Origin of the sequence: Salinimicrobium terrae DSM 17865 (assembly GCF_000424665.1) — a bacterium.
Lineage (GTDB): Bacteria > Bacteroidota > Bacteroidia > Flavobacteriales > Flavobacteriaceae > Salinimicrobium > Salinimicrobium terrae.
In genome coordinates, this window is record NZ_KE384222.1 from 111689 (window position 1) to 169230 (window position 57542).

A 57542-nucleotide genomic window follows, 5' to 3' on the forward strand; every position below is an offset into this window, starting at 1 on the left:
GTAGAGATCAAATAATACCTGTACCGGTGTCTGATGCTACCGGTTTTTCCACATTCGTTACAAATGCAGGAGAGATAGAGAATAGAGGGATTGAACTTAAATTAACAGGAACCCCGATCCGTACTGAAGATTTTGAATGGACTATAGGTTTTAATGTTGCTCGAAATAATAACGAAATTATTAGTATTCGGGAAGGAATAGACGAAATAGTATTGGGTAGCCAGTTTGGATATGGAGGAAGTTCTGTAACCATGAAATTAATTGAAGGAGAGGCTTATGGAAATCTTTTTGGAACCAGTTATGAAAGATTTGGAGCTGATGAGGATGCACTTTTCCTTAATGAAGATCTTCCTATCGTAATTGGACCCAATGGTTTCCCGGTGATAAACAGTGAACAGCTAATCCTTGGTAATGTCACTCCTGAATGGGTTGGAGGATTACGAAATGAATTTGGTTATAAAGATTTTAACCTTTCCTTTCTCGTGGATTTCAGAACAGGAGTGGAGCAGTATAGCCAATACGATAACTTCTTCTCGGCTTTTGGTATTCCTGAATATACATTGAATCGTAATGAAACTATCGTATTTGATGGAGTGCTGGCAGATGGAAGTCCCAATACTCAGGAGGTGTTCCTGGGACAGGGGGAAGGTCCAGATGGCAGAAATTATGGAGCCGGTTTTTACAGAAATACCTATCGAAGAGTGAGTGAAAATTTTATTCATGATGCTTCATATGTTAAATTAAGGAATATCACCTTGGGCTATAATTTTGCCGAGGGTCTTCTGGATGGTCTTCCATTGCGATCAGCCAGGATTTCCTTAGCTGCCAATAATATTATTTTATACACTCCCTGGGATGGTTTCGATCCTGAATCTTTTAGTGCAGGAGCGGGTGGTAATGCTGTAGGCTTTACAGGATTAGGATATCCGGGTGTCAAAAGTTACTTCTTTACAGTTAATTTAGGTTTTTAAAAAAAAATGACTATGAAAAACATTAATAGAATATTTAAGCTTTCTTTTTTCATGGGGCTGGTTCTAAGCTTTACCTCATGCGATGATTATCTGGACATAAATGTTGATCCTAATAACCCAACAGAGGCCCCGATCAGCGGACTTCTTGTGAATACTACATTGGAGACAGCACAGAATACATTTAGACTGGGAGATATTACTTCAAACTATGTGCAACAATTGGCCTCTCCCAATGAAGCGAGTACTTCAGACATTATGGAAAACGTAAGCCATGGAAACACGTGGTTTAACTTGTACAATGTCATGACAGATCTTCAGGATCTTATTATTAAGTCAGAAGAACTAGGTGCAAGCCACTACACAGGTTCAGCACAGATCATGACGGCTTTAAACCTTGGAATGACCGTAGATGCATTTGGTAGTGTGCCATACAGCGAAGCATTTGATTTTGAAACCATTACACCGGCCTATGATGATGATGAGGTGTTATATACTGAGGTCATCAGACTTTTAAACGATGGACTTTTTAATTTACAAGAGGAATCTACCTTCCTAATGGGAAGTGATGACTTCATTTACCAGGGCGATGTGGAAAAATGGATAAAATTTGGAAACATGCTTAAGGCAAGATATCTCAATCATCTTAGCAAAACAGATGCCTATGATCCAACTGCAATTTTGGCTGCGGTAGAGGAAGGTTTCGAAAGCAATGATGATGATGCTCAGATAATTTATTTTTCAGAGCGATTTAATCCCTGGGCTCAGGTTGCAATAAATAACGAAAATCTACTTCTGGGAGGTTGGATCTCAGAGCATTTTATTAAGGCGCTTGATGGTACAACATTTGACGTATTCGATCCAAGGTTACCGCTACTGGTAGGAGAAACTGATGACGGCGAATACATAGGAGTGGTAAATGGTGCAGGAAGAGGAGATGCGGCTGCCGCTGGTGCAAGATCGACACTCACACCCGAAGATTTTTATTCCTCTCCCTTATCCCCACTGGTAATAGCTTCTTACGCGGAGCAAAAGTTCATTGAAGCTGAAGCTGCATTCTACGTAGATAATACCAGAGCTTACGAAGCATATCTTGAAGGTATTAGAGCGCATATGAGAAAAGTGGGTGTGCCTTCAGATGAAATTCAGGAATATATTAATAGCCCGGGTGTAAGCGTAGGTGCTGCCGATCTTGAATTGGCAGATATTTTTAGACAGAAATTTATCGCTTTGTTCCTTCATCCTGAAGCTTGGGTAGACGCGCGAAGGTTTGATTACCAATATGAAGGTTTTACGCCTCCTGTTAATCTTAACCCTGATCTGGACGGAGAATTAATAAGACGCCTTGGTTATCCCGATTCAGAAATAAGTAGGAATGGAAGGAACGTACCAGATGTTTCTCTTACAGATCCGATTTTCTGGGACGAATAGAAATTTTTTAAATGGCTTTTAAAAAAATCTCCCGATCTTGTTGGGAGATTTTTTATTACCCGATGTTATGAAAAAAATCACGCTTTTCTTTTTATTGTTTATTTGTCTTTCCTCCTGTGGTTCTGCCAGAAAAATTAATAATAGGATAATTGATAGACCGATAATTTTTAATGAAGACAGGAAAGAGCTCAGTGTGCAGTACATGAAAGAACATTATGGTCTGGAACAGGAAGAGCCGCGTATTATACCTAAGATGATCGTGTTGCATTGGACAGCTATTCCAACGTTGGAGAAGTCATTTAAGGCTTTTAAAAATCCGCGTCTCCCTAGTAGTCGAACAGAAATTTCCGGGGCAGGAAGTTTGAATGTTTCCACGCAATTTTTGGTAGACAGAGATGGAACCATCCTCCGGTTGATGCCCGAAACTATGATGGGACGGCATGTTATAGGGTTGAATCATGTTGCTCTGGGAGTAGAGAACGTGGGTGGCACAGAGGAAACACCGCTTACTAAAGCTCAGCTAAAGTCAAATATTTGGTTAATCAAATATTTAAAATCGAAATATGATATAGAATATGTCATTGGTCATCACGAATATCAAAATTTTGAAGATCATGAACTTTGGCTTGAGAAAGATGAAGGTTATCGTACGACAAAGTTTGATCCCGGAGAAGAATTCATGCAAAAAATAAGGGCAGCTATAAAGCATCTTGATTTTAAACCTGTTCCTCAAAAAAATGATGAAATATGAAATATAGATATTCAAAAATAGCATTTCTTGTCCTGTTTCTTTTTAACTCCTTATGGACTTTATCACAGGAGGAAGAGGTTATTACTAAAATTTTAGAGAACTACGAAGATTATAAAGAAACCTCTTTGCAGGACCGGAGGTTTACCTACAGTGATCTTCAGCCTTTGATTGCAAAATGGGAGGATCATCCTGCTGTTGATGTCCGGAAGGTGGGAGAATCCATAGAAGGACGCGATCTAATGCTCTTGAGTATGGGTGCGGGTAAAACAGACGTTTTTCTGTGGTCGCAAATGCACGGGGATGAATCTACTGCGACAATGGCTATTTTTGACCTGTTGAATTTTTTGACCGATGATTCTTTTTCTGAAGAAAAAAAGGAAATATTGAGTGAACTCAGGCTGCATTTTCTTCCAATGCTTAATCCCGATGGTGCTGAGGGATTCGAAAGGAGGAATGCTTTGGGAATAGATGTAAACCGTGATGCACTGCGATTACAGTCTCCCGAAGGGAAAACTCTTAAAAGAGTGAGAGACAGTCTTGAAGCTGATTTTGGGTTTAACCTACATGACCAGAGTCGGTATTACAATGCTGAAGGAAGCTACCATCCCGCCACAATTTCTTTCCTGGCGCCAGCCTACAACTACGAAAAAGACATTAATGAAGTGCGGGGAAATGCGATGAAGGTGATTGTGCAAATGAATGAGCAGCTTCAAACGAGTATTCCAGGGAAAATAGCCAAATACAATGATGATTTCGAACCAAGAGCGTTTGGGGATAATATACAGAAGTGGGGTACGAGTACAATTCTGGTTGAATCGGGAGGTTACCCAGATGATCCTGAGAAACAAGTAATCCGAAAATTAAATTTTTCCGCGATTTTGGCAGCACTTTTTTCAATTTCTGATGAAGATTATCTATCGGCCGACATTTCAGATTATCAAAAAATTCCAGAAAATGATAGTAAACTATTCGATCTCAAATTGACCGGATTAAATTATGAACTTTTAGGAGAGAATTATATTCTTGACTTGGGTATCAATCGGGCTGAAGTGCCTGCAAAAGCTGAAAAAGGATTCTACTACCGCAGCCGAATAGCAGACCAGGGAGATCTCTCTACCAATTTTGGATATGAAACCCTGGATGTTTCCGGATATACCTTAATACCCGGGAAAGTTCATTCTGAAATGATGACTAATCTTGAAGCTCTTGCCAACCTGGATTTCCAGGATCTACTTTCCCGTGGAATAGCCTATGTGAAAGTTAAAGATTTAAAGGAGGACCAGGATTTTACAAAGTACCCAATCCAGATTGTAGGGGCGAAATATCAAATTCCTGAAAAATTAGAGATAGGAGTGAACCCTACTTTTTTTCTTGAAAAAGGCGGGGAACTGGGATATGCTATTATAAATGGCTTCGTCATAAAATTAGATGAAGAGGATCTGCAAATTGATAATGCTCTTATTTTGAAATAGAATCGAATAAAGAATGTTTTTTGAGGGTGAAGATGATTTCTGTTTCAATTTTTTGGGCCAGAATGATTCGAAATTTCGATAATCTGAGGTGTTCGTTTTTGATTACCTTTGCCGCTTATGAATGAGAAGGAAATGAACAAATTGGTGGAGCAGGGAAAGATGCTGCCGCTAATGGAAGAATTCTATACAATACAGGGCGAAGGGTTTCACAAAGGAACTGCTGCTTATTTTATAAGAGTGGGCGGCTGCGATGTGGGTTGCCATTGGTGTGATGTCAAAGAAAGCTGGAATGCTAAATTGCATCCTCCTACTGGAGTAGAGACTATTGTTGAAAATGCCGTGAAGAGCAGTAAAACGGTGGTAGTAACAGGAGGGGAGCCGCTCACCTGGAATATGGAGCCGCTTACCAGGGGTCTAAAGGAAAAAGACGCTAAAATTCATATTGAAACTTCGGGAGCTTATCCACTTACAGGGGCCTGGGACTGGATATGTCTTTCTCCCAAGAAAATTAAACTTCCCACCGCAGAGATCTATGACGTGGCGAATGAACTGAAGGTGATTGTTTTTAATAAACATGATTTGATATTCGCAGAAGAACAGGCGGCGAAAGTCAATAAAACCTGTATTCTCTACTTGCAACCGGAATGGAGCAAACGGGAGAAAATAATTCCACTTATTGTGGAGTACGTCATGCAGAATCCCAAATGGAAGGTCTCCCTTCAAACCCATAAATATTTAAATATCCCATAAAAAAAACGCCCTCTTAAAAGGGCGTTTTTTTTAGTCTTAGCAATATATTACATCTTCTCCTTAAATGGCACTTTAACGTATTGGTCATCCCATCCAATGAAGAGATCTGCTCCATCATTACTTTCTGCAAAGCTCATGGAAAGTGCATCAATAGGTACAGGTGATTTTCTTACCGGTACTGTGATACGTGCGACATCCTGTTCTACGTGATAGTCATAAGCGCCCCAAACATTGGTACTGTTATTAAGTATAATCGTCCATTCTTTTTCTCCGGGAACTGTATAAAGGGTATAGGTTCCTTGTTTAATCGTTTTGTCTCCTACCATTAAATCTTCATACAAGGTAATTTCTGTAGCCTCATTAGCTCCTGTTCTCCATACCTCGCCATATGGTACAAGCTTTCCAAAAACCTCTCTATCCCGGGTCTGAGGACGGCTATAAAGTACTCTGGCCATAGGTTCATTGTTCTCACCCCTAAATAAAGCAACATCCATAGGACTAACATCCAGCTTCGAGAAGTTAGGCCCATCATTATCTTTTAGAGTTTCGGTTTGATCCTGAGCAGATAATTGGGTAGAAAATGACCCGGAAATCACTGCGAACATTATAAGAAATTTCTTCATTTTTAAGATTTTTAATTAATGTTCTAAATATAGCCCTTGCAGGACAATATTTAGTTAAGGTTTTCTTTATTTACCGTTAAAAATTAAGAAAGAAAACTGTAAGGTTTCCTAATGGTTCTAGTCTGGAAAATTATAACTTAAAGAGCATTTAATTTTGTCAATAAGCCTGATGAAATTCTATTCAGGATTTCTATTTTTAAAAAACAGGAATGGTGGAATTTTGTGAGTTCAATAGGGTATAACTATTTATTATTCAACTTTCTTCAAATAACTACAGGAGAGGATTTTTCCACATAAATTGTTGATAACTTAAGGGCTTTAACAGAGGGAGAAGTGGAATTACAGGTATGTTTTTGGTATATTTGTTCGTTATAGAAATTGATAAAATTTTAACGAATTTAAGTATGAGCGAAGAGGTTAAAAGAAGCAGTTATTCGGCTGACAGTATCCAGGCGCTGGAGGGGATGGAGCATGTTCGTATGCGACCTTCCATGTATATTGGAGATACTGGGGTGAGAGGCTTGCATCACCTGGTTTATGAGGTGGTAGACAATTCTATTGATGAAGCGTTGGCGGGACACTGTGACGTTATTAAAGTCACCATAAACGAAGATAATTCTATTACTACAGAGGATAACGGTCGTGGTATCCCTGTAGATTTGCATAAAAAAGAAGGAGTGTCTGCACTTGAGGTTGTAATGACCAAAATTGGTGCGGGAGGGAAATTTGATAAGGATTCCTATAAGGTTTCAGGAGGTCTTCACGGGGTTGGGGTGAGTTGTGTAAACGCACTCTCCGATCATCTTAAGGCAACAGTGTATCGCGATGGTACTATCTGGGAGCAGGAGTATGAAAGAGGGAAGCCAATGTATCCTGTGAAATCCGTAGGCACTACAGATCTCAATGGTACTATTGTAACATTTCGGCCAGATCCAACTATTTTTCAGCAAACCATTGAGTACAATTACGATACTCTGGCGAGCAGGATGCGTGAACTTTCATTTCTGAATAAAGGGATTACCATCACGCTTACAGACAGAAGAGAAAAAGACGACAAAGGAGAATTTGTTTCTGAAGTTTTTCATTCCGAAGAAGGATTAAAGGAATTTATCAAGTTTCTTGACGGAACCAGAGAGCCAATTATTAGTGAAGTTATTGCAATTGAGGGCGAAAAGAATGATATTCCTGTAGAAGTTGCGATGGTGTACAACACCTCCTTTAACGAGAATCTTCACTCCTACGTTAATAATATTAATACCCATGAAGGAGGTACTCACCTGGCTGGTTTCAGAAGGGGGTTGACGACTACCTTGAAGAAGTATGCCGATGCATCTGGATTACTCGATAAGCTGAAGTTTGAAATCTCCGGAGATGATTTTAGAGAGGGATTGACAGCGATCGTTTCGGTTAAAGTTCAGGAACCTCAATTTGAAGGTCAAACAAAAACAAAACTAGGAAACAGGGAAGTTACTGCCGCGGTTTCGCAGGCGGTATCAGAGATGTTAGAAAACTATCTCGAAGAAAATCCAAACGATGCAAAAACGATTGTTCAAAAAGTAATTCTTGCTGCACAGGCACGGCACGCTGCTAAAAAAGCTCGTGAAATGGTGCAACGTAAGACTGTGATGAGCGGGGGTGGATTACCCGGAAAGCTGTCAGATTGTGCTTCGCAGGATCCACACGAAAGTGAAGTGTTTCTTGTAGAGGGGGACTCGGCGGGAGGAACGGCCAAACAAGGTCGTGACCGTCATTTCCAGGCTATTCTTCCGCTAAGAGGTAAGATCCTGAATGTTGAAAAAGCGATGAGCCATAAAGTTTTTGAAAACGAGGAGATCAAGAATATTTATACTGCTCTCGGAGTCACTATAGGAACAGAAGAAGACAGCAAAGCTCTTAACCTTTCAAAATTGCGATATCATAAGGTAGTGATCATGTGTGATGCCGATGTTGATGGCAGTCATATTGCCACTCTTATACTTACCTTCTTCTTTAGATACATGAAAGAATTGATCGAAGCAGGCCACATATTTATTGCGACTCCGCCGCTTTATCTTATTAAAAAAGGCAGCAAAAAACGCTACGCATGGTCCAATAAAGAGCGTGATGAAATCGCCAATTCCTTTAGTGGAGGTGTGAGTGTGCAGCGTTACAAGGGTCTCGGAGAGATGAATGCAGAGCAGTTATGGGATACCACTATGAACCCTGAATTCCGAACCCTTCGTCAGGTAACCATTGACAACACAGGGGAGGCCGACAGGATCTTCTCTATGTTAATGGGAGATGAGGTGCCGCCGCGTCGTGAGTTCATTGAAAAGAATGCAGTTTATGCAAATATTGATGCGTAAATAGCCTTATAGAAATTTACTAAAGCCTTGCAGAAATGCGGGGCTTTTTTGATTGTAGGAATCTCCTGATGTTGTTATGCTTTTTTTGTTATTTTTAGCTGACTTTAACCTTAAATAATTTACATTGAAAAAAGTACTTTCAGGAGCGGCAATTCTTTGGGTGTTTTCTTTGTCCATCAATTCCTCTGCTCAGTCTGCCCAACAAGATAAAATCTCTATTTTTGTGAACGACATGCTTATACTTGCGGATAAATTTGCTTCGCCGGCTGCAGAGGGTTCTGCCTACATGTCCAGTAGCGGATGGTTTGTTTCCGCGCAAAGTCTGGAACCATGGCAGGTTGATTTCTCTGTTCAAGCCAATGTACTGTTTGTTCCCGAAAGTAAACGGACCATTTCGGTATCAGGAAGTGAATTCAGTAGTTTTAATATTAGAGGCGCAGAGACAGCAAATATTCCTTCTGCACTTGGGGAGCAAACAAATGTGGTCTTTGAAGGCTCTTTTTTCGGAGAAAGTTTTGAGTTTGATGCAATTGATGGGGTGCAAAAGAAAGTTTTGGCTCACCCTTTTGTCCAGGCTGCAGTTGGTCTTCCGTTGGGTACGGATCTTATCGTAAGATTCTCGCCTCAGGTAACTGTTGGTGATGTAAGGTTCAGCACCTTGGGATTGGGTTTAAAACATAACTTCAATCAATATTTTGTCAATTCCAGACCTACAGATTTTCAGTTTTCTATATTGGCTTCTTATAGCAATTATGATGTTAATTATGCTTTTACACCTGTTGTAGTAGATTATGAGTTTTTAGGCGAAACATTTTTAGTTGCCCGGATGGAAGACATAGAGGTAGACGCAGATTTTTGGCTGTTGCAGTTAATTTCTTCAAAAGAAATCGTTAATTCAAATTGGGAAGTTTTTGGAGCTTTAGGTGTCACAGATTCCTCGATTGATTATGTTTTAGGGGGTGGTGGAATAGCTCTTGGTGAAATAAATAAAGCTTTGGAAGGTTTAAAAAAGAATGAAGTAGAATTTAAAGGTGATTTAGGATTCAATTATAAGGCAGGTAATTTTCTAATAAGTTCCATGTTGACTATTGGAAAGTTTTATAATTATAACCTTGGTCTACATTATAGGTTGTAATTATTATATTTTCTGACATTTCTCATTGAAATAACCCTTATATAATTCGTATTTTAGCAGCACTATTAATCAAACCAATTTCACATGAAAGTTACTATAGTAGGTGCCGGAGCTGTTGGAGCCAGCTGTGCGGAATATATCGCCATTAAAAATTTTGCTTCAGAAGTAGTTTTAATTGATATTAAAGAAGATTACGCCGAAGGGAAAGCAATGGACCTTATGCAAACCGCTTCCCTTTTAGGTTTTGATACTAAAATTACCGGAAGTACAAATGACTACTCAAAAACTGCAAATTCAGATATGGCTGTTATCACAAGTGGGGTTCCGCGTAAGCCGGGAATGACCCGCGAAGAACTCATAGGGATCAATGCAGACATCGTAAAATCGGTTTCTGAAAGCCTTTTGAAGCATTCTCCAAATGTAACCTTGATCGTTGTAAGTAATCCAATGGATACAATGACTTACCTGGTTCACAAAACAACTAAACTTCCAAAGAACAAGATTATAGGAATGGGAGGAGCTCTTGACAGCGCCCGTTTTAAATATAGACTGAGTGAGGCTCTCGAAGCACCACAATCAGACATCGACGGAATGGTCATAGGAGGACACAGCGATACGGGAATGGTGCCATTAACCCGACTGGCTACCCGCAACTCTGTGCCTGTTTCAGAATTCCTTTCCCAGGAGCGAATAGATCAGGTTTCAGAAGATACTAAAGTAGGTGGAGCTACACTCACCAAAATGCTTGGAACCAGTGCATGGTATGCGCCGGGGGCCGCTGTGTCGTCACTCGTACAGGCAATAGCTTGTGACCAGAAAAAAATGTTCCCATGTTCTGTGCTTTTAGAGGGGGAATATGGGCTAAATGACCTCTGCATTGGAGTTCCTGTAATTTTGGGTAAAGATGGCATTGAAAAAATTGTTGAGGTAGAACTCGATGAGGCTGAAAAATCCAAGTTGCAGGAAAGCGCTCAGGGAGTTTCAAAAACAAATGATCTTCTCGACATAAAGAAGTAGTTTAAAAATTAAAAGATAGCTTTTAAAGAAGCTGTTCAAAAGTGTCATTTTTAAAAGGAATTTTCCTACCGAAAAACAACCGGAAGGTCAATATACTCCAGATTTGACGGCCCTTTTGAAGAGCTTCTTTTTTTTGTATTAAATAGTTAATTTTTTCAAAAAATATAATTGGGATTTCTATCTTGAAAACCTATATTTGTCCGTTTTTAAAAAATGAATATAAATTAAAGAATAATGCAGAACAAGGGAATAATCAAGGTATTCGCAATTTTGTTTGCTCTGGTATGTATTTACCAGCTGTCTTTCACCTTTATTGCTGGCAATATTGAGGACGATGCCGAAGAATTTGCACAGCAGGAGATTCCGCAAAGTGTTGATAATTACATTATCGCAAGGGAACGAGCAGAACAGAGATATCTTGATTCTATTGGGAATGAAGAGGTTTTTATGGGTATTTCCTATAGCTCGGCAAAGGAAAAAGAGCTTAACAAGGGGCTTGACCTTAAAGGCGGGATCAATGTGATCCTCCAAATTTCTGTCAAGGACATTCTTCGAGAGTTGGCCAACAACAGCAAAGACCCTGCTTTCAATCAGGCACTGACCCGGGCAGATGAGGCGCAAAGAACAAGCCAGGAGAATTACCTTGACTTGTTTTTTGAGGCTTTTGAAGAAATTCCCGATGCACGTTTTGCCTCTCCCGATATCTTTGCTAACAGAAATCTTAGCGAAGAGATCAATTTTGAAATGACTAATGAGGAAGTAAAGCCTATCATTAGGAGAAAAATTGATGAGTCCATAGTTTCAGCATTTGAAGTTCTAAGGAAGCGTATCGATAAGTTTGGTGTAACCCAACCAAATATTCAGCGTCTTGGATCTTCAGGAAGAATTCTTGTAGAATTACCCGGGGCAAAAGAAATTGAGCGTGTAAAGGACCTTCTGCAAAGTACTGCGCAGCTTGAGTTTTGGCATGTTTACCAGAGTAACCAGTTTCAGAATTTCTTTGTACAGGCCAATAACCTTCTTACACAAATGGAGGTAGAAGAGCAGGCAGAGACAATTCCTGATACTACAGACGCTGAGCAGGACGAAATTGACGCTTTATTAGAATCGGCCAGCGATACAGCCCAGGTTGCTGAACAAAATAATCCTTTATTCGACCTGATGGCTTCTCCTGGTTTCCAGGGAGGAGCTGCTTTGGCAACATTTAATATTGAAGATACTGCCAAAGTAACCCGGTATCTCAATATGCCACAGGTGCGCAATCTTCTTGAAGGAGAGCAGCGTTATGCTAAATTCGTGTGGGGTATCACCGGCGAAGATGATGAGGTTGCTCCTCTTTACGCTTTAAGAGGTAACCGACAAAATGAGCCACCCCTTTCCGGAAGTGTGATCACAGATGCCACTCAGGCCTACGACCAAATAGGGAATGTCGCCGTGACCATGCAAATGAACGGGAAAGGAGCCAAGATTTGGGAAGAAATGACCAGCTATGCTTTCGAGAACCAGAGCCAAATCGCTATTGTTCTTGACAATGTGGTTTATTCTGCTCCGGGAGTTTCAACCGGACCTATTTCTGGCGGAAGAAGTGAGATCTCAGGAGATTTTAGTATTACCGAAGGTCAGGATTTGGCGAACGTATTGCGGGCTGGTAAGTTACCTGCTTCAGCAGACATTGTTCAGAGTGAGATCGTTGGTCCCTCTCTGGGACAGGAAGCTATTGATAGCGGTATCATGTCTTTTGCTATTGCATTAATCCTTGTATTGATCTGGATGATCTTTTACTATGGGAAAGCAGGTATTTTTGCGGATATCGCACTTGTTGTTAACATCCTCTACATATTTGGGGTTCTTGCAGGACTTGGTGCGGTTCTTACTTTACCCGGTATTGCCGGTATCGTACTTACCATTGGTATCTCTGTAGATGCGAACGTACTTATCTTTGAACGTATTCGTGAAGAGTATGCGAAAGGTAAGGTGCAGAAAGATGCGATTAGGGATGGTTTCAATAACGCTCTATCTTCAATTCTCGATGCCAACATCACTACTGGTCTTACAGCATTGATCCTTTTGGTTCTTGGAACAGGTCCTATTAAAGGATTTGCCACTACCTTATTAATCGGTATTGCAACTTCTCTTTTCACCGCGATCTTTATTACAAGATTGTTCATTGATAATTATGCGAAGAATCCAAACAAGAGTCTTGATTTTGCAACTCCGGTTACAAAAGGTCTTTTCTCTGGTCTTAGTATAAATTTCCTTGGAAAGAGAAAAACATTTTATATTATTTCGGGAATATTTATTCTGGTTAGTTTGGGATCCCTATTTACTCAGGGATTGAACCAGGGAGTTGATTTCGTGGGAGGACGTAGTTACACTGTAAGATTTGACAAGGCGGTGAATCCTAGTGAACTTCAGGATGAGCTGGTTGCCGAATTTGGAAGCGCAAGTGCCAAGACTTTTGGAGCTGCCAACCAGATTAAAATTACGACCAAGTACAAGGTTGAAGAAGAGGGAAGCGAAGTAGACGAAGAAATTTCACGGAAACTTTTTAGTGCAGTTCAGGCATATTTGCCCGCCGGAACAACCTATGATGACTTCACAGTTGGAGGTGGGGGCGAAAGAGAGATTGGTATTATGCAGTCTATAAAAGTAGGTCCTTCTATTGCAGATGATATTAAGCAGGCATCGATTTGGGCAGTATTGGGATCCCTTTTGGTGATCTTCCTTTACATCCTGTTGAGGTTCAGGAAATATCAATTCTCACTAGGTGCGGTAGTTGCCGTTATTCACGATGTTTTGATCGTACTGGGAGTTTTCTCCTTAACCTATAAATTTATGCCGTTTAACATGGAGATTGACCAGGCGTTTATTGCTGCAATCCTAACGGTGGTAGGTTACTCACTAAACGACACCGTTGTAATTTTTGACAGGATTAGGGAATTCTTTAATGAGCATCCTTCCTGGACCAAAAAAGACGCTATTAATGCTGCGATCAACAGTACTGTTAGTCGTACGGTAAACACCTCTTTAACTACCCTTGTGGTACTTCTTGCTATCTTCATCTTTGGAGGGGAAAGCATTAGAGGATTTATGTTCGCTCTTATTGTAGGTGTTATTGTGGGTACTTATTCTTCGATTTTCATAGCAACTCCTGTTACTTATGACACTTTCACTAAGGAGACTAAAAGAAGAAAACTACGGGAAAAAGAACCTGTAGCATAGTTCGAAACTTCAAAATAGATTAGAGTCTTCTTCACAGAAGGCTCTTTTTTTTGCTCTTTTCGAAAGACACGACTGCTGGTTGAATTATTCTTCGCACCTCTAAGCTCTTTCTGAAAAAAATAAATGGGGAGCTAGAAAATTCTACCGGATTTGGAGGCGATGCAGTTTTTTTGTGGAAAAGACCTGGGAGTTTAGGACCAAAAGAGAGGCCTCAGAACTGAGGCCCAAAAAATGATATTTTAAAGGGTTTTTCTAACTTAGTTCCTGTTAAGAATAAGACTGTCCCCCACCATTAAGTTCCATTGATCTGCAAGGCCAGCATTGACTTCCAGAACGTATTGCGCGGGTACATCAGATGTGATGGTTTCGAGACTTCTGGGTTGTGCGTTTTTGGAGATACTTACGATCTTGTTTTCTGAATCCAAAAAGACAAGGTCAAGAGGAATATTTGTATTCTTCATATAGAACCCGCGTGGTTCTTCTTTTTCAAAGATAAACAGCATTCCCTGGTCTTGTTCCAGTGTTTCCCGATACATAAGCCCAGTTTCTCTCTGGTAATCATCATCGGCTATTTCAAGTTGAAGGTGTTGGATAGTATCTCCCGTTGCTTTGGTGAGGTAGCCTTCAGCTTCTTTAGTGAAAGAAATAGGTTCAGAAATATTTTGCTGTTGAGTCTTTGGATTATCTTTACAGCTTCCAGCTAAAGCACCTGTTAACAGCAGGCTTAAAAATGTCTTTTTCCGAATCATTTTACCCGGGTTTTAGTTGATGGTCGAAACATAAAGTAAAATCCTGCCAATATAAATGGTAAACTCAGCCATTGGCCTGTATTCAACACCCAATTCACTCGTTCCCCTACCTGCGGTTCTTTTACAAACTCTACAAAGAATCTCACAGACCACAATAAGACGAGAAACAGACCAAAAATGTATCCCAGTTTTTCTCTTTTTAAAGTCTTCCAATATGTAAACCACAAGATTAAAAATACCACAAGGTAAGAGGCAGCTTCGTATAATTGAGCAGGATGTCTTGCGAAATCCTCACCCAGCTTGGTGAATACCACTCCAAAATCGCTGTCTGTCGGTTTCCCAATTATTTCAGAATTCATAAAATTTCCAATACGTACAAAAATTCCACCGCAGGCAACGGGTATCACGATCCTGTCAAGGATCCACAGTACAGGTTTGTGCAGGACATTACGGCAGTACAGGTACATTGCGGTTATAATACCAATTGCAGCTCCATGGCTTGCCAGGCCTCTAAATCCTGTGAATTGGAATTCGGGCTCAAATTGTACAGGTAAAAAAATCTCTAAAAGGTGGTTTTGAAAATATTCCCAGTCGTAAAAAATCACATGTCCCAGCCTGGCACCAATTAGCGTTGCAAGTACAGTATAAATGAATAATGAATCCAATTTTTCAAGAGATACACCTTCTCTTTCATAGATGCTCTTCATGAGATACCAGCCTATTGTAAAGGCGACCACAAACATTAAACTGTAGTAGTGGATAACGAAAAATCCCAGATCAATTCCTTCTGAAGGATTCCAGTAGATTTTATTGAAAAGCATGAAGAAGTTTTATAATTGGAAGGTAAAGATACATATTTGGTGCCTTTTCCGATTATTTTTCCTTCTGAAGTTTCTCCGGAACAGGATCATAACCTTTTCCTCCCCATGGATTGCAACTGGCTATACGTTTTAAAGATAGCCAGCTCCCCCTGAAGGCTCCGTGTTTTTGAAGTGCTTCAACAGTATATTGTGAACAGGTGGGAGTATAGCGACAGGTCGCAGGGGTTACCGGCGAAATAAAATTTTGGTAAAATCTTACCAGTGCAATAAGCGGGTATGAAAGCCACTTTTTCAAAAAGATTAATTTATTCAATTGTAAAGCTGGTGCCGTCCTTGCCATCTTTCAGCTGTATTCCCAGAGCAACGAGTTCATCCCGAATTTTGTCTCCGGTGGCAAAGTCTTTATTTGCCCGGGCTTCTGCCCTTAATTTGATGAGCAGTTCAACTGTGCCCGAGAGTCTATTTCCTAAATCATTATCTGAAGCTTCGGCAGTATCTACAAGTCCCAAAACATCGAAAATAAAGTCACTCATTGTGTTTGTAAGCAGTTCAAGATCTTCAGTGCTAATTTTTGCTTTACCTTCCTTAATTATATTGATCTGCTTTACAGCTTCGAAAAGTTGAGCGATAAGAATTGGACTGTTGAAATCGTCATTCATCGCATCATAACATTTCTGTCTCCATGCGGCTACATCAAAATCAGATTTCTCAGAAGGTTCCAGGCTGTTTAAGATATGATAGGCGTCCATTAAGCGCTGGAAGCCTTTTTCACTTGCCTCAAGGGCGTCATTTGAGAAATCGAGTATGCTTCTGTAATTTGCCTGAAGCATGAAAAACCGGGCCACGGTAGGTAAAAAGCCTTTTTCAAGATTGGGATTGTTACCAGAAAAAATTTCATCTGGCAATATGTTATTACCGGTACTCTTGGCCATTTTCTTACCATTAAGAGTAAGCATGTTTGCATGCATCCAGTAATTCACAGGAGTTTTACCGGTAGCTGCTTCTCCCTGGGCTATTTCACATTCATGGTGCGGGAACTTTAGGTCCATTCCCCCGCCATGAATATCAAATTCTTCTCCGAGATATTTTGAACTCATTACGGTGCACTCCAGGTGCCAACCGGGAAAACCATCGCTCCAGGGAGATGGCCACCGCATAATATGTTGAGGTTCGGCCTTTTTCCAGAGTGCAAAATCCTGTGGATTCTTTTTATCGCTCTGGGCCGTCAACTCCCGGGTGTTGGGGATCATGTCCTCCAGTTTCCTGCCGCTTAATTTTCCGTATTCGTGAGATTCATTGAATTTTAGAACATCAAAATATACCGAGCCATTGGCTTCATAAGCGTATCCTTTTTGGAGGATATCTTTGATGATTTCGATTTGTTCCACAATATGTCCGGTCGCCGTGGGTTCGATGCTGGGAGGAAGATTATTAAATTTTTGTAGAATATTGTGAAAATCGACAGTGTAACGCTGAACGACTTCCATAGGTTCTATTTGCTCAATTCGTGCTTTTTTCGCGATTCGATCCTCCCCTGAATCTGCGTCATTTTCCAGGTGTCCGGCGTCGGTTATATTTCTTACGTAGCGCACTTTGTAACCCAGGTGCTTAAGATATCGAAAGACAAGATCAAAGGAGATGAAAGTACGGCAGTTGCCAAGGTGAACATTACTGTAAACTGTGGGCCCACATACGTACATCCCTATAGCACCTTCGTTAATAGGTGTAAAAATTTCTTTTTCTCCCGATATTGAATTGTAGATCTTTAGTTCCTGCTGCTCGTAAAGTGCCATAGAGTATTAATGAATTTAGAATTCAGTTTCCAGGTTGATATAGTCTAAAAAGTCACGACGGGCTTCTGGGTCTTTAAATCGGCCGCCGTATTCACTGGTGACTGTACTGCTTTCAATATCCCTAATTCCGCGGCTATTTACACAAAGATGTTTTGCGTCGATTACGCAGGCTACGTCTTCTGTACCCAAAACTTCCTGGAGTTCTTTAACGATTTGCATGGTAAGTCTTTCCTGTACTTGTGGCCTTTTTGCATAGTAATCCACAATACGATTCATTTTAGAAAGACCCACTACAGTTCCATTAGAGATATATCCCACATGTGCTCTTCCCACTATTGGGAGCAGGTGATGTTCACAGGTAGAGTAGAGGGTGATGTTCTTTTCCACCAGCATCTCCCCGTATTTATATTTGTTTTGAAAGGTTGATGCCTTAGGTTTTACCTGGGGATGTAACCCACCAAAGATTTCGTTGACAAACATCTTTGCCACTCTTTTAGGTGTGCCTTTAAGGCTGTCGTCAGTGAGATCCAGTCCTAAGGTTTCCAATATGTTTCTTACGTTTTCCTGAATACGTTCTATTTTCTCGTCATCACTTATGTCAAACGCGTCTTCACGCATTGGGGTATCTGTATTGGGGCTAACAAAAGCATCCCCCATCTCATCAATAGCCTCGTCTATGCCGTCTTTTTTCATATTACTTTATATCGTACTGTCTAAAAACTCTCTATTTAAGCTTGCAAAGATACATATTTAAACCCTTTTTTGATAATCTCTTGAAGCAACTTGGGTCGCTACTAGTCCGGAAACAAAAAAACAGCCCGAAGGCTGTTTTTAATTGTAGGTTCAGGAGATTTATAATCCGAAACTCAATGAAAGTACATAGTTTGAGTTTTCTTTTAAAATTCCCATGCGATCTGTTAATCCGGTTTGATATAACTGAGGGTTATTTTCACGTGTGGAATAATCGTAAGCTAAATCAATTTTTATATTTCCGAAGTTATAACCAAATCCGGCTGAATAACCTTCAAGATCGCCAACCGTAATACCGTTGATATATGGACTTTCTTCATAACGGTAGCCACCTCTAAGGCTCCAGTTTTGAATTCGATATTCTCCTCCGACTCTGAATTTTGAAGCTCCCTGTAATTCGTTCGAAATAATTACATTCTGAAACATGAAAGCAGGATCATCTGTAGGTTTAAACTTCGTGGTGGAGTAATCTTTATAGGTATAATCAAAACTTATAAGCGCCGCTGTGCCAAAGAGGTAAGCTAAACTTCCTGTATAGCTGGCAGGAGTTTGAAGGTTATAATCTGGATAAATATTGACTACATTGGGGTCAACAACAGCAAGATCGGATTCGATATACTGAGTAGTCTCTTCCGAAATGGTATACCACGTAGGAGATTCATAAGCCAATCCTGCTCGCAAACTTTGACCAATCTTGGCTAAAGCACCCAACTGCAAACTAAAACCGGTTCCTAAGGTGCTTAAATTGTCTTCAAAATACACATATTCTTCGGGAGCGTCCAGGTTGACTTCATCTATAGACGTCATTCTTTCATAATTGATGAAATGAGAGTTCAAGTTAACGCCCAGGTAAAGAAAGTCCTGATATTGCGAAGCAAAATTAAAGGAAAATTTTCCGTTTAAACCGGTAGCAGCATATGAATATATTTGGTCATAAGTTCCGGGAGATAAAATACTGCTGTAAGTATCAAGGTCGTAATACGCCGGGTCTGTTTCAGGAATGCTGGTGGGATTGTTCACCCCAATGACTCCTCCACGTAAACCTAAAAAGGCTTGTTGAGCTCCAAATCCCAGATTTTCTCCCAAATAGGAATATAAATCTCCATCAGATTCATTGTCCAAAGGAACAAGATAATCCAGAGGGATTCCGTTAGCATAGGCTAGAAAATATTGATCGATAGAACCAGAATTGTTACCTGAGGCTAAAAAATCATCCTCAAAGCTTGCAGATTTATTGTAATTAAAGCCAATCGTAAATTTTTTCCAGTTTGCATTTTCATCGTAATTATCAAAGACAAAAACAGCGCCGGCCTGTCCTAAATCGGCATTTGAATTACTATTGGTATTGTATCCATTCATGAAACTAATCTCATTGTTGCTGTTTTCAACATTGAGGGTGAGCGTTGCCATGCTATTAAGAAAAACTGCAGAGCCTGCTGGATTGATGTTCAAAGAGGATAAATCACCTCCCAATGCTCCGAACGCTCCGCTCATAGCGCGATAGCGAGCTGTTCCATTAAGGTCTGTTCCAGAATACCTTACAGCATCTGTAATATTTTGAGCCTCCACAGTCATAGAGATTATGGCTGTGAAGGCAAAAATTAACTTTTTCATTTATAAAAATTTAGTGAGGACTAGTTTCCACCTCTTCCACGGCTCGATCTGCTCGAAGAAGATCTTGTTCCCGACGATGAGGATCTTGTTGATGAAGACCTGTAAGAACTATTATTACTTCTTGAAGAACGGGTTGATCTAAAGACCGGTCTTGAATTAGATGTACTACTTCTTACTGCCGGGGTAGATCTTCGCTGTGTAGAACTTCTATACGCATCATTTGTACGGGTGGAAGAAGATCTCACCCGGGTTGAGCGGGTTTGATAGGTTCTGTCGTTATTAACTCTTGTTCCTGCGGCTCTAACATTTCGGGTGTTTGAATATCCCTGTATTCTGGATACACGACTTTCAGAAGCATCCCTGTTGCGGTAGCTGTCAGAATAACTATTCCTGCGACCGGAATTATAAGCTACATCACGACGGTTATATGAGGGGTAATAATTATTATATCCTCCATAAGGATGGTAAGATGAGTATCTATGGCCATAACCATAATATCCGCCCCAGCCATATCCCCAGCCAAAATTCCATCTCCAGGAGTTGTAGGCATAAGGTGAACCAAAGTAAAAGGGATCATGAAAACCGTAGCGGTAATATCGTGGTCCCCAGAATGGATCATAAAATCCGGAGTAATATGGGAATCCATATGCGTAGGAATACGGGCTATAGATCGGATAATTATTATAAATATTAACTGCTATCTGATCGGGATCTGTTCCCCATGCAGCCCTGCCAGATTCATATTCTAATCCCTCTGGTCCAAACATATTTTCATCATACTGACCGGAGGAGTAAGTTTCAACATCAGTAAAAATAGCTCCGCTTTCGGGTACAGCGTCAAACTGTTCGGCTTTTTCTCCAAACAGATTCTTATAATAAAGGGCGTCTTCATAAGATTCCTCGTAATCGTTAGCAGTATATGCTTCGCCGCTTTCTGAGGAACTGTAAATTCCGTCATTATCATACCCGGCATACTGATAAGAACTACAGGAAGCTAATAAAAACAGAGAACCCAATGCTGAAAGCAGGCCTCTCACGTTTAATAGCTTGTAGTATCGTTTCATGGTATAGAATTTATTGTTGAACAAAGATAAAAATAGTTAGTTTTGCGCTAACATATTTACTTAATAAGGTGCAAGATTTGTGCCAAAAGACTGGAGATGGCAAAGAACCTAACTACACGTAAAGAAGATTATTCCAAATGGTATAACGAATTGGTTGTAAAGGCCGATTTGGCCGAAAACTCTGCCGTGAGAGGCTGTATGGTGATTAAGCCGTATGGCTATGCTATATGGGAAAAAATGCAGGCACAACTTGACAAAATGTTCAAAGAGACAGGGCACCAAAATGCTTATTTCCCACTCTTTGTTCCAAAAAGCCTTTTTGAAGCTGAAGAAAAAAATGCTGAAGGTTTTGCTAAGGAATGTGCCATTGTTACCCACTACAGATTAAAAAATGATCCCGATAATAAAGGGAAACTTATAGTAGATCCGGATGCTAAACTGGAGGAAGAGTTGGTGGTAAGGCCCACTTCTGAAGCGATTATCTGGAACACCTACAAAGGCTGGATCCAATCTTATCGTGATCTTCCAATTCTTGTTAACCAATGGGCTAATGTGGTACGCTGGGAGATGCGTACGCGATTGTTCCTTCGTACTGCCGAATTTCTTTGGCAGGAAGGACATACTGCTCACGCTACTAAAGCTGAAGCACTGGCCGAAACAGAGCAAATGAATAATATCTACGCCGAATTTGCGGAGAATTTTATGGCGATGCCGGTGATTAAAGGAAGGAAAACGGAAAGTGAGCGCTTCGCAGGGGCCGAAGAAACTTACTGTATAGAAGCTATGATGCAGGATGGAAAGGCACTGCAGGCAGGAACTTCTCATTTTCTGGGTCAGAATTTTGCCAAAGCCTTTGATGTAAAATTCGCGACCAAAGAAGGAGGTCTGGATCATGTGTGGGCTACTTCATGGGGGGTTTCAACCAGACTAATGGGAGCTCTTATCATGACTCATAGTGATGATAACGGGTTGGTATTACCTCCTAATCTTGCTCCAATTCAGGTAGTAATTGTTCCAATTTATAAGGGAGAGGAGCAGTTAGATCAAATTTCTGAAGTAGCTAATAAACTTGCAGCTGATCTTAGGGAGGAAGGAATTTCGGTTAAATATGATGATCGCGATACTCAAAAACCGGGATGGAAATTTGCTCAATACGAATTACAGGGAGTGCCTGTGAGAATAGCTATAGGTCCTAAAGATCTTGAAAAGGGATCTGTGGAATTGGCCAGGAGAGATACCCTTAGTAAGGAATTTGTTGCTCAAACTGAAGTTGTGGAAAAAGTAAAAGGTTTGATGAATGAAATTCAGGAGAGTTTACATTCGAAAGCCAGGGCTTTTAGAGATGAGCATATTACTCAAGTTGATGATTTTGAAGAATTTAAAAAAGTACTGAAGGATAAAGGCGGATTTATTTCCGCCCATTGGGATGGAACTTCCGAAACAGAAAATAAAATAAAAGAGCAAACCAAGGCTACTATTCGTTTAATTCCGTTTGACGGAGATAAGGAGGAGGGAACCTGCATATTTTCAGGAAAACCTTCAGCCGGAAGAGTACTTTTCGCCAAGGCGTATTAATTTTCAAAAAAAATTATTCAACATTTGCGGCATTCAAAAATAGTTGTATTTTTGCATCCGCATTTGAAAATGAATGGTCCGTTCGTCTAGGGGTTAGGACGCCAGGTTTTCATCCTGGTAACAGGGGTTCGATTCCCCTACGGACTACAAAGGTTTACAAGTCGTGTAAATCATTTTAAAATAATAATTGGTCCGTTCGTCTAGGGGTTAGGACGCCAGGTTTTCATCCTGGTAACAGGGGTTCGATTCCCCTACGGACTACAGTAAAGAATTAATTTAATAACAGTGTAATGGCAAATCATAAGTCATCGTTAAAGAGAATCCGTAGCAACGAGACAAAGCGTCTAAGAAACCGCTACCAGCACAAAACTACAAGGAATGCCATCAAAAAGTTGCGTGATGCAGGAAAAGAAGAGGCAGAGACTTTATATCCTACTGTAGCTTCTATGATTGACAAATTAGCGAAGAAAAATATCATTCATGATAATAAAGCTTCGAACTTAAAATCTAAGTTAGCTAAACACGTAGCTGCGCTTTAATTAAGGTAGTGTTCAATTTATAAAGAATGCCTTTCGTGAAAAACGAGAGGCATTTTTCATTTATAAAATTAAAGTGGAACCCGCAGGTTAAAACCGTTGGGGTTTCTATATTCAGCCGCCCTTTCCTTCGAAAAAAGGGATGCTTTGGGAGGTTTGTTACCACCTTATAGGGGTCGTCCGTTAGCAGACGAGGTTAAAGTTGTAATCCTTCTTCAGAACCCTTATATAATTCCCCACCTTTTTGAGGAGGGAATTCGCCGCAGGTGAATAGTGAGGTTCTCGTTTCCCAGCATCATGGTTCAGATATCACAAATTTCTCCCCTCCTCCTTGAGGAGGGGTGTCCGTAGGAGGGGGTGGTGTTTCTTTCCGAAAACATTTTTTAAGGTACTTTTTTATTCCTGTCCTCTATTAGCGGGATATCCGCCCCGGACGAATGGGAAGGTGTTTGCTCCGCGAATCATCATCCGTGCCTCCAATAGCTCCCCTCTTCACTGAGGAGGGGTGTCCGCCCCAGGCGGACGGGGAGGTCCCGCACCTCAAATCATCTCAAGGAATAAAAAAAATCCGGAGCACTAAAAGTGTCCGGATTTTAACATTTTTGAGAGGTAAGCTCCTTATCCGTTCATGGAAATCAGGAACTCCTCATTATTTTTAGTTTGTTTGATCCTGTCGTTAATGAATTCCATTGCTTCCACGGGGTTCATATCGGCCAGGTACTTACGCATCACCCACATTCTTTGAAGTGTGGTTTCGTCAAGTAGAATGTCATCTCTTCGTGTACTAGAAGATGTAAGATCAATAGCAGGGAAGATCCTTCTGTTAGCAATCTTTCTGTCTAACTGGAGTTCCATGTTACCTGTACCTTTAAATTCTTCAAAGATCACCTCGTCCATCTTAGAGCCTGTATCTGTAAGAGCTGTAGCTATGATAGAAAGGGAACCGCCGCCTTCAATGTTACGGGCAGCACCAAAGAATCTTTTCGGTTTGTGTAGTGCATTTGCATCCACACCACCGGAAAGTACTTTACCGCTGGCAGGTTGTACAGTGTTATATGCTCTGGCCAATCGCGTAATAGAATCCAGAAGGATCACTACATCATGACCGCATTCCACCATTCTTTTTGCTTTTTCAAGCACGATGTTGGCTACACGTACGTGTTCATGAGCTTCCTTATCAAAAGTTGAAGCAATTACTTCTCCTTTTACGTTCCGTTGCATATCTGTTACCTCTTCGGGACGTTCATCAATAAGCAGGATGATCTGGTAAACTTCAGGATGGTTTGCCGCGATTGCATTGGCAATATCCTTTAAGAGCATGGTCTTTCCTGTTTTGGGTTGAGAAACAATCATTCCTCTTTGTCCTTTTCCGATAGGAGAGAACATATCAATTACCCTTGTGGAAACGGTACTTTGTCTTTCGGCAATATTAAATTTTTCCTGTGGGAAGAGGGGAGTAAGGTGTTCGAAGGAAACCCTGTCTCTTACCACTTGTGGATCAAGACCATTAATCTTGTTGATCTTGATAAGCGGGAAATATTTTTCACCCTCTTTTGGTGGTCTTACCTGCCCAAGTACTGTGTCTCCGGTTTTAAGACCAAATAATCTTATCTGTGATTGAGAAACATATATATCATCTGGAGAAGAAAGATACATGTAATCTGATGATCTCAGGAAGCCATAGCCGTCCTGCATAATATCAAGTACTCCTTCGCTTTCAATTATCGCATCAAACTCATAGTCAGGTTCCTTGTAGCGATTTCGGTTATCGCGGTTACCCGAGTCCCTGTTCCCGCTGTCGCGGTTACTGCTGTTGTCCCTGTTTCCGTTGTTGTCACGGTTCCCGCTGTCACGATTGTTGTCGCGGCTGTTATCACGATTTCCCTGATTTCGGTTATCGCGTGTATCTTTTTGACGGGAATCTTTGCGATTTTCTTTTTGTTGATTTCGCGAAGATGAATCTTTAGAGGATTGCTGTCTTGAAGAATCATCTCTTTTACTTTTTTGATCCTTCCGTTTGTCTCTGGAACCTTTATCTTCTGAAGCCTGTTCTTTAGGTTCAGCAGCCTTAGAAGCATTGCTCCTGGATTCAGGCTTGGCTTCATTTTCTTTTCGATTGTCTCCCTGGCTTTTAGAAGAGTTGTCTTTTTCTTTGCGGGGACGTTCCTTGCGCTGTTTTTTACCGGAATTAGAATCTTCCTTGGATTGCGGTTTCGCATCCTCATCGGTCAAAGCCTCCTGTACTTTTTGCGGGTTTGCCGCTTGGTAGTCAAGAATTTGGTATACCAGGTCAAGCTTTTTTTGCGTGCGGAATTTTGGAACCCGTAGCGTTTTGGCTATTTCCTGAAGTTCAGGCAGCTTCTTAGCCTTTAATTCTGAAATTTCAAACATGAATGTTCTTAAATAAAATTTGTCTTTGGTTTGATTAACCTTCTCGAGGAAGAATCGAAAAAATTTTTGGAGTCTAAGTAACCTTTATTGAATTGGTTACGAATTGATACTGCAATTATACGACATTATTTTCAGATTATAAATATGGTTTCTAAAAAGAATCTTTTATTTTTGTGCCTCTATTGAAGATAAATGCTACAAAGAATACAGACGATTTATTTATTAATTGCGGCTCTTTTTAATGCCGGTTTCATCTTTATTTTTAAGCTTTGGAATTATGAGTTGGGAAATGCGGTTTATATTGAAGATGTATATTCAGCTTTAGGGTTGACTTTGTTTTCGGCTTTACTCTCAATAATTACAATCTTTTTGTTTAGGAATAGAAAGCTCCAGTTTGTGCTGGGGCGTATCAATATCTTATTAAACTTAATTTTACTAGGATTATTTGTCTATTGGTCCCTAACTATATCTGGAGAAACTTGGGTTTCAGAGAAAGGTATTGGGATGCTGACTCCTGTATTTTCTATCGTTTTTTTAGTGCTTGCCAATAAGGCAATAAAAAAGGATGAAGATCTTGTAAAATCTGTGGACCGGTTGCGATAAACCTTTCATCTTAGTAGTATTAGTGCGTAAAAACCCGGAGTGAAAGCTTCGGGTTTTTTAGTTCCTAAGGTTCAAGTTTCAAATGTGAAAGAATCGAAATTCACCCTCTCGACTCAGTTCGAGATGACATTCCTGCTTACTGTCTGCTGACTGAGTACTGATCACTACTTTTTCCCTAATTCAATCACCTCAAGATCTTTAATTTCTTTGCCGTCGATCACGAAAAGCAACATCGTCCTCATTTGATGAAATCCCTGCTTTCCTACGGCGCCGGGATTCATGTGGAGGACTCCGAGTTTTTTGTCGTTCATCACCTTAAGGATATGAGAATGGCCGCTTATAAAGATCCTTGGAGGATTGGCTTTAATTTCCTCTTTTACTGCCGGGGAGTAGCGGCCGGGGTAACCACCTATATGGGTGATCCAGACGTCAACTTGTTCACACATAAAGCGGTTGTTGAGGGGGAATTCTTTTCTTACTTCTGCGCCATCGATGTTTCCATAAACGGCCTTTAAAGGTTTAATTTTCTGCAGGGTATCGCTCACAGTCGTTGTTCCAATATCTCCTGCATGCCATAATTCATCTGCTTCTCCTGCATACTTTAAAATACGTTCATCTAAATATCCATGAGTATCACTAAGCAACAGTATTTTTTTCATCGGGAATTTTTATAGTGAGATTAACAATCTAAAGACAGGGAAGAATGAGCAGTTGCCTTTAAAGACTTATCTTTGTCTCTTTAATTTACAAAAGTAAAAATTTAGATTGAGATATTTTTTGGAGCTGGAATACTTCGGAAAGGCTTACCACGGCTGGCAACGTCAACCTGAAGCAATGACGGTGCAGCAGGTGGTTGAAGAATCTCTACGCACCTTACTTCAGGAGGAAATCGAAGTGGTTGGAGCGGGAAGGACAGATGCCGGAGTGCACGCCAGGCAAATTTTTGCTCATTTTGATTCTGAAGAAAAGCTATCGAAGAATTTTATTTTCAGGATAAACTCTTTACTGCCGAAGGATATTGCATTCAAAGATTTGTTTTTGGTCAAAGCCGATGCTCATGCAAGGTTTGACGCACTTTCCCGCTCTTATGAGTATTGCATCACTACCAGAAAAAATGTTTTTCTTAAGGATGCAGCTTACTTTGTAAAAAGAAAATTGGAGGTAGAAAAGATGAATGAGGCAGCAAAAATTTTGTTGGAGTATTCTAACTTTAAATGTTTTTCAAGATCCAGGACAGATGTTCATACCTATGATTGTAAAATTGACGATGCCAGATGGGTACAACAAGGGAGTGAATTAATTTTTCACATCACTGCCGACAGATTTTTGAGAAATATGGTAAGGGCCATTGTTGGAACATTATTACAAGTAGGGTTAGGAAAATTGGAGGTGCAGGAAATGCATCGAATTATTGAGAGTAGAAACAGGAGCGAAGCAGGAGCCTCGGTACCTGCTCACGGATTATATTTAACCAGGATCTTGTATCCCGACAGTATTTTTGATTAATGGCAGCATCAACGGGAAATGCTTTTGACTTTGGACTCTTCAAGCGACTGCTTAAATATGCGCATGCCTACAGGTGGGCATTCTATTTTGTAGCCGTTGCTGCAATCCTGCTGTCTCTTCTTGGTGTAATGCGGCCTTATCTATTGCAGCTTACAATAGATAATTCCATTGTGCCTCAGGATAATGATCAACTCTTTTTTTACATCAGTCTCATGGTGGGAGTGCTACTCCTTGAGGTGATTTTTCAGTTTTGCTTTATCTATTTCGCAAACTGGCTGGGGCAGGAGGTGATACGGGACCTGAGGGTGAACCTTTTTAAGCACATGCTGCAGTTCAAAATGAAATATTTTGATAACTCGGCAGTCGGGCGCCTTGTTACAAGGGCGGTTAGTGACATTGAAACCATTTCCAGTATTTTTAGCGAAGGCTTATTCGTGATCATTAGTGACTTGCTTAAAATGATCGTAATTCTGGCCTTTATGTTCTACCAAAGCTGGAAACTTACACTTCTTGTGCTGGTAGTACTTCCCTTCATTTTATATGCCACCCGTGTCTTTCAGAAAAAAATGAAACTCGCTTTTGAAGAAGTGCGAACTCAGGTAGCAAATCTCAACACTTTTGTTCAGGAACGAATAACCGGAATGAAGATCGTACAGCTTTTCACAAGAGAAGGAAAGGAATATGAGAATTTTAAGGCGATTAATGATAAGCACCGTAAGGGATGGGTTAAGACCGTTTGGTACAACTCGATCTTTTTTCCAATCGCCGAAATGGCCACTTCTATCACCATAGGTTTGATAGTATGGTATGGCGGATTGAGAATAGTGGCGGAAAGTGAAGCAATAACCCTGGGGGTGATCGTAGCTTTTGTTGAATTGAGCCAGATGCTTTTCCGGCCCCTTAGACAAATTGCCGATAAATTCAATACGCTGCAAATGGGAATGGTGGCTGCCAACAGAGTTTTTGGTGTTCTGGATACGCAATCTTCTATTCCCGATAATGGAGAGATTGTTATAGATCACCTTAAAGGAGAAATAGAATTTGAAGATGTGAGGTTCAGTTATGTCGGAGATGAAGAGGTGTTGAAAGGAGTTTCATTTAAAGCCGAAGCAGGAGAAACCGTTGCTATTGTTGGAGCGACAGGGGCCGGAAAATCAACTATCATTAATTTGCTGAACCGATCCTACGAAATCTCCAGTGGCCGCATCCTAATTGATGGAATAGATGTGAAGGATATCACTTTAAAATCCCTTAGAGGAGAAATTGCCATAGTACTACAGGATGTTTTCCTTTTTGCAGATACTATTCTTAATAATATTACCCTAAATGATCCCGATATTACCAAAGAAACGGTAGCACAGGCGGCCAAAGATATTGGGGTTGATCAATTCATTACCACCCTTCCCGGCGGTTATGATTACAACGTAAAGGAGCGTGGGATCATGCTCTCTTCGGGACAACGTCAATTAATTGCATTTTTGAGAGCGTATGTTAGTAATCCAAGTATTTTGGTGCTTGATGAAGCCACTTCTTCTGTGGATTCTTATAGTGAACAACTCATCCAGGATGCAACCTTAAAAATTACAGAAGGTCGTACTTCCATTGTTATTGCCCACAGGCTCGCAACGGTTAAAAAGGCAGATAAGATCCTGGTGATGGACGCAGGTAGAATAGTGGAAATGGGAACGCATGCCCAGTTGCTGAAGAAAGAAAATGGTTACTACAAAAACCTTTACGAAGTTCAGTTCATGCAGGAAGAAGAAACCCTCTAAATAAGGTCGGCTCTTAATTTCTGAATTAGATCGTCCCTATCTTCGTACATAACAAATTCCCCATCTTTAATATAAGAAATTTGCCCGGTCTCTTCGCTAACAACAAGGGCCAGAGCATCAGTTTTTTCTGTAATACCAACGGCAGCACGATGTCTTAGTCCGAAGCGCAGTGGTATAGTACGGTCATTTGATACGGGCAGGATCACCCTGGTGGCGGTGATATAATTGTCTTCTATGACAAGGGCCCCGTCATGCAAAATACTGTTCTTGTAAAAAATAGATTCGATAATGGGTTGATTGACAAGGATCTTCATAGGATCCCCACTTTGTTTTACAAAATCGAGACTGGTATTCCTCTGGATCACAATAAGAGCACCGGTATTTGTCCTTCCCATATGTTCACAGGCTTTTATGATTGCCTCTACGTCATTAGGTGTTTCGAGATCGTCCTTTATTAGTTTTAATGTTTGCAGAAAACGCCTTCTCCTTGCAAAATTTGTAGAACCGATCATGAGGAGGAATTTCCTAATTTCCTGCTGGAAAACTACGATTAGAGCAAACATTCCTACTCCAATAAATTCCCCTAATACGCTACTAAGCATTTCCATGCGTAGCAATTGCGTTAGCTTCCATACGAAGTAGATGATTACGATTCCAATAAAAATGTTGACCGCTACAGTACCCTTTACCAATTTATAAATATAATAGAGCAGGGCTGCGATAAAGATGATGTCAACAATATCGAGAATGCGTAGATCTAGGAACTCCAAAGTAGGCGTGCTTTTTGGTAAATGTAAAAAATTATGAGTTAGTTTCTTAGCCGCTGCACTAATTTCACACATTCCGCCGCTTCCTTCACGTCATGAACTCTTAAAATGTTAGCCCCTTTCATTAAAGAAATGGTATTGAGAACGGTGGTGCCGTTAAGGGCTTCTTCCGGTGTGGTGTTGAAAGTCTTGTAAATTAGGGATTTTCTTGAGAGCCCGCATAATAAGGGCAGGTTCAGGTTTTTAAAAAGTTCCAGGTGTGACAGCAATTCAAAATTCTGAGCAATATTTTTTGAGAAACCAAAGCCAGGATCTATAATAAGATCATTGATCCCCATTTCTCTTGCGCGGTCAATTTTTTTAGAAAAATAGAATAAAACATCCCTGGTAAGATCTTCATACTGGTTAAGGGTTTTCATGGTTTTAGGATTACCTCTCATGTGCATCATGATGTATGGCACTTGCAGTCGGGCTACAGTTTCCATCATTGTTTTATCAAGATTTCCTGCGGAAATATCGTTTATCATAGCCGCCCCTGCTTCTACACACTGCCGTGCCACTTCACTGCGGAAGGTATCTACGGAAATAATTAATTCGGGGAATTTTTTTACCAGCGCCTCCACTACGGGAAGAATTCGTTGCAACTCTTCAGCTTCCGAAATATCTGTAGCTCCAGGACGGCTGCTGTAGGCACCTACATCGATAAAATCTGCTCCCTCTTTCAGCATTTTTTCTGCCTGCAGTAAATGATCTTCCAGTTTTTCCCGGTATCCGCCATCGTAGAAAGAATCGGGGGTGATGTTAAGAATACCCATTACTTTGGGAGTGGAAAGATCTATAAGCCGGGCTTTACAATTGATATACATTCTAAAAAACGCGGTTTTCTGGTTGGAAAAATTAACTTTGACAAAAAGATTTAAATCAGCGAAATTTACACAAATTACCCGTTTCTATGAAGGACACCTCCGCCCAATATGATTCTGTTATCGCCGAATGTCGCGGCCTTTTTATGAAAAAGATGAAAGATTATGGTTGTGCCTGGCGTATTTTAAGGCTTCCGTCGCTTACCGACCAAATCTTTATTAAGGCGCAGCGAATAAGAGGTCTTCAGGAAAACGAGGTGAGAAAAGTGGATGAAGGAGAAGTACCCGAATTCATAGGGATCATCAATTATTCGGTGATGGCCTTGATTCAGCTGGAAAAAGGGATTGCAGTACAACCCGACCTGTTAACTAAAGAAGTCGAAGAATTATATGATCGTACCATTGAGCGCACAAAACAGCTGATGGAAGACAAAAATCATGACTATGGGGAAGCATGGCGAGAGATGAGAGTTAGCTCATTAACCGATCTTATCCTGCAAAAATTGCTTCGTATCAAGCAAATAGAAGACAATAAAGGTAAAACTATTGTGAGTGAGGGGATTGGGGCGAATTATGAAGATATGATAAATTATGCCGTCTTTGCTTTAATACACATTAACGAAAACAGCGAACTTAGTAAAACATAAATGGTACGGCATGAAATTACTTGTAGACATTTCCCGTTGGGTGGTAGGGATCTTATTCATTTTCTCGGGATTTATAAAGCTTAATGATCCTATAGGTTTTTCTTTCAAATTGGAAGAATATTTTAGTCCATCGGTTCTTGACCTGGAATTTTTAGCACCATTTGCACTTGTGATCGCACTTTTAGTAGTGGTCTTTGAACTTGTTCTTGGGGTTATGTTAATTATAGGATACCTTCCGAAATTTACCACCTGGGCATTACTGCTCATGGTTATATTTTTTGGTTTCCTCACCTTTTATTCGGCTTATTACAATAAGGTAACCGATTGTGGCTGTTTTGGGGATGCAATTCCTCTTACCCCCTGGCAGTCTTTTTATAAAGACATGATTCTTCTTGTGCTTATACTAATTCTCTTTTTTAAAAGAGAATACATCACCCCCTATTTTGCCAAAGCCTCCCACAGGTGGATAGTTTTTCTATCGTTCATGCTATGTTTTGTTTTTGCATATTATGTTTTAATGCACCTTCCGGTTTTTGATTTTAGGGCCTACAAAGAAGGAACCAATATTGAACAAGCTATGAGCGTACCGCCGGGAGCACCCGAAGCTATATATGACTACCACTGGAAATTCCTGGTGAATGGGGAGGAGAAAATTTACACTACCAGTGGTTCCTATCCTGCAGCAGAAGGAGAATTTATTGAAGTGGAGACTGAGATGGTTCAGGAAGGTTACGTACCACCCATCCTCGATTTCTCCATAGAAAGAAACGGAGAGAAGTATACTTCCGAGATCCTTCAGGAAGATAAATTACTTATGATCGTTGCCTATAGCCTTTCCCGTAGTGAGGCCGATGGCTTCCGAAAGCTTAAGAATGTAATAGAAGATGCCCGTGCCAGTGGGTATAGGGTTGTTGGCCTTTCAGCATCAGGGGAAGAGCTTAAAGAGGAAATGAATCAAAAGTACAACCTCGACCTGGAATGGTATTTCAGCGATGAAACTGCGTTAAAAACTATTATTAGAAGTAATCCCGGATTGGTGAGACTTCAGGAGGGCACTATTCTTCAAAAACTGCACTGGAATGATGCCGCAGACCTCCAGTTTTAAGAGGTTCCAGAAATGTTCTTTTTAGAAGGTGTTTTCAATAATTAATTCTGAAAGCTCTTTTTTTAGGTTGGTTATTCCTCAAAACTCATGCTTTTAATACTTCGGAATCAACTGCAGGGAAAAAGCTGCTCAAAATGCCATTTTTGACACCTCATATTTGTGGTTTTCCTGGTTTTTCGGCAGGTTGTTAACGTCTGCAGTCTTATATTTGTATTTTCAAAACAATATGAGATCCCTGGAGAATTAATCTGTTCATTACAAAGATTTTCCGAAGGATTTTATAATAGTTTTAGCTAAACCAATAGAAACAGAATACTAACTTACCCTTAAACTACAATTATGAGAGACAAAATAGTAGCCGGAAACTGGAAAATGAATAATGATCTGGCTCAAACCGAAGATTTGTTGTCAAACATTAAAAAGTTATATAAAGAAAAGGAAGGTGTGCGGGTGATTGTGGCTCCTTCTTTTACCAATCTACACCACGCTTTTGAATCTTTAAGAGAATTGCCTGTTGATGTTGCGGCGCAAAATATGAATGAGAATAGTGACGGAGCATACACAGGCGAGGTTTCCGGGCAAATGCTTACCAGTATTGGGATTAAAACCGTGATCCTGGGGCATAGTGAACGTCGGGCAATTTATAAAGAGACCGATGAATTGTTGGCAAAGAAAGTAAACGCTGCGTTAGAAAATGACATGGAAGTGATCTTTTGCTGCGGAGAAGAACTTGGTGAACGAAAGACGGAAAAACATTTCGAGGTAGTAAAGCGACAGCTGGAAAAAGGCCTTTTTCACGTTCCTGAAGCCAACTGGAATAAAGTAGTGATCGCTTATGAACCTGTTTGGGCTATTGGAACAGGCGAAACAGCCTCCCCTGAACAGGCACAGGAAATGCACGCATTTATTAGGAAAACGGTTGCTGAGAAATATGGGAATGAAGTGGCAAATGATGTGGCAATCCTTTATGGTGGAAGTGTAAAACCGGGAAATGCTCAGGAAATCTTTGCAAAAGAAGATGTGGATGGTGGTCTTATAGGCGGTGCAAGTCTTAAAGCCGAAGACTTTATGGCTATTGTTGAGGCATTTTGAAAATAAAATTATGAATTATCTGGAGTTTAGATTTGTCATTGAACCCCCACAACCGGCATCAGAAATCCTTATTGCCGAACTGGGTATGGCTGGTTTTGAAAGTTTTGTAGAAAATGAAGATGGAATTACTGCGTATATTCCCAAAGAAGAATATGATGCAGAATCAATGACAGGAATTCACATCCTCCAGTCCAATGAATTCGATATTTCCTTTACCCAAACCGAAATTGAACAGGTGAACTGGAATGTGGAGTGGGAAAAGAATTTTCATCCTATTATTGTTAATGAACAATGTGGGGTAAGGGCACCTTTTCATCCAAAACCGGATGTCACTTACGATATCGTGATCGAGCCAAAAATGTCTTTTGGAACCGGCCATCATGCTACCACTCACATGATGATAGAATTTCTTTTGGAACAGGATTTTCACGGAAAGAAGGTCCTGGACATGGGATGTGGTACGGGTGTATTGGCTATTGTAGCCGAGAAAAGAGGTGCATCACAAATCGAAGCGATCGATATTGATAACTGGTGCTATCAAAATACCCAGGAAAATGTAGAGCGTAATGAATGCACCAGGATCGAAGCTTTTGAAGGAGGTGCAGAACTACTCAAGTACCGTCACTATGATGTCATTATAGCCAACATCAACAGGAATATTTTACTGGAAGATATGCAGAACTACTATAAAAGCCTCTATGCAGGGGGGGAACTGTATCTTAGCGGATTTTACTCTAAAGATATTCCGGTAATAAAGAAGGAATGCGAGAGGATTGGTTTGGAATATAAAGATTTTAAGGAACGGGAAGAGTGGGTGGCTTTAAAATTCTTCAAGAAACAGGATTAAGAAGAAATTCTTATATTTAACCCTGTTTTTCCACATGAAAATGTCTGACTATGAGTACACAAGAAGAAGTTCTTGAAAAGAAGAAGGTAGAAACTAAGGAGTCGAAACTTCATGAGATCGTTTTGTATAATGATGATTATAACACTTTTGATCATGTTATAGAAACGCTCATTATTGCGTGTGAACATACCCCGGAGCAGGCCGAGCAATGCTCTCTCCTGGTCCATTATAAAGGGAAATGCACGGTAAAAACCGGAACATATAAAGATTTGGAGCCACGCTGTGGGAAACTCCTTGAAGAAGGTCTGACAGCAGAGATTGTCTAGTAAATTCAGGTTAGAATATATTTTTAAAGGGTAAACTCGTAAGAGCTTACCCTTTGTTAATATTGGGATCTTCATTAGCTGAAGCTATTTTTCCAAACTATTTGGTTTTAACCTAAAAATAAATGGCTTTTAGGATTAATAGAACTGCAGAAAAGACCTTCAGAAACCTTTAGAAATTTGTTGATCTTCGACACTTTGTCGGGTGTCTCTCTGCATCATTCGACGATACTGATTGGTATATCCCCAATCCTGTCTTCTAACTTCTCTTCCAGTCCGTATTTGCCCTCTGGAATCAATGGATGGTTCGTTGAACCCGGGAGTTTTGTTTGTGCTCATGATATAAGGTTTTAAAGATGATTTGAAGGCAATTGAAGTTATTTCTATGTCAATATTTTCCTTGGTTAGCTAGTCCTCTAAAATTATGAAATATCCATCATGGATTTATTTAATTTAACTGATTTTTAGGACTTTAGTTTTCTATTATGGAATTATAATGATCAGGTATAAAAGAGAGGTGATTGAGTGAATACTGTCCGACATCTTCCAGAGTAGATACTAAAGTTTTTTCGAGAATACTGTGTAGGATGTTCGATCAACCTTTGATTTTCGCTTATACTGGATTAAGAAGTTCTGCAGGTACCCGGAGAATAATTCTGTAAGGCACAAGAATGAGGCCTATAAGTGTGCCTGACAAAAAAGGAATTGCAGGAAATCCTGAATAATTTTTTTATCAAAAAAAATTCTATCAGCAAAAGCCATTTTTAACAATCAGGAAAGGAAAGTGAAGGTAAAGTTACTTTTTCCGTTTAGGACTTAAATCAAAATATTTTTATCTACTAATCTTTGGGAGGAGGAGTATATTTTAAGAAAAACATTTTGTCTCCGCTGGGATGGTCCCATTCATTAAAAAGTTTAAAGCCATAGCGACGGTAGGCAAGGCTTATCCTCCTAATTCTGGTTTCGGCATAGATAGGGAGCTGCAGGTCCTTAGCAATAGCGTAAAACTTATTTTTCATATCATAAGCCGTTTTTGCATCATCGCTCCCACGAGCATCGCTGAGTATTCCCCAAAACCAGCAGTAGAGGTAATCTCCCTCTTTAGGACGTTGAGCTTTCACATACTTCTGCACTTTCATTGCATTCAAACCTTTCCTGATTCCAGTCACGTTAACCGCTAGTTTTAGATCCATGATGAGGTCTTTCCAAAAGTCCTGGTCTTTACTGTTAGTCCTAAAAAGAATAGCTATTCCCTTACCATCCGGAGAAATTATGAGAGCATCTTTTTCAATGGCTTTTTCCACCATGTACGTTGCGAGATAGTGAAATCTTTTTTCCCTTTTATGATCATCCTTTACTATCTCCATGGAAGTTGGAATTTCCTGCAAAAGAGTCGAGACGTTATTAATTACCTGCTGCTTGTTCAAAGGGTTTAAATTTTTGGGAAAGATAAAAAAATGGCTTCAGTTAGGCTCCTTTCGAAAAGGAATAATTTGAGATAGAAATTGCCTTCAAAAAAAATCTTTATAATTTTTTCTTTTTTGAACATGTTTGGAATGGTTTTTTACATTTGTTTCCTGTTTAGCAAAAAAATATGAAAAAAATAGCAGCTCTCCTTTTTGTACTTGCTTCTTTTAGTGCAGGTGCACAAACCAATTCACAGCAGGATTCTCTTGCTCTTAGAAAACTTTATGATATTGCTCTACTTCATGGGCAGAGTTATGCCTGGCTGGATCATTTATCCAATAATATTGGTGGAAGGCTTTCGGGTTCTGTAAATGCACAGCAGGCGGTAGATTATACTAAAGCCGAACTTGAAAAACTCGGTCTTGATCGTGTATGGCTCCAGCCGGTTATGGTGCCAAAATGGACACGGGGTGCACCAGAATATGCTTATATTCAATCGCCCGGGTCTCCTTCAAACACGGTGAATATTCTTGCTTTGGGTGGTTCTGTTGCGACTCCCGATACCGGCCTTCGGGCTAAAGTAATAGAAGTACAGGGAATTGAAGACCTGGCAAGGTATGGTAGAGAGCAGTTAGAAGGAAAAATCGTCTTTTACAACCGTCCAATGCGTGCCGACCTTATTCATACTTTTGAAGCTTATGGTGGCTGTGTGGATCAGCGCTACTCGGGTGCTGCCGAAGCTGCCAAATACGGCGCGGTCGGAGTAATCGTTCGGTCACTTTCTCATAAAATAGATAATTATCCCCATACTGGCTCCATGAGTTACGGTAATATTCCCAATAGTGAAAGAATTCCCGCAGCGGCCATTAGCACCAGAGATGCCGAGTACCTGAGTAGTATGCTAAAGCTTAATAAAGATCTTGATTTTTACTACAAAATGAACTGTCGCAACTTTGAGGACGTTGAATCTTACAACGTTATTGGAGAGATCAAAGGCAGCGAAAGACCCGATGAATATATTGTTGTTGGTGGTCATTTGGATTCCTGGGATGTTGGCGACGGCGCTCATGATGACGGCGCCGGAGTGGTGCAGTCTATGGAAGTTTTAAGGATGTTTAAAGAATCCGGAATTAAACCAAAAAGGACCATTAGGGTGGTACTTTTCATGAATGAAGAAAATGGTTTAAGAGGTGGAAAAAAATATGCCGAAGTAGCCGAAAAGAATAAGGAGAATCACATTTTCGCCCTCGAAAGTGATTCAGGAGGTTTTACGCCTCGTGGTTTTTCTATAGATGCACGCGATTCACAGTACGAGAAAATCCTGGGATGGAAACCTCTTTTTGAGCCTTATCTGGTTCATTATTTTGGTAGAGGGGGCAGTGGGGCAGATATTGGTCCCCTGAAGAATGGAAGTACAGTCCTGGCCGGTCTCCGTCCAGATTCACAGAGGTATTTTGATTACCACCATGCCGCTACCGATACCTTTGATGCAGTGAACAAACGGGAACTTGAATTAGGAGCTGCTACGATGGCTTCTTTAATTTATCTTGTTGACAAGTACGGGTTCGACGATATTGAAAAAGAGAATGATATCCTGAAATAAAAAGAATTGCCGGGTTAGTTGCCCGGCAATTAAACTTTCTATCTTTGCAGCCTCAAACTTCAAGGGGTGCAGCTCACAGCCTATACAAGAGAATTTGGTAAAAACCTGAACATTGCATACCCTGTCATGCTTGGGCAGTTGGGACATGTTATGGTTGGCCTGGCCGATAATATTATGGTTGGCCAATTGGGAGCTGCACCCCTGGCCGCCGTTTCTTTGGGTAACAGTCTGGTCTTTATTGCACTTTCCCTTGGTATAGGATTTTCTTTTGCTATCACTCCTCTTATTGCTGAAGCTGACGGCTCGGGAGACATTGAGACGGGAAAAAGTTATTTCCATCACGGCATTATCATGTGCGCCATTAATGGGATATTCCTTTTTATCCTGCTATTGCTGGCGAAGCCAATTCTATATCACCTGGACCAGCCGCCCGAAGTTGTAGATCTTGCTATTCCATACTTGGAAATTGTTGCCTTTTCGATGATCCCACTAATGCTTTTCCAGGCATACAAGCAGTTTGCCGATGGTCTTTCTCAGACCCGTTATGCAATGTATGCCACCTTGATCGCCAATGCGGTAAATGTTCTGTTCAATTACCTACTCATATATGGAATCTGGATTTTTCCAAGGCTGGAACTTGAAGGAGCAGCATGGGGAACGTTGATCTCCAGGTTTTTTATGATCTGGTTTATCTGGGAGATCCTTAGGAGAAAGAAAAAATTCCGGCAGTATTTTGTCTGGTCCAGAAAAGGACTGCTAAGAATTGACATTTTTAAGAGGTTATTTGCCCTTGGTTTTCCTACCGCTCTGCAGATGCTATTTGAAGTGGCAATTTTTACAGCTACAGTATTTCTTGCTGGTACTTTGGGAACAAATCCCCAGGCCGCAAATCAAATTGCACTCAACTTAGCCTCCATGACCTTTATGATCGCTGTTGGATTAGGGGTGACCGCAACTATTCGAGTAGGGAACCAGAAAGGCAAAGCAAATTATTCTGAGTTGAGACGTATTGCCTTTTCAACCTTTTTACTTGTATTTATAATAGAAGCAGTTTTTGCTGTAGGTTTTATTGTGCTGAAGGATTGGCTCCCTACGCTATATATCGATAATACAGAAGTCATCTTACTGGCTGCCCAATTATTAATTGTAGCCGCACTTTTTCAGTTAAGTGACGGGATGCAGGTTGTTATTCTTGGAGCTCTAAGAGGTTTACAGGACGTGAAACTTCCTACGCTTATCTGCTTTATAGCCTATTGGATCATAGGCTTTCCTGTATCATGGTTTCTGGGAAAAGAATCTGCCTTAGGAAGCATGGGAATATGGTTCGGTTTACTTGCAGGTCTTAGCGCATCGGCATTAATGTTGTATATTCGTTTCAATTATTTAAGCAAAAAATTACTTTTGTCGGCTGCGCCTACAAATCAGCCGATCAGTTAAAAATATAGTAGAGACTATGGACTTTCCCAAATTCCTTCTAGGTGATAACACAGATTATCCCGATGCTATTTTTATTATTCATACTGAATTTCCGCGGTTCATTTTAAACCTTGAGAATGACGAGGTAGAATGGCTGGAAGATTTTGATGCAAGCGATGAAAAGGAACTTTCGTCTGAAGCCGAAGGCCTTATCCAGCAGGCTACAGATTTTTACGATAGGGAAATCTCAAGATACGAAGACTAAAATATGGAGCAGTTAGTAGAACTGGATCACCAACTTTATCTTTTTCTCAACAACCTGGGAGATCCTGCCTGGGATGATTTTTGGAATTTTGTCACCAATAAGTTTGCCTCTATTCCATTTTATGCGCTGTTGGTGTTTTTTCTTTATAAGGCGTTAGGCTGGAAAAAAACTTTGCTCAGCCTTGTTCTTGTGGCGGCGGTGATTACCTGTACAGATCAGCTTTCCAACCTTTTTAAAGATTTCTTTGAACGTCCCCGGCCATGCAGGCAGGAAGGCATTATGGAATATGCCCGCTTTGTTGCCGTAAGATGCGGCAGGCACGGATATTTTTCTGCCCATGCAGCAAGTTCAGCGGCTCTGGTTGTTTATCTGGGCATGATCCTAAAGACCTACTGGAAACACATTTTTCCGGTGCTCATTTTTTGGGGATTGCTCGTTTCCTACAGCCGCATCTATATTGGTGTACATTATCCGGGTGATGTAGTTTCCGGATGGATCATCGGCATTACCATAGGTTACTTGTTTTTCCTCTTATTCAGATTCCTGGAAAAAAAGTATTTTAAGTCCTCGGCCACTTCAGAAGATTAAGTTTAATGAAATTATTCTATCCCCAATAGATTGTTAACAGCGGGAAACTCTAGGTGCGGAAAGTTGTCGGCCGCAATGAACATCAATTAAAGGAAGATGAGGTGTCCTGGATCAATGAAGTAAAATGATATTTTATAATTCCCGGTACCTTTGAAGTAAATAATTAGCGGCCTCAAAAGGAGTTGTTTCGTTATTTTCCAATGCATCAAGTTGTTGAGAAAGCAACTTTTTAATTTCCAAATGATTGTAAAAGCGACTTTTTAGATGTTCATTTATGGTTTGTAATAACCAGAATTTATTTTGTTCATGCCGCTTTTTACTGAAGCTTCCGCTTTCTTTCATCTTCTCCTCATAATCTGAAATTAGCTCCCATACCTCATTAATTCCCTCTTTGTAATAGGCGCTACACAAAAGTACTTTTGGCTGCCAGCCGCTCTCTTTTGCGGGATAAAGATGTAAGGCCCTCCGGAATTCAGCCCGGGCTCTTTCTGCCGGTTTTTTGTTCTCTCCATCGGCCTTATTAATCACTATGGCATCGGCCATTTCCATTATTCCCCGTTTAATCCCCTGAAGTTCATCCCCGGCTCCGGCCAGCTTCAGCAGTAAAAAGAAATCGGTCATGCTGTGAACAGTTGTCTCACTTTGCCCTACTCCCACAGTTTCAATAAGAAGAGTATCAAAACCTGCCGCTTCACATAAAATGATAGTCTCACGGGTCTTTTTTGCCACTCCTCCCAAAGAATCTCCCGAGGGGGAAGGCCTTATAAAAGCATTTTCATGGTTTACCAGCGTCTCCATTCGGGTTTTATCCCCAAGAATACTTCCTCCCGAAATGGTGCTGCTGGGATCGACCGCCAAAACAGCAACTTTTTTTCCGGCGTCGGCCAGGTGTCCGCCAAAGGCTTCAATAAACGTACTTTTTCCAACGCCCGGCACTCCGGTGATTCCAATTCTAATTGACTTATTTGCAAACGGTAAACATTTTTCTATAAGCCGTGCAGCTTTTTCCTGTTGCTTTGGCTGATTGGTTTCCACGAGAGTAATTCCCTGGCTTAAAGCTGATTTATCTCCCGCTCTAAGCCGGGCGAACATTTCTTCTACCGTAGACTCCTTTTTTCGGGATTCCCTTATTTTCCTGGCCATAGCCGGATTAATCTTCGATGAGGGGCGACTACCTTTGGATTCATGTAAAGCCGACTGATTTTTCACACTGGGAATAATTTTTAGGTGGAGATCTTATTTGTATATTGAAGTACTAAAATAACAAAATAAAAGATCATTATGAAGACATTGTATACTGGTGTAGCTACCACAACCGGCGGGAGAGAAGGAAATGTAAAGAGTGACGACGGAATTCTGGATCTCGATCTTAGCATGCCAAAATCTATGGGTGGGAAAGGAGAGAACAAAACCAATCCCGAACAGCTTTTTGCAGCGGGTTATTCTGCCTGTTATGGGAGTGCGCTACAGGTGGTGGCCAAGAAGCACAAGATAGACCTCGGAGATTTTTCTGTTACAGCTTCTGTAGATCTTGGGCAAACCGAAGAGGGTGACCTTGAACTTTCAGTTATTCTGGACTCTTATATTCCGGGTGTAGATGTAGAAACAGGGGAGAAGCTGGTGAATGAGGCACATGAGATATGTCCTTACTCAAGAGCTACGCGCGATAATGTTGATGTAACTCTTAATTTAATGCTGGACGAGGAGGAGGAATAAAATTCTTCTGTACTTATTATTTAAAAAGGGCGTTTTTCAATGCTCTTTTTTTATCTCCAGGTTTAAAGGAAGTTAGAGGTTGTTTTCATCTTCAGTATCCGGATTATATTCTAAATGGAGGCTGTTATATACCGCTTCCACGTTACGTTGATTTTCCATGAGCACGATCAAAGTATCGTCCTCTTCGATCATGGTGGCGCCATTTGGAGTAAGAAATTGACCATTTCGGGAGATCATTGCAATAATGGCATTTTTTGGAAAATGCAGGTCTACAATTCTCTTTCCTACTGAAAAATTATCAGGTGGAATGGTAATTTCCTTTATGAGGGACTTGGTTCCTTCAGCTAGAAAGGCATCAACAGGGGATATCTTTTTTGCCTTTTTTGGAAGCGCAACATGAAGCCACTTGGCTACAGTTGATAAGGTTGTTCCCTGCACCAGTACAGAAGTAAGGGAAACGAAGAAGACGATATTAAAGATCATTTCTGCTTTCTCAATTCCAGCCAGTAATGGATAAGTAGCAAAAACTATAGGTACTGCGCCCCGAAGTCCCACCCAGGATATATACCAACGGCGGCGCATCTTCATTTTGAAGGGCGACAGACTTAGAAAAACTCCTATAGGCCTGGCAACTAGTATGAGAAACCCCGAAATTAATATTCCCAGACCTATGACAGGCAGAACTTCACTGGGGAAAACAAGGAGCCCCAGGGTTAGGAACAGAACAATTTGCATTAGCCAGGCTACACCGTCAAAAAAGCGCATGATCGTACGTTTATGAATAAGATCTTGATTCCCCAGGTATACTCCGGTAAGGTACACTGCTAAAAAGCCATTTCCGCCAATACTGTCGGTAGCCGAAAAAGATAAGAACATTAGGGCTATGGCCAAAACTGGATATAGCCCTTCAAAATCAAGCGTAATTCGATTGATGATCATTTTGCTAACCTTTCCGAAGAGAAACCCTAGCGCAGCTCCAATTAAAATTTGTTGTAAAAAGAGCGGAACTATAGAAAGCAGGGTCTGGTCCTGATTCACTACCAGTCCCAAAAAAGCAATGGTAAGAAAATAAGCCATAGGATCATTACTACCACTTTCCAGCTCCAGGGTTGGCCTTAAATTGGCTTTTAATGCCATTTGTTTTGAGCGAAGGATGGAAAAAACGGCAGCAGCATCTGTAGAGGAAACAATGGCTCCCAGTAACAACCCTTCATAAATAGTAAAATCTGTAATTGCCCACACAAAAACTCCAACAGAAATGGCGGTAAAAAGAACCCCAAGGGTAGAAAGTGAAATCCCATGCCATACTATAGGTTTTATACTGCGCCAGCTGGTGTCCAGGCCTCCCGAAAAAAGAATAAAATTTAATGAGACTATCCCAACAAACTGGGCAAGTTGAGGATCATCAAACTCAATTTTCCCAATCCCTTCTGAACCTGCCAGTATTCCCACCGAGAGGAAAAGAATAAGCGTTGGAACTCCAAATTTGTACGAGGTCTTTCCTGCCAGGATGCTTATAAGAAGTAGAAGTGAACCTATTAATAAAACATTCTCTGTAGTAATATCCATCTATAGAAGGGCTTGTTCTGTTTCCGCAAAGAAAATTAATTTTTAGGTTGATTTGAAGAGTTAATCAGACTGATTTTCCTTTAGTAACTCGGGGAATTTCTCCTTAAACCTGTTCATCCTGGGAACTGAAACATTCCTTATGTATGGATCATTTGGGTTATACCTTTTGTAATCCTGATGATAATCCTCTGCCAGCCAGAATTTTTGAAATGGTAAAACTTCTACAGCAATTGCCTTTGTATACTGCTCTGCCAGTTCTTTTAATTTTTGTTCAATGATTTTTTTCTGTTCAGCATTTTGATAAAAGATGATAGAGCGGTATTGAGAGCCAAGATCCGGACCCTGACCGTTCTTCTGAGTTGGATCCATAGAACCAAAATAAACATCTGTGAGCGTGGCAAAATCTACTACTTCCGGATCATAGATTACTTCTACTGCTTCTGCATGACCGGTACGGCCGGTATTGGTTTCTTCGTAGGTAGGATTTTTGGTGTGTCCTCCAGAATACCCTGAGATTGCCTCCTTAACGCCTACAACACTTTCAAAAACTGCTTCAACACACCAGAAGCAGCCACTGGCAAAATAAGCTTTTTCGAGTCCATCCTGAGTAGGAACTTCTACGGGTTCGGCATTTGCAATTTCGGGTAGGGTGACCTTTTCACCCGAAGAATTTCCGCAGGCAGTTAAACTAAAAAGTAAAAATATTAAAAGATGAAATTTCATAATTATTGTTTTTTATAAGTTCCTTCCAGGGTCTTTTTGCCATATAGAGCGTAATCTGTGGATATTTCACCATTGGTGGAAAAACCCAGCCAATCAAGCTCGGCTCCACCATCTTCTGTGAAGTTTATTGTGGCAACGGGGGTATTTTTATCAAAGTCGTTCCAGGGGATTTCCCTGTCGGGTTCAACTTCTCTCGAGGCTGAAACAAAGTAAACTTCGGCCGAGTTTTCTCCGGTCTTTTGTGTTCTGGCGGTGATGTACAGTTTATCCTTATCTATACACCATTCTGTGGGACGATCAAAATCGATCTCAATGCAGTTGCAGTTACAATCAACGGCAGCTTCCCCATTTTCAATTTTACGGTAATTTCCGTCAAGGGCTACCGCGACGGCCGGTGGTTCTGTTTGAGTCTGGATTGCATCCCGCTCTTCCTGAATATTCCCCGGCGGCAAAGTATCGGCAGAAATATTATCGGTATTAACCCTTTCCGATGTATCGGAGTCAGAATTTTTACTGTCGTTACAGGAGATAAAAACCATCGCTGTGATAATGAAAAAAAGCTTTTTCATAATTGTAGGTTTAATGTTTAAAGTTAAGCCATACAAAATTGATTTCTGTGAAACAGATGTTAATGGAAATTAGATTCAGGTTCTTGAGTTCAAATTTAAAGATTGAGAAAATAGCCGGAGTTAAACCTTATAATCTTTCCGGAATATTAAAAGAGGTACAAAATCAGGTTTTGTTTGAATACAAAAACATGCCAGCTTGTGCCGGAGAATTTTAAAGCTAAATCTACCTAAACAAAAAAACCCCTCACAGCAGTGAAGGGTTCTTTTGTTTATAAATAAAATTAGAAGCTTTGGAAAAGCTCGTTCATTTTTTGTCTTTCTTCCTGAGCCAGTTCTTCGTCTACTAGAATTCGTCCACTGTGTTCGTCGGTTATGATCTTTCTGCGGCCGGCGATTTCCATGATTACCTGCGGTGGAATAGTGAAAAATGATCCTCCCGATGCTCCTCTTTCAACAGGAACTACTGCAAGGCCATTCTTTACGCTGGTACGTATTCTTTTATATGCATTTACCAGGCGCTCTTCGATTTGCTTTTCAAATTCTTTGGATTTATCAAGCAGAGCTCTTTCTTCCTTCTCAGTTTCAGCAAGAATTTCGTCCAGCTCTCCTTTTTTATGATCCAAATGTTTCTGGCGCTCGGCCAAACGCTCTCTGGTTTGTTCGATCACCTCTTTCTTCTGCTCAATTTGAGCGCGGTATTCTTTTATCTGCTTTTCAGCGAGTTCTATTTCGAGCTCCTGGAATTCCACTTCTTTAGAAAGTGCGTTGAATTCACGGTTGTTGCGCACATTTTTTTGCTGCTCGTTGTATTTTTTGATCAATGCCTTAGCATCTTCTATCAAAACTTTTTTAGTATTAATACCTTGTTCGATCACTTCTAGATCGGCATCCATTTTCTCCATACGAGTGTTCAGGCCTGCTACTTCATCTTCTAAATCTTCTACCTCAAGGGGAAGTTCACCTCGTACATTTCTTATTTCATCCACTCGGGAATCTATAAGTTGAAGATCGTACAACGCTCTTAACTTCTCTTCTACAGTAACATCGGATTTTTTTGCCATAGTTAAAAATACTTGATAGGATTGGTTTCTGTGTTTGATAAAACGACTGCAAAATTAGCAAATTTTTTCTTAAGAAAAGAGGTCAGAAGGGTTTTTGTGTACTGCTCGCTTTCATAATGGCCAACATCGGCCAGCACCAGTCTTTGCTCGGCTTTATAGAAGTCGTGATACTTGAGATCTGCGGTAATGAAAATATCTGCTCCGACTGCCATGGCTTTATTAATGGCAAAGCTTCCACTGCCCCCTAAAACAGCTACTTTTTTTATTGGTTTTCCAAGCAGAGATGAATGCCGTATGCACCCACTCCCAAAAGTTTCTTTCACTTGCTTCAAAAATGCCTCTTCTTCCACCTCTTGCTCCAGCTCCCCAATCATTCCCATTCCAATGTGCTGATTTGGGTTGTCCAGGCTGATAATTTCATATGCCACCTCTTCATAAGGATGGCTGTCAAAAAGAGCATTTAAAATATTTTTTTCCAGATGCTTCGGAAAAGTCATTCCCATCTGTACTTCTTCCTCATAATGAGTTTCCCCTTTTCTGCCTATTACTGGATTAGATTCATCATTTCCGCGGAAAGATCCGCTGCCAATCAAATTAAAGCTGCAGTGATCATAATTTCCAATAGTTCCTGCCCCGGCGGCAAACAGGGCTTCCCTAACGCTGGCTGCATCGTTCTTCGGCACAAAGGTGAGAAGCTTTTTTATAGTTCCCGGTTGTGGAATAAGGATCTTCCTGTTATGTACTCCCAGCTGTTCGCAAATCACATCATTTACACCTTTAAAGCTGTTGTCCAGTGCTGTGTGAATAGCGTAAATGGCGACGTCATTCTTGATGGCCTTAAGAATGGTTCTCTCTACATAATTGCTGCCGGTAAGTTTTTTTAGGCCCGAGAAGATTATGGGATGAAAACTCACAATGAGGTTACATTTTTTTTCTATGGCCTCCTCTACCACATCTTCCAGGGTGTCAAGAGTTACCAGGATTCCTTTTACATCGCTATTGGGGGAGCCGGTGAGCAATCCAACATTATCAAAACCTTCGGCATATGCAGTAGGAGCAAATTTTTCTATCTCCTGAATTACGTCTTTAACAAACATGATCTCGTTTTTACTGAAGAATCCAAATATAAAAATTATCGGGCTCACAAAAGTCTCAAGTTACTCTTCAGTTAAATTTATTATGAAGAATAACTTCCGCAGCAAGTAAGCTCCAAAAATGGTAAATTTTTATTAATTTTTTGTTGAGGCTTTAAAAGATAGGTGCCGTTTCGGGAAAAAAATTACCTTCGCATCCATGTCTGGAAGAAAACTTCTGTATCCTTTTTCTATTCTCTATGGAACGGCCATGCACCTTCGTAACTACCTTTACGACAGCGGTGTATTGTCATCCCAAGGCTATGACCTGCCGGTTATTGCTGTTGGTAATTTAAGTACCGGCGGTACAGGAAAATCTCCCATGGTAGAATATTTGACTCACCTGCTAAGGACCAACTACAAAGTTGCCACCCTAAGTCGTGGGTACAGAAGAAAGAGCAGGGGATACATTTTGCTCACAGGAGGGGAAACTGCGACCGAGGTTGGGGATGAGCCTTTGCAATTCAAAAATAAATTTCCAGAAGTCCTGGTGGCTGTGGACGAAAACCGTAGTCATGGAATAGATGAACTCCTAAAGGAAAATCCAAAGCCACAGGTGGTGGTGCTGGATGACGCTTTTCAGCACAGAAGTGTTACCGCCGGGTTTTATGTTCTATTAACTTCATACTCTAAAATTTATCGCAATGATCTGGTTCTTCCCGCAGGGGATCTAAGGGAGCCGATTATGGGGGCAAAAAGGGCAAATGTAATTGTAGTGACCAAATGTCCCACAAATCTTCCTTTGGAAGAGCAGATAGAGATCATCAAAAAATTAAAACCCACAGCCAAACAGGAAGTGTTCTTTAGTAGTATAGAATATAGTGAGGTGGTCTTGGGAAGGAACAGATCCTTAAAAATACAAGATCTTAAAAAAACATCTTTTACGTTGGTTACGGGAATTGCAAATCCTAAACCTCTGGTGAAGCACCTGCAGGATCTGGGATTAAATTTTAACCACAGAGCATTTAAAGATCATCATAATTTTACGGAAGCTGAATTAAAGGAACTTCAACACGAGGAGCTCATAATAACAACCGAGAAGGATTATATGAGACTTAAAAATGAGATTTCCCGGGAGAAGATCTTTTATCTACCCATTACGAACCGTTTTCTCCATGGGAGGAAAGAATTTGATGCTTTGATACTGAATTATGTGCAGAAAAAATGAGACCTGTTACAGTCTCATTCTAAATTATTGGCTAATTCAAACTATCTCTTACAATAACCTGAGTAAACCTTTTCTCAAACCTCGTGCCATTTTTTAAATCGTGGCTTTTTCCTGGCTTAGGTACTTATTAATTTTTTGAAAAAACTCTTCTGTTTTATAAGGTTTAGGAATAATATCGTTAAAGCCATTTAGATAAAACTCATCAAGACTCTCTTCCAGGGTTACGGCGGTAAGAGCTATAATTGGAATGGTTTCATTGAACTTCCTTATTTCGATCGTAGCCTCGATTCCGCTTATCCCCGGCATATGGATATCCATTAAAATGAGATCAAATTCGTTATTTTGAACTTTTGTGATTGCTATACTTCCGTTATCAGCCACATCGCAAATCACTTGATTTTTCTCCAGGATCTTTCGGGTGATCATTTGATTGATCTTGTTGTCTTCTACAATAAGAATTCTCTTATTGTGCATGATATCATTTGACAACGGTTCGGGAATTTCATTATTCTTTTTGTCCTGTGGATTGGCCGGTTCAAGGGCTTCAAAATTCAGCTCAAAATAAAATAATGAACCTTTTCCAAGTTCGCTCTCCAGGTGGATTTCACTGTCCATTAAATTAAGCAGGTTTTTCACTATGGAAAGACCAAGACCGGTTCCGCCAAATTTCCGGTTGATTTGTAGAGAGCCCTGGGTGAAATTCTCAAAAATCGCTTTTTGTTTTTCCTTGCTAATTCCTTCCCCGGTATCCTGTATTTCAAACCTTAACAGCACTTTGTCATCCTTTTGGCTAAGGCGTTTTACCCGTACCCAAATATCCCCGTCTTCGGTAAATTTGATTGAATTTCCTATCAGGTTGATAAGAATCTGGGAGATCTTAAGCGGATCTCCCTTTAATTTCTTCGGAATTTCACTGTCAAATTCCAGGTGAAGTGTGGTTTTTTTATCTTCGGCCGAATTCTTTAAGGCGATCAATACATCGGTAATACGCTTTTTTAAGTTAAAAGAACTTTCAAGCATCTCCACTTTTTTAGCTTCGAGTTTATTGAGATCCAGAATATTATTGATCAAAGAAAGTAGATATTCTCCGGAGAACTTAAGAGAGTTAAGATGTTCTTTTTGATTTTCTGTAGGACTTTCTTCCAGTAACAGGTGAGTTAAGCCCGTTACTGCATACAAGGGGGTTCTAAGCTCGTGGGTAATTGTAGAAAGAAATTGAGCTTTAGCAAGAGAAGCTTTTTCGGCATTTTCTTTGGCAGTGATCAATTCTGAGTTTTTCTTTTGAAGCAGGTCATTCGCCCGTGCCCTTAGATTGTTGTTTTTATATAGGGATAGGGTCAGTAATGACAAAATTGTGATCAACGCCACACTAAGAATGGTGGTAAGTTTGTTGACCTTGAGAGTTCTTTCTGCCTCTTCTTTTTTACGGGTCAATTCATTCATGGTACTCTTCATAGAGTCTACTCCATAGCGAGCATTGGCATCCAAAGCAAGGGCTTCCCTGTTAAGGTTGTATAAAGAATCCTGAATTTTGTTACTTTCACGAAGCAGCATCAAAGCTTCTGAAGTATTTCCCATTTCCTCCTGAATTTGGCTTTGTACCATCATCGTACTTTGTATCATGCCCCCAAAGTTGTTTCTACGGGAATACTCCATACTCTTTTCGGCCTCTGCCATGGCACTTTGCAATTGATCTGAAGCCTGGTACGCACGTGCTTTGTAATAGTGAACTCTCCCGCGCTCGTACTCATTGTCGCTGGTTCTTAGTTTTTCACCAGCCGAATTTAATAGAGTAAGAGCAGCATGTGGTCTTTCTGCTGTATTTAAATAAAGAATTCCACGGTTGAGATCAACAATTCCTAATCCTTCAGTGTCACCTTGTTTTTCGTAAAGAGCTTGGGCGAGGTCAAAATATTCGGTCGCACGATCGAATATCCGCTTTGCAGTGAAAATTTTTCCAAAGTTGAGATAGCTGTAGGCGAGACCCTCTTCATCTCCTATTTCCCGCTGAATTGAAATTGCACGCTGCAGTTCTGTAGCTGCCTTATCCTGTTCATGTCGCACATAATGCAGTTGAGCCAGGATACTACTCGAAAGTGCAATTAATCGTGGATGATCAATAGACCTGGACAATTCAAGAGCAGTATTTAACTCCCTTAGAGCCTGATCAAAGTGTATACTGTTAATTGACTCTTCGGCGTCTTCCAACAGCTGTTCAATAGTGGCATTAATTTCATCTACTTCCTGTAGGTTTTTTTCCTGGGTGTAGGAATAGGAAAAGAATAGAAATGCCACAATTAAAAGAGTAAAGTTCTTCATTGGGACTTAAAATAACTTTGGCTAAATATAACTATTTAATTGACACATGGGAAATTAAATCAATAAGCCGGCTGGAATATCCAATTTCGTTGTCATACCATCCAATGATTTTCACGAAGTTACCTCCTACTACAGATGTCATTTGCGCGTCAAAAATGCAGGAATGAGGATTACCTTTAATGTCAATTGAAACTATTGGATCTTCGGTATATTCGATAATATTTTTAAGAGGTCCGGAAGCAGCGTTTTTAAATGCAACGTTTATTTCTTCAATAGTCGTTTTCCTTTTGACGTGCAGGGTCATATCGGTGAGACTGCCATTTGCTACCGGCACTCTAATTCCGCAGCCGCCTATTACTTCACTTAAATCGGGGAAGATCTTGGTGAGGGCTTTTGCTGCTCCTGTAGTAGTGGGAACTATTGACTGGCCTGCTGCCCTGGCCCGGCGGAGATCTTTGTGGGGCTGGTCATGAAGACTTTGATCTGTAGTATAGGAATGGATAGTAGTAATGTAGGCCTGTTTTACACCGGCCAGTTCATCTACGATCCTAAGCATGGGGGCAGCATTATTGGTAGTGCAGGAAGCATTTGAAATAATGTCTTCTGTACCGTCAAGGATATCTTCATTGACACCTAAGACTACCATTTTTATAGAATCGTCCTGGGGAGGCACGCTTAAAATCACCTTTTTGACACCTCGTTGCAGATGTGGCTCCAAATCTTTTCGCGTTTTGAACTTGCCTGTGCTCTCCACCACTACATCCACCTGGTATTGGTTCCAATTAATCTCCTGCGGCATGAAATGATTAAGTATGGACACTTCTTTGCCGTCTATGAGTAAAGAGTTACTTGTAGAAGAAATTTCTTTTTTCAGGACTCCATGAATGCTGTCGTATTTTAGGAGATGGGTCAGGGTAGGGGCGGGGGCAAGATCATTTATTACAACCACTTCCAGATTTTTATGATCGAGAAGTAATCTGAAAAAATTACGTCCTATACGGCCAAATCCATTGATTCCAATACGGACCTTTTCTTTTGCTGATGCTGCTGAAGGTTTTGCGCCCTCCATTAGGTTAGATGCTTTTGTGCTTTATATGAAGATCTAACCAGAGCACCACTTTCCACGTGCCTAAAGCCCATTTCCAAACCTATAGTTTCATACTTTTTAAACTGTTCCGGAGTTACAAATTCATGAACCGGAAGATGCTGTTTTGTAGGTTGCAGATACTGTCCTATAGTTACGATATCGAGATCAACAGCTCGAAGGTCCTCAAGGGTCTGAATCACCTCTTCTTCCATTTCACCCAGACCCAGCATTATTCCCGACTTTGTTCGTTTTACTCCTTGCTGTTTAAGATATTTAAGCACTTGTAGACTTCTTTCATATTTTGCCTGGATACGCACTTCGCGCGTAAGCCTTTTAACCGTTTCCATATTATGGGAAACAATTTCGGGATTTACATTAATAATCCGATCAATATTTCTTTCAACTCCCTGAAAGTCGGGAATTAATGTTTCCAGGGTAGTATCAGGATTCATGCGGCGTATCGCACTCACTGTCTCTGCCCACATAATAGAACCCATATCTTTAAGATCATCGCGGTCTACACTGGTGATCACTGCATGTTTGATCTTCATTAACTTGATAGATCGTGCAACTTTTTCTGGCTCATCCCAATCCAGGGTTTCAGGTCTTCCGGTTTTTACTCCGCAAAATCCGCAGGAACGGGTACATATGTTTCCCAGGATCATGAATGTTGCAGTTCCTTCCCCCCAACATTCCCCCATATTAGGGCAGCTTCCCGAGGTGCAAATCGTGTGAAGGTTGTATTTGTCTACCACACTTCTCAACTCGGTGTATTTTTTCCCGGTTGGTAATTTAACTCTTAGCCACTTGGGTTTCGGCGTTCTTTGGGTAGGGAGTTGCTGTGTTTCCATAAGATGGCAAAGGTACAATTAGAATGACTAAAAACCAACGGAAAAAAAAGGTAGATCTTCAATGTCCGTGTTCCGATGTGTGACATGAAGGGCGACAAATTGAAGATCGGTTTAAGATAAGTGGGCAAGGAAAACAACGGTATTTTTCCGCTTCTGAAACAGGACTGCCTTGGGTTAAATTTTAAACTTCTTCAGGATGTGCGGTTTTCTATGACCTCGGCCAGCAGTTTTTTTGCACGTAGCAATTTCACTTTTACATTGTTCATTGGCTCCTGAAGATGCGCCGAAATCTCTTTATAGCTCATTTCCTGAAAATACCTTAAAGTAATTACTTCCTGATAAGGTTGTTTCAGTTTTTTGATGTCTCTAAGGAGCTGGGCCAGGTTTTGCTCAGTAATTAAAGTGTCCTCTATGCTAGGGGTTTCATCTGCGATTCGGTGTACCCTTTCATCTTCTTCATCTGTAGTGCGGGACCTGATAGAAGCTTTCTTTTTTCTTACCAGATCTACATGAATATTCTTGGAGATAGTAATAATCCAGGTTTTAAAAGTATACCGTGGGTCAAAGGTATCGATTTTGTCAAAAGCTCTTGAAAATGCCTGTATGGTAATATCTTCGGCATCATATTCATTTTGTGTTCGCTTGAGCTGAAAGCCATAAACATCATTCCAGAACCTGTCTAACAAATAATTGAAAGCTGTCTGTTTTCCTTTTTTTGCCTTCTCAATTTGTTGCTGAAGTAGGTCCGGCTCTATTTCCAATGAGTGGGTTTTGAAATTAGGTTTGCTATAAATATAGCTAATTGAGCCTTAATGAGGAACAATTCAAGAAAGGGAAAACTCCAGAATAAATCTGTCTCGCCAAATAATTTTCCGGCTTTGTAAAAAACCAGACCTTGTACGATCCACCTTACGGCAAGAAAAACCAGTGCTACTTGCCAAAAAGGGCTAAATAGCAGGATAAAAAAGAAAATCCAGAACAGGAGCTGGGAGGTGTAAAAAAGCCCTAGCATAAACCGGTGCTCCATTTTATAATGAGAAGCAATAGAGGCATGTCTTCTTTTTTGCCTGAACCAGGACTTCATATCGGTTTTTGGAACACTGCGGGTAATCCCTACAGCGGAAAAACATAAAGCAGTATTTAATTTATTGGCAGCCCGGTTTACAAAAAGATCATCATCTCCAGATTTTATATGTAAATGGGTGGCAAAACCATTTTGACTAAAAAATTCTTCTGAAGTATAAGCGAGATTACGCCCCACTCCCATATATGGTCTGCCCCAGCTGGCATAGGAAAAATACTGAATCGCTGTAAAAAGGGTTTCAAAACGTATAAGTTTATTCAACAGTGACCGGTTTTGAATAAAGTATCCGCCGTAGCCAAGCACAATACTTTTTTGATCTTCAAAATGGGCACTCATCTCCTTTAACCATTGGTTGGTTTCCGGGCGACAATCGGCATCGGTAAAAAGAAGATATGGTTTTTTGGCTTTTTTGATCCCTAGAGTAATAGCATATTTTTTGTTGGCCCAAAATGCTTCATTGTTTTGTACGTCCACTATCTTGAGGCGGGCATCACGATTTTGGAAATCTTCAAGCACCTCCAGAGTTTCATCTACAGAGGCATCATTAATAACAACTACTTCAAAATCGGGATGATCCTGAGACAGGATGTCGGGAAGAAAATTCTTTAGATTTTCGGCTTCATTTTTTGCGCAGATTATTACCGAAACAGGAAGATCCTTGTAAGCCGGCTGACTATCATTCGTGGCAAAGGCAAACTTAAAAAAGCCCAGATAATAACATAAATTAATAAGGCCAAGGATAACAAAAGCAGTAAGAAAGGCTAGCATTAAGTGGCAGGAATTATTTTACCGTTTGGGGTTGGTCACAGTCTCTGGCTTCATCGGGTAATTTACCACAATAACTGCAGGCTTCTCCTTCTTTGTTTAAAAAAGGACTTTGGCTGGCACAAGTACCGCTAAATTTTCCATCTTTTTTCCCCCATATCTTAATGGCAATTCCCGCAACAGCAAGGGCTAAAAGTGCTATAGTAATTAAAACAAGTTCCATATTCAAAGTTTTTGCAAAAATAAACAATAATAAACAGTATATGAAGTATATGCAAAAATTTGTCCAGCCTTTATTTACAAGGCTTTTAAGGCCTATATTTTCCGAATTTTAACGTAATTTTATTGTACTAAAATGGGTATTAACTTTAGTTCGCAATAAATTGCAGTTAGTGCTTTAAAATTAAAATTTATGTTGCAAAAATTATTTAAAATTTCCATGGTATGTCTTTTTGCAGGACTTTTTTCTTGCCAGGATAAAGAAAATCGACAGGAATCTGAAGTAGACATACTTCCTGCCGAGGAAAAAAAAGATGAGTTACGAAGTGAAGATCACCCAATGCCTAGGAGCTTTCTTCTGGCAAAAATGCGGGAAAATGATGAGTTAAGTGCTTTTACAGAAGAAATCAAAAAATCTGGTCTGGAAGAAGAATTTGAAGGGGAAGAGGGTATTTATACCATTTTTGCTCCTGCCAATGCGGCATATGACAGGATTCCTGCTAAAGTGATTAACGAAGCCGATAGCATCGACCCGGGAGAGAGTCAAAAGGATCTTTTGCGATATTACATGGTGGAAGGAGAATTGACGTTGGGTGCTTTGCGGGAAGAAATCAGAGCTTCAGAAGATGGACGATATGAATTTGAAACGGCATTGGGCGAAAAGCTTTGGGCAGTCGAAGAAGGAGACAGAATCGTAATAATTGATGTTCTGGGAAATAAGGCGAAGATTTTAACTTCAGAACTGGAAGAATATTACGGTGCTTATCACATCATTGACAATATATTACAACCCGGTGCAAATAATGGAAATTAAGTACAGGAATAAGGTTAGAATAAGACTATCAAATCAGTTTTAATTTTTTGCTTAAAATTCCTTTTAACTAAGGATTATAACTTCATATTGGGTTAACTGAAAGCTTTTTAATAAATTCAGGTATAAATAGAAAAAACAGAACATGATGAAAATTAAGAATATAATTTTGTTTAGCGGGATCTTCATGCTGGGATTTACCTCTTGTAAAGATAATGAGAGGGAAGTAGATTCCGATCCCGAAAGCCTTGAAGTGCAGGAAGAGAATTTTGAAGAAAGTTTAGAGGACTTACGTCAGAGAAACTCTACTGTGGATGCAATTGAAGGAAATCCTGAACTGAGTACTTTTGCTACAGGACTCAATGTCTGGAATATTGAAGATACACTGGGCCAGGTTACCCAGGAATACATGGTGTTCGCCCCTAGTAACAGAGCTTATAGCCGGGTTTTTAGGCAACAAGGCTATGATGTTCTTGAAACAACCCCCGAGGCAGTTATTCCTTATCACATAGTAAAAGTAAACTATACTTTGGATGAGCTTAAACAGGAAATTCGCAATGCCAATGGCGCCCTTGTACTTCCTACTTTTGAAGGGGAGGAAATCACCTTTACTCTGGATGGAGATAAAGTAGTACTTACAGGAGCCACAGGAGTAACAGCCAACATAATGGAGACTTTTGATATCGAAAACGGAACTGCTTATATTATAGACACAGTTTTAATGCCTGAAGGAATTGAAACAGTTACAATTACTGCTGAAGATTAGACATCACAGGTAACTATAAAAAAGGTCCTCAAAAATAACATTTTTGAGGACTTTTTTTTCTTAAAGCTTAAAGAATATTTACTTCCGGAACGATACGGACTCCAAACATGTTCCAAATTTTATCCTGAATTTTCCTGGAAAGCGCAAGAATTTCCTGCCCTGTTGCATCTCCATAGTTGACCAGGACAAGAGCTTGTTTGGTATGTACGCCCGCATCCCCTTCCCGGTAGCCCTTAAGACCTGCACGATCAATAAGCCAACCGGCAGGAACTTTTACCTGCTTTTGATCAATAACATAAAATGGAATTTCAGGAAATTGCTGTTGCAGTGCTTTAAGTTTCTCTGTTGAAACTACCGGATTTTTAAAAAAACTTCCGCTGTTACCCAGCTCTTTCGGATCGGGTAGCTTAGATTGACGAATGTTTATAACGGCTTCAGAAACATCAGCAATTGTGGGCTTAGTGACTCCTCGCTCTTCCAGGTATTGATCTATAGAGCCGTAAGAGGTGTTTAGCTTATGGTTTTTTATGCTCAGCCTGAAACTAACGCTTATTATTATGAACTTATCCTTTGCTTCATTTTTAAAGATAGAATCTCTGTATCCAAAGTGACATTCTTCCCGGTTAAAAGTCTTTAATTCCAGGGTTTGCAAGTTAAGTGCGATACATTTCTCAAAACTATCCTTAAGTTCGACGCCGTACGCGCCGATATTTTGAATTGGAGCCGTACCTACTTTTCCGGGAATTAATGAGAGGTTTTCCAGACCTCCATAACCATTTTCAATACAATACAACACGAATTCATGCCAGTTCTCACCGGCCATCGCCTCAACTACTACTTCATGTGCAGATTCCTCAATGATCTCACGGCCCTTTAGGTTTATGTAAATTACCGTTTTTTCAACATCTCGGGTGAGTAGCATATTGCTTCCTCCACCAAGAATGAATAGCTCTGAGGCATAAGTATTCTTCAAAACATCCCGAAGTTCCTGGACAGAAGTCACATCCACAAATTTGTGGGCGTTAACATCTATGCCGAATGTATTGTACGGCTTAAGAGAAATGTTTGAAAGAATCTTCATTATTTGTTGTACTGCTTTAGAGCTTCTTTTAATATTTCTATAGCTCTCAACAGGTTTTCTTTCTTAAGTACATAGGCTATCCTCACCTGATTCATTCCGGTGTTTGGAGTAGAGTAGAAGCCGGCAGCAGGAGCTACCATTACGGTTTCATTGTTCATTTCAAAAGTCTCCAGGAGCCATTTGGCAAAGTCTTCGGCATCTGTAACAGGTAATTCTGCAATACAGTAAAAAGCTCCTTTCGGGTTGGCTACTCTTACTCCCTCAATTTGCTCAAGTTCCTGCACAAGGGTGTTTCTACGAGCAGTATATTCTTCAATTACTTCATCAAAATACTCCTGCTCTGTATCCAGGGCTGCTTCACTTGCAATCTGTGCAAAGGTTGGCGGACTTAGACGTGCTTGTGCAAACTTCATTGCTGTAGCCATAAAATCTAAATTCTTAGAGACTACACAACCTATCCGGGCCCCACACATACTATAACGTTTCGAGACAGAGTCAATCATTATCGCATTCTGCTCCAACCCGGGAACACTCATTATAGAATGATGTCGGGCTCCGTCATAAGCGAATTCCCGATAAACCTCATCGGCTACGATGAAAAGATCATGTTTTCTGACAACTTCTGCCAATTGATCAATCTCCTCCTTTGTATATAGATAACCCGTTGGATTACCGGGGTTACAGATAAGGATTGCTTTGGTCCGTGGAGTTATGAGCTTTTCAAATTCGGAAATTGGGGGCAGGGCAAAACCGTCTTCGAACTTCGATTTTACCGGAACTACCGTAACTCCAGACGCTGTTGCGAAGCC

At 40.5% G+C, this 57542-nt stretch carries 55 protein-coding genes and 2 tRNA genes (2 of these 57 running past the window's edge); 29 read left to right on the top strand and 28 right to left on the bottom strand.

Features of this window, described 5'->3' with window-relative positions; translation table 11 throughout:
- The 5 genes from H148_RS0114900 to H148_RS0114920 form a co-directional block, all read left to right on the top strand.
- Positions 1–971, top strand: partial view of a SusC/RagA family TonB-linked outer membrane protein gene (locus H148_RS0114900; protein WP_029035512.1) — the end only. Its footprint begins 2119 nt before the window's first position; only the last 971 of its 3090 coding nucleotides appear in the window; the start codon falls outside the window, past its left edge; its stop codon occupies positions 969–971.
- 12 nt (positions 972–983) lie between these two features.
- Entirely contained in the window at positions 984–2399 is a 1416-nt protein-coding gene (locus H148_RS0114905) for a SusD/RagB family nutrient-binding outer membrane lipoprotein (protein ID WP_029035513.1), read from the top strand.
- A 67-nt stretch (positions 2400–2466) separates the two neighbouring features.
- Positions 2467–3150 carry a peptidoglycan recognition protein family protein gene (locus tag H148_RS0114910; protein WP_037325485.1) on the top strand — a complete coding sequence of 228 codons (684 nt, stop codon included), beginning with the start codon at positions 2467–2469 and terminating at the stop codon, positions 3148–3150.
- Positions 3147–4622: a M14 family metallopeptidase gene (locus H148_RS0114915; RefSeq protein WP_029035515.1), complete on the top strand. Its 1476-nt coding sequence runs from the start codon at positions 3147–3149 to the stop codon at positions 4620–4622. Before H148_RS0114910 ends, H148_RS0114915 begins: the two co-directional genes overlap by 4 nt.
- Before the next feature lie 117 nt (positions 4623–4739).
- Entirely contained in the window at positions 4740–5372 is a 633-nt protein-coding gene (locus tag H148_RS0114920; RefSeq protein ID WP_029035516.1) for a 7-carboxy-7-deazaguanine synthase QueE, read from the top strand.
- A 47-nt stretch (positions 5373–5419) separates the two neighbouring features.
- Here H148_RS0114920 and H148_RS0114925 read toward each other — a convergent pair whose 3' ends face one another.
- Positions 5420–5995 carry a DUF2911 domain-containing protein gene (locus tag H148_RS0114925; RefSeq protein ID WP_029035517.1) on the bottom strand — a complete coding sequence of 192 codons (576 nt, stop codon included), beginning with the start codon at positions 5993–5995 and terminating at the stop codon, positions 5420–5422.
- A gap of 404 nt (positions 5996–6399) precedes the next feature.
- Between H148_RS0114925 and gyrB the strand changes: the two genes are divergently transcribed.
- The 4 genes from gyrB (at position 6400) to secDF (ending at position 13714) form a co-directional block, all read left to right on the top strand.
- On the top strand, positions 6400–8340 hold the full coding sequence (gene gyrB, locus H148_RS0114930; RefSeq protein WP_029035518.1) for a DNA topoisomerase (ATP-hydrolyzing) subunit B: 1941 nt from the start codon (positions 6400–6402) through the stop codon (positions 8338–8340).
- A gap of 124 nt (positions 8341–8464) precedes the next feature.
- On the top strand, positions 8465–9475 hold the full coding sequence (locus tag H148_RS0114935) for a DUF6588 family protein (RefSeq protein WP_037325436.1): 1011 nt from the start codon (positions 8465–8467) through the stop codon (positions 9473–9475).
- Positions 9476–9559: 84 nt separating this feature from the next.
- Positions 9560–10492 (top strand): malate dehydrogenase, encoded by a 933-nt coding sequence (locus H148_RS0114940; RefSeq protein WP_029035520.1) that lies wholly within the window; start codon positions 9560–9562, stop codon positions 10490–10492.
- Between the two features lie 234 nt (positions 10493–10726).
- Positions 10727–13714, top strand: coding sequence for a protein translocase subunit SecDF (gene secDF / locus H148_RS0114945; RefSeq protein WP_029035521.1), 2988 nt, complete (start codon positions 10727–10729; stop codon positions 13712–13714).
- Between the two features lie 257 nt (positions 13715–13971).
- On the opposite strand, the gene H148_RS0114950 is transcribed toward secDF, so the two are convergent.
- The 7 genes from H148_RS0114950 to H148_RS0114980 form a co-directional block, all read right to left on the bottom strand.
- Complete coding sequence (locus tag H148_RS0114950) at positions 13972–14463, bottom strand: DUF192 domain-containing protein (RefSeq protein WP_037325437.1); 492 nt, start codon at positions 14461–14463, stop codon at positions 13972–13974.
- A complete protein-coding gene (gene lgt, locus H148_RS0114955; RefSeq protein WP_029035523.1) occupies positions 14460–15284 on the bottom strand; it encodes a prolipoprotein diacylglyceryl transferase in 825 nt (274 codons plus the stop codon). Before lgt ends, H148_RS0114950 begins: the two co-directional genes overlap by 4 nt.
- 52 nt (positions 15285–15336) lie before the next feature.
- Positions 15337–15624 (bottom strand): membrane protein insertion efficiency factor YidD, encoded by a 288-nt coding sequence (gene yidD, locus H148_RS0114960; RefSeq protein WP_156877270.1) that lies wholly within the window; start codon positions 15622–15624, stop codon positions 15337–15339.
- Positions 15590–17077 carry a cysteine--tRNA ligase gene (gene cysS / locus H148_RS0114965; protein WP_029035525.1) on the bottom strand — a complete coding sequence of 496 codons (1488 nt, stop codon included), beginning with the start codon at positions 17075–17077 and terminating at the stop codon, positions 15590–15592. Before cysS ends, yidD begins: the two co-directional genes overlap by 35 nt.
- Positions 17078–17092: 15 nt before the next feature.
- Positions 17093–17770: a GTP cyclohydrolase I FolE gene (folE, locus tag H148_RS0114970; protein ID WP_029035526.1), complete on the bottom strand. Its 678-nt coding sequence runs from the start codon at positions 17768–17770 to the stop codon at positions 17093–17095.
- A 159-nt stretch (positions 17771–17929) separates the two neighbouring features.
- Positions 17930–19441, bottom strand: coding sequence for an OmpP1/FadL family transporter (locus tag H148_RS0114975; protein ID WP_029035527.1), 1512 nt, complete (start codon positions 19439–19441; stop codon positions 17930–17932).
- A 20-nt stretch (positions 19442–19461) separates the two neighbouring features.
- Positions 19462–20505, bottom strand: a complete 1044-nt coding sequence (locus H148_RS0114980) for a hypothetical protein (RefSeq protein ID WP_029035528.1) — start codon at positions 20503–20505, stop codon at positions 19462–19464.
- A 96-nt stretch (positions 20506–20601) separates the two neighbouring features.
- Between H148_RS0114980 and proS the strand changes: the two genes are divergently transcribed.
- The 4 genes from proS (at position 20602) to rpsT (ending at position 22619) form a co-directional block, all read left to right on the top strand.
- The gene (gene proS, locus H148_RS0114985; RefSeq protein ID WP_029035529.1) at positions 20602–22080 is read left to right on the top strand and encodes a proline--tRNA ligase; all 1479 of its coding nucleotides are present in this window, start codon (positions 20602–20604) and stop codon (positions 22078–22080) included.
- 75 nt (positions 22081–22155) lie between these two features.
- A tRNA-Glu gene (locus H148_RS0114990) sits at positions 22156–22227 on the top strand.
- 42 nt (positions 22228–22269) lie between these two features.
- Positions 22270–22341: transfer RNA gene (locus H148_RS0114995), tRNA-Glu, on the top strand.
- Positions 22342–22370: 29 nt separating this feature from the next.
- Positions 22371–22619: a 30S ribosomal protein S20 gene (rpsT, locus tag H148_RS0115000; protein ID WP_029035530.1), complete on the top strand. Its 249-nt coding sequence runs from the start codon at positions 22371–22373 to the stop codon at positions 22617–22619.
- A 615-nt stretch (positions 22620–23234) separates the two neighbouring features.
- On the opposite strand, the gene rho is transcribed toward rpsT, so the two are convergent.
- Positions 23235–25007 (bottom strand): transcription termination factor Rho, encoded by a 1773-nt coding sequence (gene rho, locus H148_RS0115010; protein WP_029035531.1) that lies wholly within the window; start codon positions 25005–25007, stop codon positions 23235–23237.
- 192 nt (positions 25008–25199) lie between these two features.
- On the opposite strand from rho, the gene H148_RS0115015 reads away from it, so the two are divergent.
- A complete protein-coding gene (locus H148_RS0115015; protein WP_029035532.1) occupies positions 25200–25610 on the top strand; it encodes a DUF4293 domain-containing protein in 411 nt (136 codons plus the stop codon).
- A 164-nt stretch (positions 25611–25774) separates the two neighbouring features.
- Here H148_RS0115015 and H148_RS0115020 read toward each other — a convergent pair whose 3' ends face one another.
- The gene (locus H148_RS0115020; protein WP_029035533.1) at positions 25775–26269 is read right to left on the bottom strand and encodes a metallophosphoesterase family protein; all 495 of its coding nucleotides are present in this window, start codon (positions 26267–26269) and stop codon (positions 25775–25777) included.
- Positions 26270–26375: 106 nt separating this feature from the next.
- Between H148_RS0115020 and truA the strand changes: the two genes are divergently transcribed.
- A complete protein-coding gene (gene truA, locus H148_RS0115025) occupies positions 26376–27116 on the top strand; it encodes a tRNA pseudouridine(38-40) synthase TruA (RefSeq protein WP_029035534.1) in 741 nt (246 codons plus the stop codon).
- Complete coding sequence (locus H148_RS0115030; protein WP_029035535.1) at positions 27116–28888, top strand: ABC transporter ATP-binding protein; 1773 nt, start codon at positions 27116–27118, stop codon at positions 28886–28888. The genes truA and H148_RS0115030 overlap by 1 nt, the downstream gene beginning before the upstream one ends.
- Here H148_RS0115030 and H148_RS0115035 read toward each other — a convergent pair.
- Entirely contained in the window at positions 28885–29658 is a 774-nt protein-coding gene (locus tag H148_RS0115035) for a diadenylate cyclase (RefSeq protein WP_029035536.1), read from the bottom strand. The two genes, H148_RS0115030 and H148_RS0115035, sit on opposite strands and share 4 nt — an antisense overlap.
- 38 nt (positions 29659–29696) lie before the next feature.
- Positions 29697–30521 carry a dihydropteroate synthase gene (gene folP / locus H148_RS0115040; RefSeq protein WP_029035537.1) on the bottom strand — a complete coding sequence of 275 codons (825 nt, stop codon included), beginning with the start codon at positions 30519–30521 and terminating at the stop codon, positions 29697–29699.
- Positions 30522–30607: 86 nt separating this feature from the next.
- On the opposite strand from folP, the gene H148_RS0115045 reads away from it, so the two are divergent.
- From H148_RS0115045 to H148_RS0115065, 5 genes are all read left to right on the top strand, one after another.
- Entirely contained in the window at positions 30608–31165 is a 558-nt protein-coding gene (locus H148_RS0115045) for a DUF1599 domain-containing protein (protein ID WP_029035538.1), read from the top strand.
- A gap of 10 nt (positions 31166–31175) precedes the next feature.
- Positions 31176–32270: a BT_3928 family protein gene (locus H148_RS0115050; RefSeq protein WP_029035539.1), complete on the top strand. Its 1095-nt coding sequence runs from the start codon at positions 31176–31178 to the stop codon at positions 32268–32270.
- A 339-nt stretch (positions 32271–32609) separates the two neighbouring features.
- Positions 32610–33362 carry a triose-phosphate isomerase gene (gene tpiA, locus H148_RS0115055; RefSeq protein WP_029035540.1) on the top strand — a complete coding sequence of 251 codons (753 nt, stop codon included), beginning with the start codon at positions 32610–32612 and terminating at the stop codon, positions 33360–33362.
- A 10-nt stretch (positions 33363–33372) separates the two neighbouring features.
- Positions 33373–34209, top strand: a complete 837-nt coding sequence (gene prmA / locus H148_RS0115060) for a 50S ribosomal protein L11 methyltransferase (protein WP_037325440.1) — start codon at positions 33373–33375, stop codon at positions 34207–34209.
- Positions 34210–34259: 50 nt separating this feature from the next.
- Positions 34260–34535, top strand: coding sequence for an ATP-dependent Clp protease adaptor ClpS (locus H148_RS0115065; RefSeq protein ID WP_029035542.1), 276 nt, complete (start codon positions 34260–34262; stop codon positions 34533–34535).
- A 159-nt stretch (positions 34536–34694) separates the two neighbouring features.
- Here the strand turns inward: H148_RS0115065 and H148_RS18650 are convergent, their stop codons facing one another.
- Both H148_RS18650 and H148_RS0115075 read right to left on the bottom strand, forming a co-directional pair.
- The gene (locus H148_RS18650) at positions 34695–34871 is read right to left on the bottom strand and encodes a hypothetical protein (protein ID WP_156877271.1); all 177 of its coding nucleotides are present in this window, start codon (positions 34869–34871) and stop codon (positions 34695–34697) included.
- A 500-nt stretch (positions 34872–35371) separates the two neighbouring features.
- Positions 35372–35959: a hypothetical protein gene (locus H148_RS0115075; protein WP_029035543.1), complete on the bottom strand. Its 588-nt coding sequence runs from the start codon at positions 35957–35959 to the stop codon at positions 35372–35374.
- Positions 35960–36126: 167 nt separating this feature from the next.
- On the opposite strand from H148_RS0115075, the gene H148_RS0115085 reads away from it, so the two are divergent.
- The 4 genes from H148_RS0115085 to H148_RS0115100 all read left to right on the top strand — a co-directional run bounded on the left by H148_RS0115085 (position 36127) and on the right by H148_RS0115100 (position 39811).
- Positions 36127–37542, top strand: a complete 1416-nt coding sequence (locus H148_RS0115085) for a M20/M25/M40 family metallo-hydrolase (protein ID WP_029035544.1) — start codon at positions 36127–36129, stop codon at positions 37540–37542.
- Between the two features lie 66 nt (positions 37543–37608).
- A complete protein-coding gene (locus H148_RS0115090) occupies positions 37609–38979 on the top strand; it encodes an MATE family efflux transporter (protein WP_029035545.1) in 1371 nt (456 codons plus the stop codon).
- A 16-nt stretch (positions 38980–38995) separates the two neighbouring features.
- Positions 38996–39223, top strand: coding sequence for a hypothetical protein (locus tag H148_RS0115095; RefSeq protein ID WP_029035546.1), 228 nt, complete (start codon positions 38996–38998; stop codon positions 39221–39223).
- 3 nt (positions 39224–39226) lie between these two features.
- Positions 39227–39811, top strand: a complete 585-nt coding sequence (locus tag H148_RS0115100) for a phosphatase PAP2 family protein (protein WP_029035547.1) — start codon at positions 39227–39229, stop codon at positions 39809–39811.
- Between the two features lie 132 nt (positions 39812–39943).
- On the opposite strand, the gene meaB is transcribed toward H148_RS0115100, so the two are convergent.
- Positions 39944–41029, bottom strand: a complete 1086-nt coding sequence (gene meaB, locus H148_RS0115105; RefSeq protein WP_029035548.1) for a methylmalonyl Co-A mutase-associated GTPase MeaB — start codon at positions 41027–41029, stop codon at positions 39944–39946.
- Between the two features lie 63 nt (positions 41030–41092).
- Between meaB and H148_RS0115110 the strand changes: the two genes are divergently transcribed.
- A complete protein-coding gene (locus H148_RS0115110; protein ID WP_029035549.1) occupies positions 41093–41527 on the top strand; it encodes an organic hydroperoxide resistance protein in 435 nt (144 codons plus the stop codon).
- A gap of 72 nt (positions 41528–41599) precedes the next feature.
- Here H148_RS0115110 and H148_RS0115115 read toward each other — a convergent pair whose 3' ends face one another.
- From H148_RS0115115 to H148_RS0115140, 5 genes are all read right to left on the bottom strand, one after another.
- A complete protein-coding gene (locus H148_RS0115115) occupies positions 41600–43096 on the bottom strand; it encodes a potassium/proton antiporter (RefSeq protein ID WP_029035550.1) in 1497 nt (498 codons plus the stop codon).
- Positions 43097–43156: 60 nt separating this feature from the next.
- Positions 43157–43819 (bottom strand): peptide-methionine (S)-S-oxide reductase MsrA, encoded by a 663-nt coding sequence (gene msrA, locus H148_RS0115120; RefSeq protein WP_029035551.1) that lies wholly within the window; start codon positions 43817–43819, stop codon positions 43157–43159.
- A gap of 2 nt (positions 43820–43821) precedes the next feature.
- Positions 43822–44388 (bottom strand): hypothetical protein, encoded by a 567-nt coding sequence (locus H148_RS0115125; RefSeq protein ID WP_029035552.1) that lies wholly within the window; start codon positions 44386–44388, stop codon positions 43822–43824.
- A 281-nt stretch (positions 44389–44669) separates the two neighbouring features.
- Positions 44670–45449, bottom strand: a complete 780-nt coding sequence (locus H148_RS0115135; RefSeq protein ID WP_029035553.1) for a zinc ribbon domain-containing protein — start codon at positions 45447–45449, stop codon at positions 44670–44672.
- Positions 45450–45451: 2 nt separating this feature from the next.
- Positions 45452–46546 carry a Nif3-like dinuclear metal center hexameric protein gene (locus H148_RS0115140; RefSeq protein WP_029035554.1) on the bottom strand — a complete coding sequence of 365 codons (1095 nt, stop codon included), beginning with the start codon at positions 46544–46546 and terminating at the stop codon, positions 45452–45454.
- Positions 46547–46742: 196 nt separating this feature from the next.
- Here H148_RS0115140 and lpxK point away from each other — a divergent pair, with 196 nt between their 5' ends.
- Positions 46743–47750 (top strand): tetraacyldisaccharide 4'-kinase, encoded by a 1008-nt coding sequence (gene lpxK, locus H148_RS0115145; RefSeq protein ID WP_029035555.1) that lies wholly within the window; start codon positions 46743–46745, stop codon positions 47748–47750.
- Positions 47751–47843: 93 nt separating this feature from the next.
- On the opposite strand, the gene H148_RS0115150 is transcribed toward lpxK, so the two are convergent.
- From H148_RS0115150 to H148_RS0115175, 6 genes are all read right to left on the bottom strand, one after another.
- Positions 47844–50069, bottom strand: a complete 2226-nt coding sequence (locus H148_RS0115150) for an ATP-binding protein (protein WP_029035556.1) — start codon at positions 50067–50069, stop codon at positions 47844–47846.
- Positions 50070–50100: 31 nt separating this feature from the next.
- The gene (gene gap, locus H148_RS0115155; RefSeq protein WP_051286528.1) at positions 50101–51138 is read right to left on the bottom strand and encodes a type I glyceraldehyde-3-phosphate dehydrogenase; all 1038 of its coding nucleotides are present in this window, start codon (positions 51136–51138) and stop codon (positions 50101–50103) included.
- A complete protein-coding gene (gene lipA / locus H148_RS0115160; RefSeq protein ID WP_029035558.1) occupies positions 51138–52007 on the bottom strand; it encodes a lipoyl synthase in 870 nt (289 codons plus the stop codon). The genes gap and lipA overlap by 1 nt, the downstream gene beginning before the upstream one ends.
- Before the next feature lie 191 nt (positions 52008–52198).
- On the bottom strand, positions 52199–52768 hold the full coding sequence (locus H148_RS0115165; protein WP_029035559.1) for an RNA polymerase sigma factor: 570 nt from the start codon (positions 52766–52768) through the stop codon (positions 52199–52201).
- Entirely contained in the window at positions 52759–53859 is a 1101-nt protein-coding gene (locus H148_RS0115170; RefSeq protein ID WP_029035560.1) for a glycosyltransferase, read from the bottom strand. The genes H148_RS0115165 and H148_RS0115170 overlap by 10 nt, the downstream gene beginning before the upstream one ends.
- A gap of 13 nt (positions 53860–53872) precedes the next feature.
- Positions 53873–54079 (bottom strand): hypothetical protein, encoded by a 207-nt coding sequence (locus H148_RS0115175; protein ID WP_029035561.1) that lies wholly within the window; start codon positions 54077–54079, stop codon positions 53873–53875.
- Positions 54080–54268: 189 nt separating this feature from the next.
- Between H148_RS0115175 and H148_RS0115180 the strand changes: the two genes are divergently transcribed.
- On the top strand, positions 54269–54889 hold the full coding sequence (locus H148_RS0115180; RefSeq protein ID WP_029035562.1) for a fasciclin domain-containing protein: 621 nt from the start codon (positions 54269–54271) through the stop codon (positions 54887–54889).
- A 142-nt stretch (positions 54890–55031) separates the two neighbouring features.
- Positions 55032–55652: a fasciclin domain-containing protein gene (locus H148_RS0115185; RefSeq protein WP_029035563.1), complete on the top strand. Its 621-nt coding sequence runs from the start codon at positions 55032–55034 to the stop codon at positions 55650–55652.
- 67 nt (positions 55653–55719) lie between these two features.
- Here H148_RS0115185 and murB read toward each other — a convergent pair whose 3' ends face one another.
- Both murB and H148_RS0115195 read right to left on the bottom strand, forming a co-directional pair.
- On the bottom strand, positions 55720–56733 hold the full coding sequence (gene murB / locus H148_RS0115190; protein ID WP_029035564.1) for a UDP-N-acetylmuramate dehydrogenase: 1014 nt from the start codon (positions 56731–56733) through the stop codon (positions 55720–55722).
- On the bottom strand, positions 56733–57542 hold the 3' portion of the coding sequence (locus H148_RS0115195) for a pyridoxal phosphate-dependent aminotransferase (protein WP_029035565.1). 381 nt of this gene lie beyond the right edge of the window; the window shows 810 of its 1191 coding nt (coding positions 382–1191); its start codon lies off the right edge, out of view — the gene reads right to left on this strand; the stop codon is at positions 56733–56735. Before H148_RS0115195 ends, murB begins: the two co-directional genes overlap by 1 nt.

What these genes read in the sequence shown, in the direction of transcription:
- H148_RS0114905 (WP_029035513.1), top strand. Translation starts at nt 984, where the DNA reads ATGAAAAACATTAATAGAATATTTAAGCTTTCTTTTTTCATGGGGCTG.
- H148_RS0114910 (WP_037325485.1), top strand. Translation starts at nt 2,467, where the DNA reads ATGAAAAAAATCACGCTTTTCTTTTTATTGTTTATTTGTCTTTCCTCC.
- H148_RS0114915 (WP_029035515.1), top strand. Translation starts at nt 3,147, where the DNA reads ATGAAATATAGATATTCAAAAATAGCATTTCTTGTCCTGTTTCTTTTT.
- H148_RS0114920 (WP_029035516.1), top strand. Translation starts at nt 4,740, where the DNA reads ATGAATGAGAAGGAAATGAACAAATTGGTGGAGCAGGGAAAGATGCTG.
- H148_RS0114925 (WP_029035517.1), bottom strand. Translation starts at nt 5,995, where the DNA reads ATGAAGAAATTTCTTATAATGTTCGCAGTGATTTCCGGGTCATTTTCT.
- gyrB (WP_029035518.1), top strand. Translation starts at nt 6,400, where the DNA reads ATGAGCGAAGAGGTTAAAAGAAGCAGTTATTCGGCTGACAGTATCCAG.
- H148_RS0114940 (WP_029035520.1), top strand. Translation starts at nt 9,560, where the DNA reads ATGAAAGTTACTATAGTAGGTGCCGGAGCTGTTGGAGCCAGCTGTGCG.
- secDF (WP_029035521.1), top strand. Translation starts at nt 10,727, where the DNA reads ATGCAGAACAAGGGAATAATCAAGGTATTCGCAATTTTGTTTGCTCTG.
- H148_RS0114950 (WP_037325437.1), bottom strand. Translation starts at nt 14,463, where the DNA reads ATGATTCGGAAAAAGACATTTTTAAGCCTGCTGTTAACAGGTGCTTTA.
- lgt (WP_029035523.1), bottom strand. Translation starts at nt 15,284, where the DNA reads ATGCTTTTCAATAAAATCTACTGGAATCCTTCAGAAGGAATTGATCTG.
- yidD (WP_156877270.1), bottom strand. Translation starts at nt 15,624, where the DNA reads ATGGCAAGGACGGCACCAGCTTTACAATTGAATAAATTAATCTTTTTG.
- cysS (WP_029035525.1), bottom strand. Translation starts at nt 17,077, where the DNA reads ATGGCACTTTACGAGCAGCAGGAACTAAAGATCTACAATTCAATATCG.
- folE (WP_029035526.1), bottom strand. Translation starts at nt 17,770, where the DNA reads ATGAAAAAAGACGGCATAGACGAGGCTATTGATGAGATGGGGGATGCT.
- H148_RS0114975 (WP_029035527.1), bottom strand. Translation starts at nt 19,441, where the DNA reads ATGAAAAAGTTAATTTTTGCCTTCACAGCCATAATCTCTATGACTGTG.
- H148_RS0114980 (WP_029035528.1), bottom strand. Translation starts at nt 20,505, where the DNA reads ATGAAACGATACTACAAGCTATTAAACGTGAGAGGCCTGCTTTCAGCA.
- proS (WP_029035529.1), top strand. Translation starts at nt 20,602, where the DNA reads ATGGCAAAGAACCTAACTACACGTAAAGAAGATTATTCCAAATGGTAT.
- rpsT (WP_029035530.1), top strand. Translation starts at nt 22,371, where the DNA reads ATGGCAAATCATAAGTCATCGTTAAAGAGAATCCGTAGCAACGAGACA.
- rho (WP_029035531.1), bottom strand. Translation starts at nt 25,007, where the DNA reads ATGTTTGAAATTTCAGAATTAAAGGCTAAGAAGCTGCCTGAACTTCAG.
- H148_RS0115015 (WP_029035532.1), top strand. Translation starts at nt 25,200, where the DNA reads ATGCTACAAAGAATACAGACGATTTATTTATTAATTGCGGCTCTTTTT.
- H148_RS0115020 (WP_029035533.1), bottom strand. Translation starts at nt 26,269, where the DNA reads ATGAAAAAAATACTGTTGCTTAGTGATACTCATGGATATTTAGATGAA.
- H148_RS0115030 (WP_029035535.1), top strand. Translation starts at nt 27,116, where the DNA reads ATGGCAGCATCAACGGGAAATGCTTTTGACTTTGGACTCTTCAAGCGA.
- folP (WP_029035537.1), bottom strand. Translation starts at nt 30,521, where the DNA reads ATGTATATCAATTGTAAAGCCCGGCTTATAGATCTTTCCACTCCCAAA.
- H148_RS0115045 (WP_029035538.1), top strand. Translation starts at nt 30,608, where the DNA reads ATGAAGGACACCTCCGCCCAATATGATTCTGTTATCGCCGAATGTCGC.
- H148_RS0115050 (WP_029035539.1), top strand. Translation starts at nt 31,176, where the DNA reads ATGAAATTACTTGTAGACATTTCCCGTTGGGTGGTAGGGATCTTATTC.
- tpiA (WP_029035540.1), top strand. Translation starts at nt 32,610, where the DNA reads ATGAGAGACAAAATAGTAGCCGGAAACTGGAAAATGAATAATGATCTG.
- prmA (WP_037325440.1), top strand. Translation starts at nt 33,373, where the DNA reads ATGAATTATCTGGAGTTTAGATTTGTCATTGAACCCCCACAACCGGCA.
- H148_RS0115065 (WP_029035542.1), top strand. Translation starts at nt 34,260, where the DNA reads ATGAGTACACAAGAAGAAGTTCTTGAAAAGAAGAAGGTAGAAACTAAG.
- H148_RS18650 (WP_156877271.1), bottom strand. Translation starts at nt 34,871, where the DNA reads ATGAGCACAAACAAAACTCCCGGGTTCAACGAACCATCCATTGATTCC.
- H148_RS0115085 (WP_029035544.1), top strand. Translation starts at nt 36,127, where the DNA reads ATGAAAAAAATAGCAGCTCTCCTTTTTGTACTTGCTTCTTTTAGTGCA.
- H148_RS0115095 (WP_029035546.1), top strand. Translation starts at nt 38,996, where the DNA reads ATGGACTTTCCCAAATTCCTTCTAGGTGATAACACAGATTATCCCGAT.
- H148_RS0115100 (WP_029035547.1), top strand. Translation starts at nt 39,227, where the DNA reads ATGGAGCAGTTAGTAGAACTGGATCACCAACTTTATCTTTTTCTCAAC.
- H148_RS0115110 (WP_029035549.1), top strand. Translation starts at nt 41,093, where the DNA reads ATGAAGACATTGTATACTGGTGTAGCTACCACAACCGGCGGGAGAGAA.
- H148_RS0115115 (WP_029035550.1), bottom strand. Translation starts at nt 43,096, where the DNA reads ATGGATATTACTACAGAGAATGTTTTATTAATAGGTTCACTTCTACTT.
- msrA (WP_029035551.1), bottom strand. Translation starts at nt 43,819, where the DNA reads ATGAAATTTCATCTTTTAATATTTTTACTTTTTAGTTTAACTGCCTGC.
- H148_RS0115125 (WP_029035552.1), bottom strand. Translation starts at nt 44,388, where the DNA reads ATGAAAAAGCTTTTTTTCATTATCACAGCGATGGTTTTTATCTCCTGT.
- H148_RS0115135 (WP_029035553.1), bottom strand. Translation starts at nt 45,449, where the DNA reads ATGGCAAAAAAATCCGATGTTACTGTAGAAGAGAAGTTAAGAGCGTTG.
- H148_RS0115140 (WP_029035554.1), bottom strand. Translation starts at nt 46,546, where the DNA reads ATGTTTGTTAAAGACGTAATTCAGGAGATAGAAAAATTTGCTCCTACT.
- lpxK (WP_029035555.1), top strand. Translation starts at nt 46,743, where the DNA reads ATGTCTGGAAGAAAACTTCTGTATCCTTTTTCTATTCTCTATGGAACG.
- H148_RS0115150 (WP_029035556.1), bottom strand. Translation starts at nt 50,069, where the DNA reads ATGAAGAACTTTACTCTTTTAATTGTGGCATTTCTATTCTTTTCCTAT.
- gap (WP_051286528.1), bottom strand. Translation starts at nt 51,138, where the DNA reads ATGGAGGGCGCAAAACCTTCAGCAGCATCAGCAAAAGAAAAGGTCCGT.
- lipA (WP_029035558.1), bottom strand. Translation starts at nt 52,007, where the DNA reads ATGGAAACACAGCAACTCCCTACCCAAAGAACGCCGAAACCCAAGTGG.
- H148_RS0115170 (WP_029035560.1), bottom strand. Translation starts at nt 53,859, where the DNA reads ATGCTAGCCTTTCTTACTGCTTTTGTTATCCTTGGCCTTATTAATTTA.
- H148_RS0115175 (WP_029035561.1), bottom strand. Translation starts at nt 54,079, where the DNA reads ATGGAACTTGTTTTAATTACTATAGCACTTTTAGCCCTTGCTGTTGCG.
- H148_RS0115180 (WP_029035562.1), top strand. Translation starts at nt 54,269, where the DNA reads ATGTTGCAAAAATTATTTAAAATTTCCATGGTATGTCTTTTTGCAGGA.
- H148_RS0115185 (WP_029035563.1), top strand. Translation starts at nt 55,032, where the DNA reads ATGATGAAAATTAAGAATATAATTTTGTTTAGCGGGATCTTCATGCTG.
- murB (WP_029035564.1), bottom strand. Translation starts at nt 56,733, where the DNA reads ATGAAGATTCTTTCAAACATTTCTCTTAAGCCGTACAATACATTCGGC.